The sequence below is a fragment of the Arthrobacter sp. SW1 genome (assembly GCF_001766675.1).
Lineage (GTDB): Bacteria > Actinomycetota > Actinomycetes > Actinomycetales > Micrococcaceae > Arthrobacter.
Map to the genome: position 1 here is coordinate 1 of NZ_MJLT01000069.1, position 57,671 is coordinate 57,671.

Here is a 57,671-nt window from a genome sequence, read left to right on the forward strand (position 1 = left end):
TCAGCGGAGCCGTCGGGGCTTCGTTGGTGGTGTTATCCGTACCGCGGACCGTGTAGTCACCCGGAGCAGCATCCGCCGGAGTCGGAACCGGAACAGTGAAACCACCGTTCGCATCCGCCGTCGTCGGAATCGGGTTGCCCACCGGGTTACCGGCAGGATCAAGCAGCTGAACAGTCACAGGACCATTCGGCGTGTAGTTAGCACCCGTAGCATTCGTCGGATCACCAGCAGGAACACTGGAAGGATCGACGGTGATGATCGGCGCATCCGGAGCAACAATCGTCAGCGGAGCCGTGGGGGCTTCGTTAGTGGTGTTGTCCGTACCGCGGACCGTGTAGTCACCCGGAGCAGCATCCGCCGGAGTCGGAACCGGAACAGTGAAACCACCGTTCGCATCCGCCGTCGTCGGAATCGGAGCACCCACCGGGTTACCGGCAGGATCAAGCAACTGAACAGTCACAGGACCATTCGGGGTGTAACCGGAACCGATTGCGTTCGTCGGATCACCAGCAGGAACGCTGGAGGGATCGGCAACAATGCTCGGAGCCGCAGCGGGTTCGGTCACCGTCAGCGGAGCCGTGGGGGCTTCGTTAGTGGTGTTGTCCGTACCGCGGACCGTGTAGTCACCCGGAGCAGCATCCGCCGGAGTCGGAACCGGAACAGTGAAACCACCGTTCGCATCCGCCGTCGTCGGAATCGGAGCACCCACCGGGTTACCGGCAGGATCAAGCAGCTGAACAGTCACAGGACCATTCGGCGTGTAGTCAGTACCGGTGGCGTTGGTAGGTTCGCCTGCCGGAACAGAAGCCGGGTCAACGGTCAGGACCGGGGAACCGGGCTCCACCACGGTCAACGGGGCATCAGCCGAGTTGTTGGTGGTGTTGTCGGTGCCGCGGACCGTGTAGGTGCCCGGAGCAGCATCCGCCGGAGTCGGAACCGGAACAGTGAAACCACCGTTCGCATCCGCCGTCGTCGGAATCGGGTTGCCCACCGGGTTACCGGCAGGATCAAGCAGCTGAACAGTCACAGGACCATTCGGGGTGTAACCGGAACCGGTTGCGTTCGTCGGATCTCCAGCCGGGACGGTTGGAGGATCCAGGCCGATATTCAGCTCTTGAACGTTCGGCTGCAGAACTTCCAGCGGAGCAGTCACCGGGGTGTTGGTGGTGACGTCCGTTGCACGCACGGTGTAGTTTCCGGGTGCAATATCCGGGCAGATCGGAAGGTCAGCGGTGAAAGCACCGTTAGCGTCAGCGGGAACCGTGACAGGCGTGCACACCGGGTTGCCGTTCGGATCCAGGAGCTGGATCTGGACGTCGCCGTTCGGAGTGAATCCGGTGCCGTCAACGTTCGTGGTGCCGCCTGCAGGAACCTGCGTGGGATCGAGGGTGATCGCCGGGCTGATCGCAGCGGCGCAGGCACCGATGCGGACACCGGCGGAACCGAGGTTCAGCCGTGCACCGTCAACAGCCTGTGCAAGACCAAGGCTCAGAGCCGAAACCTCGAGGCTGGCGGTCTTGGTGGTGCCGTCCGGAGCCAAGCAGGTGGTTTCCACCTGACGGTTCAGTTGCAGCGAAATCGCCTGGGTCAGCACATCGAAGAACGGGCTCAGCAGCATACGGATCGGCAGCGTGATGGCGCCGGTCTTGATGCCGCCAATCAGTGTGTCGAAGATCTGCTGTCCGCCATCCGACAGGATGAAGTCCCGGATCGGCTGGACCATGGTCGTCAGGATCGGCTGGGCCGCCGTGAGCATGGTGGTCAGCGTGGCACAAACTCCCGCACCGCCCAAGCCGCTCGGGGTGCACTGGATCTGGCCAAGATCGCCCATCAGGTTGATCGAGGTCGTAGCCACTGCGCCGCCAAGCGGAGTAGTCATTCCTGCCGTGATGTTCAGCGTGACGCTTCCCAGTGCGCCGGCAATGGCGCCCACGGCAATGTTCGTGACTTCTTCCATCAGGTCGTGCACAGTCTCGGCGATGATCGGGTAGATCGTGTCGTCGATGACCTCGGTGTTCGGGGCCTGGTTGTTGATGCCATCCGGAGCGTCCGGTCCCTCGGGACGTTCGCCCGAGTAGATCTGGTCCAGCTGGATCGTCATGTTGCCGGTGCTGAAGTCAACCGTCAGCACCTGGTTGTTGGTTGTGATCGGCTGGGCGAGGATCGCCTGGAAGATCTGGTCACGCATGTTCGACTCAACCGAGGCGTCCAGCGTGACGCCCGGGAGGGCGCTGGCCAGGGCGGTCAGGTCAAGCATGCCGTTGACGGTGTCTTCCATCGTCTGGTCCACCTGGCCGAGCTGGTCGTACAGATCGGACGCGATCTGTTCGATCGTCGGCGAGTGAAGGAGCAGGCTGGCCTCCGCAACGCGGTACTGGCCCTTGCCGCCGAAGCCATCCGGATCAAGGAACTCGCCGTTCTGGGCGATGACCTGAGCGCCACCGGCGCCAGCCAAGAGAGTCGCTTCATCGATCAGCAGATCGGTGGCACCGGCGATGCCGGCCTTCTCGAACAGGGACAAAAGATTGATGCGGGCGGCACCGAAGTCGCCGTCCGCACCGTCAAGGGTTACTGCACCGTCAGCACCGGCGATACCGGAGATCGCCCGGGCATTCTTTGCATCTGTGGTCTGTGACTGGGAGTTCAGTACGCCCAGTTGGCCGAAGTCAATGAGTTCACTCAGCGGGATCGGAATCCCTCCAAGGTCAATGACCTCGCTTCCGAGCAGGGAAAGGTCCAGGCCTCCCTGGTCGGAAAGCGGTCCGCCAGGGAACAACGCCCTGGTCTGGCCGCCGCCCGCGAGCTCCTGACCCAGAATGCTGGTGTCAATGATGCTTGCCGCAGATTCTGATTGCTGCGCGGGCTGTGTGTTTACGTCTGCCATGGCTGGTAATCCGTAGGCCGAGAACATCAGCGAGGTTGTTACACCTATCGCCAAAGACCTACGCCACCCCACCTTTTTTCTAACAGGTATGTCACTTGCGTTGTGCGAGTCCGAACGCATGAGCCACACCCCCCCTTCTGTAGTGGCTTACCGACATTAAAAGAGCAGCACCCTAGGTGCACTCAGGGGTCACGATATTCAACCGGCCATTTGACAGTCAATGTAAACCTCATGAATTTCAGTTAATGATCTTCACCTCGCGTTCAAGCGCGGCGTCTTCAGCTTGAAAAACCCGCCCGATCCCTTGAAATGACGCTGTTTTCGCGGAGGGCGGCGGCGCCCAGGATCAACCCCTATCCAAGATTCACCAGAGGAACATGACCGGTCGTGACCGGGCATTGAGGCAAGCAACCACGGAACAGACCACCATTTGACAAGCCGATTCCCGCATTATGAAAAGCGAAAGAACGGGTCAGTGACCTGTTTTATTGAAAACCGCATTCTTCGGAAAAGACCGCGAGCCCCCGTCCTTTGCGGGACGGAGGCTCACGGAAAGAGGGCGGAATCAAGCCGTCGATGGCGCCAATTCCGATTGTTTGCCCAGTTCAGGGCCCCTCATGAAGAGATTCCAAAAGGCAGTTATCCGAGCAGGCCTCCCACCAGCCCACCAACCACGCCGCCAACAATGGAAGTCACCGGATCCAGGATGGTCGGCGTCGGGGCGGTGGGGGCAGGTGCGCTCGGCGCAGTGGGTTTCGGCGCCGAGGGCTTGGGCGCCGTCGGCTTGGGTGCCGTAGGCGTCGGACTCGTCGGCTTGGGCGCAGTCGGTGCCGGTGCCGTGGGCTTGGGTGCTGTCGGCTTGGGCGCTGTCGGCGTCGGACTCGTCGGCTTGGGTGCCGCCGGCTTCGGCGCGCTCGGCGCCGGCGCGGCGGGCTTCGGCGCGGGAGGAGCGGAAGGTGACGTGCCCGGCGTCGTGCTTCCCGGACGGGCCGCCGGCTTAGACGGCGATCCCGCACTTGGAACGGTGCCGACGCCACGCGTCGGCGGCTTTGCTGCTCCGGCGGATCCGGGGGGCGCGGGCCGGGGAATCTGGGCACCCGGGGTGCCGGAATGCCGCGGAGCCTTATCCCAGGGCTTTTCCTGCTCGCCGCCGGTTACCAGACGGCCGGCACCAGCACCGGCCGAACCCGGAATCGCCCATCCCGGACGAGCCTCGCCCCGGGATCCCGAACCCGGCGCATAACTGACCATCTCGATTTCATCAAGGGCATCCACCTGGCGCACCGGCAGCAAACGGAACCGCGCAGGATCCACATGCGCACCATTCACCACCGTCTCAAAATGCAGATGGCACCCCGTCGAGGACCCCGTGGACCCTACCGCGGCAATCACCTGGCCCACACGCACCGGCTCACCACGCACCACCGCAATACCCTGCAAATGGTTATAGGTGGTTATCAAGCCATCGGCATGCTGGATCTCGACCCGGTTGCCACCACCCCACAGATGCCAACCCACAGCGCGCACCACACCGGCATCCGCGGCGTACACCCGCGAACCACAGGCCGCGGCAAAATCCTGGCCCCAATGGAATTCACCCGCACGCCCGCTGAACGGATCCACCCGCAAGCCGAACGAGGAACTCGGAACCAACGACTCCAACGGCGCAGACAACTCGCCACGCCCCGGCCGTACCAACGACGCCGACGCAACGTCACGTCCCTTCCCGCCACGCACAGCAGCCTGCGCCTTGGTGAGGGTCAGGACGTTGGGCCGCTCGAAGGCCATCGTTGCTCCACCGGTATTCGCGCGGACCGGCAAAGCCGGCCGGGAATCATCAAGGAGCTTGGGCCCCACGGCACCGCTGGCGGCGGCGGGTTCAAGCCGTTCAGTTGCAGGGGGCAGACCCTGGGTGCCGAGCACCATCGCCACAAGGCACCCCACGACGCCGAGGGATGCCAGCCATCCCACAAACCTCGAGCGGGCCAGACCATTCAGCTTCGCGCGCCAACCGCCGTTACTCATGACACTCCCCAAGTCAGACGCCCTTCCTACAGGGGCGCTTACACGGCGTCATTCTGGCGGGACTGTTAATTAAAGCCAAGTCATGGAGGCACTTTCCGGCAAAACAAAAACACCCCGGTCCGAAGACCGGGGTGTTTTCACTGCGTGCGCGAGGGGGGATTTGAACCCCCACGCCCTTTCGGACACTGGCACCTGAAGCCAGCGCGTCTGCCGTTCCGCCACTCGCGCGCAACTTGCTCTGAAGGACGTCCACGGGTCTCCCCGCTTTCTGTCCTGCAAAAGCAGCGAGATCAAGCATAACGGACATTGGCGTGAAAACACCAATCGGGCCGCCTGCCCCTGCGGAAACCCCGGATTTTCGCGGGTTTCCGGCGGTCCCTCCGGTGTTCCACCGGGAACTTTCCAGCGTGCGCCGCGAACTTTTCCGAGGTCCCGGCCGTTGTGGATTAAGGCCATTCACAGCCACGCCCAGTAGTATCGGGAAAGGAGTGGCCCGCATAAGGCCATGCCTTAAGGGACTCCAGAGGTCCATGCCTGATGCGAAGGGAACATCCTTCGCACGGATTGTTTGCCAGGTCAGTGGAACGGAAGGAGGAAGACCATGGGACTGCTCGACAGGGTTGAGCGCGGCATCGAAAAAGCCGTCCGCGGCGTCTTCTCCACCGGCTCCCGCGCCAAAGTCGAGCCCGTGGAAATCGCAAGCCGGCTCCGCCGCGAACTGGACAACAAGTCCCTGACGATCACGGCCGGCCGCACCTTGGCTCCCAACGTCTTCGATGTCCTCTTAAGCGTGGAGGACTTCGGCCGGGCCCAGGAGTGGGGAACGCCGCTGGCAGAAGAACTGTGCGACGTCGTCATCCAGCATGTGCGCAGCCAGGGCTATACGCTGCAGGGCCCCGTGCGGATCTCTTTCCGCCAGGACGAAACCCAGCGCGAGGGCCACTTTGAAATCAGCTCGAGCACCGAAAAGGGCACCGGCGGGGCGGCTGCTCCCCGCGCCAACGTTCCTGCCGCGCCCCGGCGCGAGCCATCCAGGATGCAACCCGTCCTGGATATCGGCGGCCAGCGCTACTCGCTCAATGCGTCATCCGTAGTCCTGGGCCGCTCGTCCGAGGCGGACATCCTGGTCGAGGACACCGGAGTTTCGCGTAAACACTTGGAAATCCGCAGCGAAGGCGGCTTCGTGCGGGCCGTGGACCTCGGTTCCACCAACGGCAGCTACGTCAACGGCGTGAAAGTCGATGGAAGCACGGAACTTGTCGATGGCTCCACGATCACGATGGGACGGACCAAGATCATCTTCAGGCTTTTGACAGTACCGCCAGGCAGCAACCCCGGGGGCCGCGCGTGAGCGAACTGACCATCACGGCCCTGCGCTTCGGATTCCTGTTGCTTTTGTGGGTGTTGATCTTCAGCATCGTCTCCGCCATGCGGCGGGACCTCATGATCGGGCGCAAGGCCGCCACAGGAGCTCCCACGGCGCGGGAAGTACGCAAGCATCCCGAACTGGCGCCCCCCGCGCCCGCCGCAAAGCAGCAGGCGCGGCAGCTCGTCGTCGTCGAGGGTCCTTTGAAGGGAACCACCTTGCCGCTGGCCGCAAGCCCCATCCTGCTGGGCCGCGCACAGGAGGCCACCCTCGTGCTGGAAGACGACTACGCCTCCGGACGGCATGCCCGGTTGTTCCCGCAGGGCAGCCGCTGGTTCATCGAAGACCTCGGCTCCACCAACGGCACGTACCTGGCCGACCAGCAACTGACCCGCGCCCTGCCGGTGGAGCTTGGCGTTCCCGTGAGGATCGGCAAGACGGTCATTGAATTGAGGCCGTAACCATGGCTTCACCCCAGTCTCCCGAGGGCACCCTCCCTGACGGGGAGCGCCCGCTGATCATGCGTTATGCGGCGCGTTCCGACGTCGGCCGCCTGCGTTCCAAGAACGACGACTCCGCCTACGCCGGCCGCCACCTCGCCGTAGTCGCCGACGGCATGGGCGGCCATGCGGGCGGCGACGTCGCGTCCGCCTCCACTGTCCTCGACATGATCCACCTGGACCATGACGACTACCCGGAGGGCGCGGACACCGTCCTGGCCGACGAAATCCAGACCGCCAACTCGCTGCTGTCCGAGCTGGTCCATGTGGATCCGAAACTGGCCGGCATGGGCACCACCGTCACTGCGCTCCTGCTCGAGGGCAGGAAGCTGCATTTCGCGCATATCGGGGATTCCCGGGCGTACCGGCTGCGTGGCACCACCTTCGAGCAGATCAGCGTCGACCACACCTTCGTGCAGCGGCTCATCGACGAAGGCCGCCTGCGCCCTGAAGAAGCAGAAACCCACCCGCATAAGAATGTTCTGATGCGGGTCCTGGGCGACGTCGACGCCAGCCCGGAGCTGGACCTCAACGTCCTGGACGTGGAAGCCGGCGAACGCTGGCTGCTCTGCTCCGACGGCCTGAATTATGTGCCCGGACCGGTGGTCGAGCAGGTGGTCCGCGAAACACGGAACCTCGCCGAATGCGCCGAACTGCTCATCCAGCTGACGCTGGCCAACGGCGCCCCGGACAACGTCACCGTAGTGATGCTTGAGATCGCCGAGGAAACGGACGACGACGTCAGCACGGCCGCCGTCGAGATCGTCACCCCGGCTGCGGATGCCCCGGAGGACGAAGCAAGCAGCGCGAAAGCCGCGGATTCTGCGGAGCCGCAGGATGCGGACGCTCCGAAGGCGGCCGGCGAACCGCCCGCGGTCACCGACCCGCACCTGGGCGAGCACCTGTCCGCCGAAGTCCTCCGCGAAGAACTCGCGTCCCGTCCGCACGAACTGGTGGGCGCGGCAGCAACGGCCGCCGAAACGGGATCGATTCCGACTGTGGCCGGCCGCAGCGTAGCCCGCCGCGCGGCTACCATGCTGACGCACAAGGCGGAACAGGACCGCGAGGAAATCCTGGTCCTGCCGGTCCGGCGCCGCCGCTGGCTCACTGCCCTTGCCGCCGCCGTCCTGGCCATATTCATGGTCGCGGGCCTGTGGCTCGGCTACGCATGGACCCAAACCCGCTTCTACGTGGGCGAATACGACAACCGCGTGGCGATCTTCAACGGAATTTCGCAGCGCCTTGGCCCCATCCAGTTTTCAAAGCTGGAATCCGTCACTGAACTCCAGATGAGTTCCCTGCCCGAGTTCCAGCAGCAGAAGGTCCGCCAGACGGTTCCCGCAGAGAGCCTTGAGGCTGCCCAGCGGATCGTCCAGAACCTGGAGAAGCCGGACGGGAAGCCCACTCCGACTCCGACACCCACTCCGATGCCCACGCCTTCGCCCTGCCCAGCAAAGCCCACCGCGTCGGCGAAACCGGCACCGGGCGCAAAGACGACAGCGTCTCCAACACCAAGCCCCAGTCCCTGTAAGGGGGTGACTCCATGATCCAGCAGGATGCAGCCCCCAAGCCGCGCCGCAACGTGGAGCTCGCCCTCCTGATCCTGGCCCTCGCCGTCGGGATCGGCGCCAGCGCCATGGTGGACCTCAACTCGGAGACACCGTTCGACAACGACTTCTGGTTCCAGTCGAGCCTCCTGGTGGTGGCCGCCCTTTCTTTTCACGTCGTCCTGCGGCTGCGCGCTAAATATGCCGATCCGGTAATACTTCCGATCGTGGTGGCCTTGAACGGCCTCGGCTTGGCACTGATCCACCGCATGGATGGGCCCGGCTCGGACACCGGAAACAACCAGCTCCGATGGACCCTGATCGCGGTAGCCGTTGCCGTGACAGCGATCTGGCTCCTTAAGGACCACCGGATCCTGCGCCGTTTTACCTTCATTTCCCTTGCCGCCAGCGCCATCCTCTTGGTTCTTCCGCTCATTCCGTTCATCTCGGCGGGCGAGGTCCTGGGTGCGCGCGTGTGGATCCAGATCGGCTCGATGACCTTCCAGCCGGGTGAAATCGCGAAGATCACCCTGGCTATATTCTTCGCGGGGTATCTTTCCTCTAACCGCGACCTGATCCTGCTCGCCGGCCGCAAGATCGGCCCCATGCAGTTCCCGCGCTTCAGGGACATGGGCCCCATGGTCACCGCCTGGCTGGTGAGCATCGGCGTCCTGGTTTTCCAGCGCGACCTCGGCTCCTCGGTGCTGTTCTTCGGCCTGTTCATCGTGATGATCTACGTGGCCACCAGCCGCATCAGCTGGGTGGTGATCGGCCTGGCGCTGATCCTGGGCGGCGGCTTCGTCGCCTCGCGCATCTTCCCGCACGTGGCCTTCCGCCTGGACAGCTGGTGGAACGCCTTCACGCCGGAGGTTTACGGCCGGAGTCCCGGCGGCAGCGGCCAGATCGTCCAGGGCCTTTTCGGAATGGCCGACGGCGGCCTGGTCGGCACCGGTATCGGCCTCGGCCGCCCGGACCTGGTTCCGTTCGCCAACAGCGACATGATCATCGCCCTGATCGGTGAGGAACTGGGCCTGATCGGCCTGTTCGCCGTCGTCCTGCTCTACCTGCTGCTGTTCACGCGCGGCTTCCGCGCAGCGCTGGGCACCCGGGATGCCTTCGGCAAGCTGCTCGCCTGCGGCTTGTCCTTCGCCTTGGCGCTGCAGTGCTTCGTGGTGATCGGCGGCGTGACCCGCCTGATTCCACTGACGGGCCTCACCACGCCGTTCCTCGCAGCCGGCGGTTCCTCGCTGCTGGCGAACTGGATCATCGTGGGCCTCTTGCTGATGATTTCGCACTCGGCCCGCAGCCCCATCGACACAACTCCCATGCCGGACGCACCCACTGAGGCGGTGAAGCAGCCATGAACCAGTCCATCCGCAGCGCATGGCTGGCCGCAGTCGCCATGTTCGCCCTGATTTTCGGAGCCATCAGCTACGTGCAGGTGATCGGCGCCGACGACCTCAATGACAATCCGTGGAACCAGCGGGCCGTCTTCGCCGACTACTGCAAGGACCGCGGTGCGATCATCGTGGGCGGCAAGCCGATCGCCGAGTCTGTCCCCGGGGACGACACGTGCAACTTCCAGCGCAAGTACACCCAGCCGGAGCTCTACGCCGGCATCACGGGCTACTTCTCCCGGAACTACGGAGCCAGCGGCCTGGAGCAGGAACTCCGCGATGAACTCGCAGGCAGCTCGGACCAGTTGTTCCTGGACCGCATCAGCCAGGTGTTCCTCGGCAAGCAGGCCAAGGGCGCCTCGGTTGAGCTCACCCTCGATCCGGAGATCCAGAAGCTCGCCTACGACCTGATTCCGGAAGGCCGCCGCGGCTCGATCGTGGTGAACAACCCGAAGACTGGCGAAATCCTGGCCATGGTCTCTAAGCCGTCGTACGATCCCAACCTGATCGCCACCCACGACGTCGCCAAGGAAAAGGCCAGCTACGAGGAACTCAACCAGGTCCCGGGCATCAACCTGAACCAGTCCGTCAGCGGCCCCACGGGCGCACTGCTGGCTCCAGGGTCGGTCTTCAAGCTCATCGACACAGCTGCGGCGCTGAACTCCGGCAAGTACAACAAGGACAGCGAACTGCCCAACCCGGCAAGCATGCCGCTGCCTGGTTCAACGGCGTCCCTGCCGAACTACGCCGGCGGCAACTGCTACACCCGCACCACCGCGGACTTCGCCTTTGCCCTGGAGCAGTCCTGCAACACCCCGTTCGCCAGCATCGCGCTCAACTTGGGCCAGAACGCCATCGCGGAGCAGGCCCGGAAATTCGGCTTCGGCCAGGACTTCGGCGAGCAGCTCAAGCTGCAGTCCGCTGTCAGTGTCTTCCCTGAGGACCTGGACGATGCCGCACTGGCGCAGTCCGCCGTCGGGCAGCGGGACGTCAAGGCGACGCCGCTGCAGATCGCCCTCATGACCGCGGCGATCGCCAACGACGGCGTCCAGATGAAGCCGAACCTCATCAAAACGGTGCGCGCCCCGGATCTGCGGGTCATCAGCGAGCCGCAGCCGGAGGTCCTCCGCAACTCCACGAGTGCCGCCATCGCGCGCCAGATCACCGAGTGGATGACCGGCGTCGTCTCCAAGGGCATCGGCGGCGGCGCCGCGATCCCGGGCGTCGAGGTGGCCGGCAAGACCGGCACGGCCCAGCTGGGAGACAGCGGCTTGAACAACTCGTGGTTCACCGGGTTCGCCCCGGCCAACGACCCGCAGGTGGCCGTCACCATCGTGATCGAGGGTGTCGATGTAACCACCGGCGCACAGCTAACCAGTCCGAATGCGAAGAAGATCTTTGAGGCGGTGTTGAACAAGTGAGACCTACGTCAGGAATCACCCTCGGCGGCAGGTTCCAGCTGACCAGCCGGATTGCGATCGGCGGCATGGGAGAGGTCTGGAAGGCCAAGGACCAGGTCCTGGGCCGCATCGTCGCGATCAAGGTCCTCAAAGAGGAATACACGGGTGACCCCGGATTCCTGCAGCGTTTCCGGGCCGAGGCCCGCCACACGGCGCTCCTGAACCACGTGGGCATCGCCAACGTGTTCGACTACGGCGAGGAAGAAGGCTCCGCCTACCTCGTGATGGAGCTCGTGCCCGGGCAGCCGCTCAGCAGCATCCTCGAGCGCGAGCAGGTGCTCTCGCCGGACCGTACGCTCTCGATCATTTCGCAAACCGCCCGCGCGCTGGCTGTTGCCCACGCGCAGGGCCTGGTGCACCGCGACGTGAAGCCGGGAAACCTGCTGATCACCCCGGACGGCCGCGTGAAGGTCACCGACTTCGGCATCGCGCGCCTGGCCGACCAGGTCCCGCTGACGCAGACCGGACAGGTCATGGGCACGGCGCAATACCTCGCGCCCGAACAGGCCACGGGGCAGACCGCCACCGGCTCCTCGGACATCTACTCGCTGGGCGTGATCGGCTACGAATGCCTCACCGGCCACCGTCCGTTCTCCGGCGAATCCCAGATCGCGATTGCGCTGGCCCAGGTCAACGACGCGCCGCCACCGCTGCCGGACACCCTTCCCGTTCCGGTGCGCGCGCTGCTGATGTCCATGCTGGCCAAGGACCCCAAGAACCGGCCGGCGGACGCCATCAAGCTTGCGGAGGCCGCGGAGGCCATCCGCGCGGGCAACATTTCCGCAGCCCACGCAGCCGTTCCCGGAATGCTGCTGTTCGAGGGCGCCACCGGCCCCATCACCGCACCTACCGGAATCGCGACGGCGCCCACGGGCATTGTGGGGGCCGCGCACGGCCGCGAGCACACGACGGCGACTTCCGCGCTCCCGGTGGTCGGCGCGGCAGGGGCGGGGGCCGCCGGAGCCGCGGCCGGCCATCACCTTTCGCGCGCCGATGCCCTGGCAGCAGAGCGCAGCCTGGATTCCGTCGACGGTCCGGGCTCCTCCAACGCGCTCTTCGAAGAGGAAGAAAGCTACGAACCGCAGCCTCCCCGGAAGAAGCGGAGCCCCTGGACCTGGCCGCTGATCGCGTTGCTGCTCCTGCTGCTGTTCGTCGGCCTCGGCGTGGTCCTGACCCAGATGGGCCTGTTCAACCCGACGTCGCCGGCGCCGAGCAGCGCCAGCTCGTCGCGTTCGGTTCCGAGCAGCACCTCAGCCAGCCCGACCTCTGATTCGCCGAGCCCCACGGAGACATCGCCGTCGGCGACGCCGACCCAGTCGACGCCGGACACTGTGGACCTGATTCCTGAGCAGTACTTGGGCCGTCCCTACGAGACGGTGCGGACCGAACTGATCGGCCTCGGATTCGTGGTGAAGGGTATCGAAGCCTTCGACCCGGCCACTCCCGGCACCGTCACCGACCTCAACCCAACGGGCCCGGTCGCGAAGGGTGAAACCATCGAAGTCACGTACTCGAAGGGCCCGGAGAAGGTCGCCGTACCCACAATCGCTCCAGGTGCCACCGAGTCCCAGGTCCGCGCGGCAATCGTCGGTGCCGGACTTCGTTGGGAAAAGGGCGACCCCGTTGAAGGCGAAGTCGGCCAGGCTCCGAACACCTTCGTGAGCACGGATCCTGCCGCCGGCACTGAAGTCAACGCAGGCAGCTCCGTGGTCTACCACCTGTCCAAGGCCGAGGCAGCGCCTTCCAGTCCGTCTCCGAGCGCTTCACCCAGCAAGTAGGCATCCGTGGATACCCGACGTTCAGGCCCCGCACACAGAGAGGACAGCCCTCCGGTGACAGAGCAGCGCGTCCTCAATGGGCGGTATGAACTGGGAGAACTCCTGGGCCGTGGCGGTATGGCCGATGTACACCGCGGCACGGACACCCTGCTGGGCCGCACGGTGGCCGTCAAGTTGCTGCGCGCGGACCTGGCCCGGGACCCGCAGTTCCAGGCCAGGTTCAAGCGCGAGGCACAGGCCGTTGCTGCCCTCAACCACTCGTCCATCGTGGCCATCTACGACACCGGCGAATACACCGTGGACGGCGGCCATGGCGAAAATGTGCGGGTTCCGTACATCGTCATGGAGTACGTTGCCGGGCGCACCCTCCGTGAGCTGATCCGGAACAAGGAACTGGACATCGAGCGTGCGGTGGAGCTCTGCCTCGGCGTACTCTCAGCCCTTGAGTACAGCCACAAGGCCGGGATCGTGCACCGGGACATCAAGCCCGGGAACGTGATGGTCTGCGACGACGATTCCGTGAAGGTCATGGACTTCGGAATCGCACGGGCCGTGGCTGATTCCGCCGCCACGATGACCCAGACCCAGGCCGTGGTGGGCACGGCCCAGTATCTTTCGCCCGAACAGGCCCGCGGCGAGGCCGTCGATGCCCGCAGCGACCTCTATTCTGCGGCCTGCCTGCTGTTCGAAATGCTGACCTCCCGCCCGCCGTTCACCGGCGACAGCCCCGTGTCCCTGGCGTACCAGCACGTGCGCGAGGTACCGGCGGCGCCCAGCACGTTCAACCCGGAGGTTTCCGAAGCACTGGACAGCGTGCTGGCCAAGGGACTCCAGAAGGAGCGCGACGACCGCTTCCAGGACGCCGCAGCCTTCCGGCGCGCACTGCGCGCGGCCCTCAACGGCGTCGCCGTCCCCGCTGTGGCTGGGGCCGAGGCACCCACCGAAGCGAACGACGTCGCGCCCCTCCCTGCGGAGGAGCCGGCACCGGAGACACTGGTCGGGTTCACCGGGATCGGGTTCATCGACGGCCAGGCGCCGGCGCAGGACCCGGCGGACGAGCCGCTCCCGGAGCGGTACACCGAGGAACCGGACGATGAGCCGATGCTTGGCTTCGCGCCGGAGCGGGAGCGCACCCGCCGGCAGAAATCACGACGCCGGGCGTGGACCGCCGTCGTTGTCCTCTTTACGCTGCTGGTCCTGGCGGGCGGCGGCATCTGGCTCTACTACACGATGAACCAGAAGCCCGAAGGCCCCAAGATGGTTCTGATCCCGTCGGTTGCAAACCTGAGCGAGGGCGATGCCATCAAGAAGCTCTACGACGCAGGCCTTGTTCCCGATGACCCGGTCCGGGTCAGGGACGAAAAAATCCCGAAAGACTTTGCCGTCGGCACGGACCCGTCTGTCGGCACGGAGATGGCTGAAGGCAGCCACGTCACGCTGAAGGTTTCCGATGGCCCCAAGGCCGTCGCCGTGCCCAAGAACCTGGCCGGTCAGACGGAAGCTGCCGCCCGGGACATGCTCCGGCAAGTGGGCCTCACTGCCACCACGACGATTGCCAACAGCCCAACGGTCCGCGCCGGCTCGGTCATCAGCAGCAACCCGGCATCCGGCGCAACAGTAGCGCCCGAAAGTTCCGTGGAGCTCGTGATCTCCAGCGGCAAGGTCGAGATGCCGCAGCTGGTCGGGCGAACGAAGGACGAGGCCGAGAAGGCGCTGAAGGATCTTGGCCTGACCGTCAAGTTCGTGGAGCAAGAGAACAGCCAGGTGGCGCCGGGGAAGGTGACCGCGCAAAGCAGCGCCGCGAAATCCCTCGTGGAACAGGCAAGCGAAATCACAGTAACGGTGGCCAAGGCCCCGGCACCGGAACCAACACCCACCCCGACGCCGGAAGAGCCTTCGGAAGAGCCGACGCCCAAGCCGACGGAGAGCAAGGGCAAGAAGGACGGCCTGATCGGGCTGCCCGGCACCGGAGGCTAAACGGCAAGACAAGCAAAAAGGGCCGGCGGCAGGAGAAATCCTGCCGCCGGCCCTTCGCTTTGCGAGCTTGCTCGAGGAACCTTAGCGCTGGATCAGCGGGCTGAGGGTTCCGGCCTTCGCGGCGGCGCCGGCCATGCCCAAGGACTCAAGCCAGTTGCCGAGCATCTGGTAGCCGCCTTCCGTGAGGACGGATTCCGGGTGGAACTGCACGCCGCACAGCGGAGCCGTCCTGTGCTGCAGGCCCATGATGACGCCGTTCGGGGTTTCCGCGGTGATCTCCAGGACGTCCGGAATGGTTTCGCGGACGGCAGCCAGCGAGTGGTACCGGGTGGCCGTGACGGGAGAAGGCAAGCCCGCGAAGACGCTCTTGCCTTCGTGCTGCACGGGAGACGTCTTGCCGTGCATGAGTTCCGGGGCGTGCGTCACGGTGCCGCCGTAGGCTTCGGCAAGGGCCTGGTGGCCGAGGCAGACGCCGAACATGGGCTTGTTGTTCTCCCCGCACCACTTGATCAGCTCGATGCAGACGCCGGCTTCCGCGGGGGTTCCCGGGCCGGGGGAGACCAGGACGCCGTCCCGGGCCTCGGCGAGTTCGATCGCTTCGGCGAGGGTCACGTCGTCGTTGCGGACCACGGTGGTTTCGGCACCGAGTTCCTGCAGGTAGCCCACCAGGGTGTAGACGAAGCTGTCGTAGTTGTCGACGACGAGGATTTTAGTAGTGCTCATGGCTGCTGTGCTGAACCAATCGTTGAGTCGGTAAGGGTGGTGAACTGGGACATCCAAGGGAAGAGGAACTGCACCATCAGGACCAGGACGCCGGCGATCAGCGCCAGCGAGGTGATGATGCGTACCCACAGGGGGCCCGGGAGGTGGCGGAAAATCCATCCGTACATGCGTCAGGCCTTTCCATGGTTCTTGGCCACGAGGGCGGCGATTTCCGGCGGCGGTCCGGCGGAGGCCGGCTGCCAGCTTTCGAGGAGCGAGTACGCGATGATGCGTTCCTGGGCACCGAAGCGGGGATTGCAGCTGGTCATGGTGAGGTAACTGTCCCGGGGCTTGGCGTCTTCCTTGGTGGGCACCGGAAGCAGCACGTCGGTACGGGAGGGGAGCACGATCTGGTTGTTCCGGTACACGTACGTGTAGTAGCCGTCCTTGGTTTGGACGTAGATCCTGTCCCCGGGAACCAGCTGGTGGATGTTGTCCAGCACGGCGCCGTGGGTCTGCCGGTGGCCCGCTACGGCAAAGTTGCCGGGAGCGCCGGGCATGGTGGTTCCTTCGTAGTGGCCCAGGCCGAGGGAGTCCAGCACGTCCACGCCTGTGCCCTGGATGATGGGCCGCGAGTACTCTTTGCCGAAGCGCGGCACGTACATCACGCCGATCGTTTCCCCGTAGCCCGGGGCCGCGGTGACCTTCGGCTTGCCGTAGTCCACCTTCTTGGCCGGGGGAGTGACGGGCCCGGTGAAGTCCTTGGCGAACTTTTCGATGGCCTGGCCCTGCTTGGCATCGGCCTCAACGTTGGTCCACCAGAGTTCCCAGGCCACGAACAACAGAAGAACCACGCCGGCGGTCAGGAGCAGTTCACCGAAGACCTGGAGGATCTTGCGGGCGACGTCGGCAGGCGTGATCCGGCGCTTCCGCAATTGCTGGCGGGGCCGCCCGGCTGCGGGCAGGGTGTCCCCGGGCACGGCAGTGGATGCCTCCGACTGCTGCTGCACCACGGGGCCTCCTCTGTCCTGGACCGGGCCGCGCGGAACGCCTCCGAAGTCCGGCTAGACTTGGCAGCTAGAGACGAACCCGGAAGTACCGCGAACGCATAGACCGCTGGAATTTTCCTCCCTGCAGGATACCAAGCCAGCACGCGGCCCTTCATTCAGCCGGCCAAGGAGGAACCGTGCCCGAGTCCAAGCCCCGCAAGCGGCCCGCCCGCACTGTAGAGACGGCCGCCAAGGAGCAGTACAAGCCCAACCCGGTCTGGTTCAAGCCGGTCATGTTCGGCCTGATGATCATCGGCCTGCTGTGGATCATCACCTTCTACATCACCAGCGGCCAGTTCCCCGTGGCAGCCTGGGAGTCCTGGAACATCGTGGCCGGCTTCGGCATCGCGATCATCGGCTTCCTGATGACCACCCGCTGGCGCTCCTAAGCAGCAACCTCACATTCCGCCCGCCTGAACCGTCTACCTGATATGACCACCAGGCACACCACCATCGGCTCCCCTCTGGGGGAACTCACCTTCACCTCGCGCGACGGCGTGCTCAGCGGTATTTTCTACGAAGGCCACTGGCATATGCCGCCGCAGGAATTCTTTGGGGACCCGACCACGCCTGAGGACCCGGTTTTCGCACCGGCCATCGCGCAGGTCCGGCAATACCTCCAAGGCGAGCGGACCGCCTTCGAGCTGGAGTACAAGGCCACCGGCAACGAGTTCCAGGAACGCGTCTGGGCCCGTTTGGAAAACATCCCATACGGCGAAACCATCACCTACGGTGCCCTTGCCGCCGAACTGGGAGATCCCAACCTTGCCCAGGCCGTCGGCTCGGCCGTTGGCCGGAACCCCCTCAGCATCGTCATTCCCTGCCACCGCGTCGTGGGAAGCGGCGGCCGGCTCACCGGATATGCCGGCGGGCTGTCCAACAAGCGCTTCCTGCTTGAGCTGGAGGAGCCGGCAGCGGTAAGGGAAAGCAAGCTCTTCTGATGGGCAAGCCGCCCTTCGAGAAGGTCGTCGCCGCGCACGGCGCCGTAGTGCTCAGGGTCTGCCGGGCCGTGCTGGGCGCCCACGACGCCGAGGACGCGTGGTCCGAAACCTTCCTGTCAGCCCTCAAGGCCTACCCGGAGCTTCCCGACGACGCCAACCTCCAGGCCTGGCTGGTGACCATCGCCCACCGCAAGGCCATCGACGTCCTCCGCATCCGGCAGCGCCAAGCGGTTCCCCTGGATGAACTGCCGGCCCGTGAATCGCCGCTCGGCAATCCGGGTGACGGGCACCCGGAAGTGCTCGACGCCGTCGGGCAGCTACCGCCCAAACAGCGGCAGGCCGTGGCGTACCACTACCTCGCGGGACTGCCGTACAAGGAAATCTCCACGCTGCTGGGCGTCACGCCCGAAGCAGCGCGGCGCGCCGGCGCAGATGGCGTCAAGGCACTCCGGGCCGTCCTCACCGAAACCGGCAGCCCTGCTTCGAAAGGAGCGCTCCCATGACCACACAACTTCCCGCCGAACTCGGGGCTTCCCTGGACCCGGCAGGGCCCGGCACCCTTGAGCGCCTGCACGCCCGCCTCGCGGCTGCCGCAGCGGAACAGCACCTGCTCGACGTCGCCTACCGCACCGTCGATTCCCCGATCGGCCCGCTGCTGCTGGCCGCCACGGAGCGCGGACTGGTGCGCGTCGCCTTCGCGCTCGAGGATCACGACGCCGTGCTCCAGGCCCTCGCGGACAGGCTCGGTCCGCGCGTCCTGGAGAACCCGTCCCGCCTTGACGCCGCGGCCCGCCAGCTCGACGAATATTTCGCGGGTTCCCGCCACAGCTTCGATGTCCCGCTTGATTTCAGCCTGAGCCGGGGCTTCCGCCTGAGCGTGCTCGAGCACCTGCCGCAGATCCCGTACGGCAGCACCGAAAGCTACGCCCAGGTGGCTCTCGCGGCGGGCAGTCCCAAGGCGGTGCGCGCCGTCGGTTCCGCCTGTGCCACCAACCCGCTGCCCGTCGTCGTGCCGTGCCACCGGGTGGTGCGCTCTGACGGTTCCTTCGGCGGATACCTGGGCGGGCCGGACGCCAAGCGCACCCTGCTGGCACTGGAGGCGGCATGACCGGACCGGATGTTCCCGGGGAGGCGCTGTTTCCTGCCGAGCTGATTTCCGTGCCCGACGCCGGTCCGCACCGTATCGCCGAAGGCGCCGTCCATGTGCCGGGATGGCTGGATACGGAGCAGCAGCGCTGGATCGTGGACCGCTTCCGCGAGTGGGCGGCCGGCCCGGTTCCGCCTCGTGCGGCTGTGCTGCCGGGCGGGCATCCGATGTCCGTGCAGACCGTCTGCCTTGGCTGGCACTGGCAGCCTTACCGGTACACGCGGGAGGCCTTCGACGTGAACGGCCGGCGGGTACTGGATTTTCCGGACTGGATGGTCCGGCTGGGCCGCAAGGCCCTGGCCGCGGCCGGGGCCGCGCCGGAAACGGCAGCTGGCTACACGCCGGATACGGCCTTGGTGAATTACTACGGCGAAGCGTCCAGGATGGGCATGCACCAGGACAAGGACGAACGTTCCGCAGCGCCCGTGGTTTCGCTGAGTATCGGAGACAGCTGCGTCTTCCGCTTCGGGAATACGGGAGGGCGCGGGAAACCGCACACGGATATAACCCTGCGCTCCGGAGACCTCTTTGTCTTTGGCGGAGCCTCCCGTTTCGCCTATCACGGCGTCGTCAAAGTGCATCCAGGCACGGCGCCTGCGGAGTGCGGCCTGGACGGCGGACGGATCAACATCACCATGCGCGTCACGGGAATGTCGTAGCTTCGGCGCACAATATCCTCAGCAGCTTTATCCCGGGCGGCTCTCTCCGTCCGCCCTGAATGTCCACGTTCCACCTCGACTGGAGGCACCCATGACACCGGCCGGCACCATCCTCGGCGAAGACGGACTGGCGCGGCCGCCCTGGGCTGCCGTCGATCCCCTGCTGCGGGACTATTACGACACTGAGTGGGGCATGCCTGTCACGGACGAGCAGGGCCTGTACGAACGCATCAGCCTGGAAGGGTTCCAGGCAGGACTCTCCTGGGCCACCATCCTGCGGAAGCGCCCGGCGTTCCGTGCGGCGTTCCTGGACTTCGATCCGGAGAAGGTGGCATTGTTCGGCGAGCCGGATGTCGAACGGCTGATGCTGGACGCCGGCATTGTGCGCAACCGGCTGAAGATCCGGGCTGCCATCACCAACGCCAAGGCCACCCTCGCGCTGCGGGACTCCGGCGGCCTGGTGGACTTCGTGTGGTCCTTCCGGCCTGAAACCACTCCGGCTCCGGAAACCATTGCCGACCTCGCAACCCAGTCGCCTGAATCCGTGGCGTTGTCCAAGGCGCTCAGGAAAAAGGGCTTCGCCTTTGTCGGCCCCACCACCATGTACGCGCTGATGGAAGCGATCGGCATGATCGATACCCACCTTGTGGGCAGCCACCGCCGGGGAAGCTCCGGCATCTGGGCCTGAGCCTGTCCCCACGTGTCCACAAAAGTGGGCAACTTTATCCACAGCTGTGGAAACACTATGTGGAAAGACTCGGTATTCAGGGCGGATTCCCCGGTTTTCCGGGGTTTTTGAAGGGTCACTCTCGTTTCTGTGGTTTTCCCCATGTGGGCAAGGCTGTGGATCGTGGCTCCACCTTCACCAAGTGTTCATGGTTCCGGGATGGAGAACTTCACCTGCCGGGCCGGAACGCCCTTTTCCTGCCCGCCCGGCGTGCCGTGGAAGTTACCCACTTAACAACAAGGCGCTTCCCACAAGTTATCCACAGCTGGGGAAAAGCTGTGGTCAAAGCCGGGAAACTTCCCCGGAACCGCGCGGTTGATGCCGTGATTTAAGGGGAAGAACTACAACGGTGTGAGTTATTAACACTGTTGATAAGCCTGTTGAAAGACGCTTCCGACGGCTGTGGAAACGGCTTGTCCTGCGGGTTTTCCACAAGAGACACACCTGGAGCCGATTTGTCCACATAAACACAGCTCTGTGCAGGAAAGTTATCCACAGCTGTGGACGAAGCTGGGTATTTCTCAGCTGGAGGTCCTGGATCACCGCGAACTAGGGAATGCTGGCCCTGAACTACACAGCTGTAAGTTACTCACAGTGTGGATAAGGGCTGTGGAAAACACGGTAAGCCGTCTCCGGGGGCAGGAGGGCACGCCAAAAGAACCGGCGAAGCCGGCATGGAGAAAGGGGAGAAGCCTTAGATAGCCGCTGTGCGCAGTGCCGTGGCAAGAACCAGGAGCACGGCCACCACCGCAAGCCCGGCGGCTTGGTAAAGCGCCCGGCGCGGACCGCGCGGGGCATAGGCAACGGCAGCGGCGCTGAGCGCACCGGTAACCAAGCCGCCAAGGTGCGCCTGCCAGGCAATCCCGGAGACCATGAAGCCAATGGCGCCGTTGATGGCAATCAGTACCCAGAGCTGCTTGGTGTCACCGCCGCGATGCCGTTGGATCACGAGCATCGCGCCGAACATGCCGAAGATGGCGCCGGACGCGCCGACCACGGGGATGACGGGGAAGACGGGCGTCAACAGCATGTAGCCGACTGAACCACCGATTGCGGACAGCAGGTAGATGGCCAGGAAGCGGGTGCGTCCGAGCAGCGGCTCAAGGGCCTGGCCGAAAATCCACAACGTGTACATGTTCAGGGCAATGTGGAGGACGAAGCCCTGGGAGTGGAGGAAGGCCGCGGTGAGCATGCGCCACGGCTCAAAATGGCCGTACTGCGGATCCGCGAAGGCGGAGGCGAACGCGAAGTTCTGGAAGATCACGTCCCCCGGAACAATCCATTGCAGGACGTAAAGGACGACGCACGCGCCAATAAGAAGGAAAGTGGCCATCGGCCGGTCTACGACGGCGGTGCCGCCGTAGACCGAGCGGACAGCCGGCGTCGAACGGCTGAGTTCGTTGACGCAGTCAACGCATTGGAACCCGACGGCGGCCGCACGCTGGCATTCGGGGCAAGCCGGGCGGCCGCAACGCTGGCACCTCACATAGGAGGGCCGGTCGGGGTGCCTGGGGCATACCGGAACGCCTGCTGACGGCTCCGCCGCCGGGTATCCAAAACTCATGGGTTGTTCAGGCTCCGGATCAGAGCTGCTCGACGTCGATGCTGTTGATGACGACGTCCTCGACCGGGCGGTCGCCCATGCCGGTGCGGACAGCCTCGATGGCGTCGACGACCTTCTTGGATTCGTCGTCAGCGACCTCGCCGAAGATGGAGTGCTTGCCGAAGAGCCAGTCGGTGTTGACCGTGGTGATGAAGAACTGGGAACCGTTGGTGCCCTTGCCCATCTGGATGCCGGCGTTGGCCATGGCCAGCTTGTAGGGGGCGTTGAAGTTCAGTTCCGGGTGGATCTCGTCGTCGAACTTGTAGCCCGGGCCACCGATGCCGCGGCCCAGCGGGTCGCCGCCCTGGATCATGAAGTCCTTGATGATGCGGTGGAAGATGGTGCCGTTGTACAGCGGGGTACCGGTCTTGTCTTCGCCCGTTTCGGGGTGCGTCCAGGACTTTTCACCCGTGGCGAGGCCAACGAAGTTGGCCACGGTCTTGGGTGCGTGGTTGCCGAAGAGGTTCACCACGATGTCGCCGAGGCTGGTGTGGATGGTTGCTTTTGCGGTTGCAATGGTCATGGCCCCATTCTTTCATGCAGGGTCAACGCGGCAGCGGGCGGAAAGCCGGTTCCGCGCTCGGTGAAATCTCCGGTGATTGCGTCCCATGAATAGCCGGTGCCGGTCAGGCGACGTAGGCTAACAACAAACGAGCATGTGTATCGGGAGGTAGTTGTGAAGAAAACAGACCGTATTGCCCGCGACCTTGAGCACTCGGTGGCAGCAGGCGTCGACAGCGCCAAGGACTGGGCTGCACCGCGCGTCGAAGCTGCCGTGAACTGGGCAGTTCCCCGGATCCAGCACGGAATTGATACCGCCTCACCGAAGATCCAGGAAGGCCTCAAGTCGGCCGCCCACAACCTGGCCGACGGCGTCGCAACCGTCACGCCGAGGCTCCAGGAAGGCCTGGCGAACCTCGCTCCGAAGATCCACGACGCCGTCGAGGAAGCGTCGCCGAAGATCCAGGAGGCCCTGAACAAGGCAACTCCGGCACTCGGTGTCGCCCGGGACAAGGTAGTGGAAGAGTACTTGCCGAAGCTGTCCGAGCAGCTCGACCAGGCCTCCAACGCCGTGCACCACCTCCTGGAAAACGCACCCGCACAGGTTGACGCAGTCGCGCAGAAGCTTGCGGATTCCGGTGTGGTGCACAATCTCCAGGACCAGGCCCAGGCCGCCGGAACGCAGTTCAAGGCCGTAGCAGAAGAAACCGGCAAGGCCGTCGCCGCCGAGCTCGGCCGCAAGGAAAAGCCCAAGAAGCGCGGACTCCTGATTGTCACCGTCATCGCCGCAGCCGTCGCCGCCGGTGTCGCCGCGTGGAAGGCGTCCAAGCCCGTCGAGGATCCGTGGAAGACTCCTGCGCCGGTGAACCCGCCGAGCAACCCGCGTTCGACGCCGAACAACGACGCCCCCGCCAACTCGGCACCGGTGGGCCCTGCCCCGACGCCGGACGTAGCCAAGGACGCCGCTGACGAATCGCCCGAGGAGCCGCTCAACCCGGCACCGGTCGACTCGGCACCGGTGGGCCCTGCCCCGACGCCCGAGGTAGCCAAGGACTCCAAGGGGCCCGCGGACAAGGTCGATGCCAAGACCGCGGTGAAGAACATCGCCTCGAACATCCACAAGGACGAGCCGGCAGGCGAAGAAGGCAAGAGCGAAGGAAAGCACCAGGCCTGAGCTGCGCCACACGCTGACGCGCCACACCTTGTCTTGAGGGGACTCCGCACTGCGCGGGGTCCCCTCAATGTTTATCCATACGTCACCGGAAGCTCCCCGGCGGGCCGGCGGGCCGGTGTTAGATTTATCTGGATGTCAGCCGATAGATCGCCCGAAGAACTTGCCCCTTCTGACGCACCCAGGCCGGAAGTGTCCATCGTCATCCCGGCGTACAACGAGGAAAGCGTCATCAGGCAGTGCCTCATCGCCGCCATTTACCAGTCTGTCCCCGCCGCGGAGATCATCGTGGTGGACAACATGTCCACGGACCGCACCGCGCAGATCGTGGCACAGATGCAGCAGGAATACCCTGAGAGCCCCATCATCCTGCTGAGCCAGGATCAGGCACAGGGCCTCATCCCCACCCGCAACTTCGGGCTGAACAGTGCCACCGGAGACATCCTGGGCCGCATCGACGCCGACTCCGTCCTCGAACCGGACTGGGTGGAACAGGTCCAGAACGCCTTCATGGATCCGGACGTCCAAGCTGCCACCGGCCCGGTGGTCTACTACGACATGCCCATGCGCCGCTTCGGCCTCAAGGCGGACGACAAAATGCGCCAGCTCATGCTGCGCCTCGCCAAGCACCAGTACCACTTCCTGTTCGGCTCCAACATGGCGCTGCGCCGCTCAGCGTGGGAAACCATCCGGGACGAAGCGTGCCTTGACGAGAAGGACGAGATGCATGAGGACATCGACCTCTCCCTGCACCTGGCCGAACATGAACTGCGGGTGCAGTACTGGCCGCAGATGGTGTCCGGGATGTCCGCCCGCCGGCTGGAGGATTCGCCGCGGGACTACCGCTACTACGTAACCCGCTTCGACCGCACCTACAAGGCCCACAACGTCAAGAAGATGGCGCTGAAGGCGCCGATGGTGGTCTTCTTCTCCGTCTACTTCCCGGCGAAGCTGCTGCGGGCCATCCACACGGCCAGCTCCAGCCAGGGCGTCCGCCGCGGCGGACAGTAGCCGGCCGCAGCCGCCCGGCCCTTAGTCGGCGCCGAGCGCCGTAACCGGACCGCCGCCGTCGTCCTTTGTTCCGCTGCGCTGTCCGGCAATGACGACGGCGAGTCCCGCCAGTATCAGCCCCAGGCCCAGGTAGGTGCCCGCCGGCAGTGCCTCGTGCAGGAAAACCGCCGCCAGCAGGGCCGCTCCCGGGATTTCCAGCAGGATGATCATCGAGACGAGCAAGGGGCTCATGGTGGCCAGCAGGTGGTTGAACATGGTGTGGCCCACCAGCTGGGCAGAAACGGTGATCGCAATGATCCCGGCCCAGCCTCCGGCGTCGAATTCTGTGAGCGGCTGCCCGCTGGCCAGGGCGAGCAGCGCAATCAGGACGGCACAGATCCCTGTAGCAGAGCGCGGTGTACGTGCCGGTGCCCATGGTCTGCCGGGCCCGGCCGCCGGCCATCGCGTAGAGCGCGCCGAAGACGCCGCCGGCCAAGGCGAGGACATCGCCCCGCAGGGCATCGGGCGAAGAACCCAGGTCGAAACCGGTGATCACCAGCACGCCGCCGAGCGCAGCACCGAGTCCGGCCGGAACCGCCCAGTGGTGCCGGGTGCCCCGCAGGAACTGGAACACGGCGATCCAGGCCGATTGCAGGCAGACGAGGGCCGTGGACGCTGCCACGGAGGTCAGCTGGAGCGAGGTGATGAAGCAGGCGAAGTGCGCAGCGAGGGCGACGGCGGCAACGCCGGTCCAAGCAGCCTCGCGCCGGGTGATCGTGCGGAACTGTCGCGGTTCCTTGAGGAGCACGGGGGATGCCATCACGACGGCGGCGATCGCGTTGCGCCAGAAGGCAATCGCCAACGCGGTGGCGGTGGTCGCTGCAAGGGTGCCGGCGATCAACGGGCCGGAGGCCGCAACGCCCAGGACACCGAGGGCGGCAAAGAGGACGTTCATGGCCTTTCCCTCCTTGCCCGTTTCCGACGTCGAAAGCCCGTGAACACGAAAAAGTCCCGGTCATCTCTGACCGGGACTTTTCCCTATGGTGGAGGCAAGGGGACTCGAACCCCTAACCCCCTGCTTGCAAAGCAGGTGCGCTACCAATTGCGCCATGCCCCCATAAGAAGCAACCCGTCCATACTACTGCGGAACTAGTCAACCGTGTCGGTCGCCTGGCTCCAAACAGTCTTCCGGGCTTCGGATTCCTGCACCTTCCGGTAGAGCAGGACGCCTGCGATCGCCGCTGCCACAATCAGCAACTTCTTCACACGCACCCCGTTCCGGTCCGTCTCCGGACCTTACCGTGAAACCGTGCAGGTTCCGTGGGCGTACCAGGACTTGAACCTGGGACCTCTTCGTTATCAGCGAAGCGCTCTAACCGCCTGAGCTATACGCCCCGATGCCTCATCGGGCCGAGATATGACTCTACAGCACATCCCGGCCCGATCTCAAATCGAGGACCTTCAATGCGGAATTCCGCCAATTTTCCGCGGAATTCCGGAGGTTTTGCTAGTCGTCGGTGAGCGTCACGCCGATGCCGCCAACGAGCGTTGCCGAAATGTTATAAAGTACGGCACTCAGCATGGACAGTGCGGTCAACAGCACCACGTTCACCACGGAGATGATGGTGGCGAAGGACAGCACCTGGCCCAGGGAAGCAACCTTCTTGAGTTCGAAGCCGCCGCCTTCGGACCCGGCAAGAGTGCCCAGGAGGCTGTCCACCTGGTCGAAGATGCCGGTGAGGTCCAGCACGGTCCACAGCACCATGGCCGCCACGACGGTCACGATGCCGAGGGCGACTGACAGCAGGAACGCCATCTTGAGTACTGACCAGGGGTCGACCTTGCTGACGAGGAGGCGTGCCCGGCGGACCTTTGCCTTCGGAGCCGGCTTCACCAGGCCCGGGGTGCCCGGACGCTGCTGGCCGCTTGTGGCCGCGCGGACGCCCTGCGCAGGGCGTCCGGCAGGAGCCGCGGGACGCTGTGCCGGTGCGGCGGGAGCCGCCGCAGGGCGCCGTGCCGCCGTCGGAGCCGTGGCAGGTGCCGGCGGGCGGGGTCCGGCGGCGGGCGCCGCCTGCGGAGCGCCCGAAGGCTGCCGGAGTCCGCCGGGGACGTCTGCGTTCGGCTTGGGATATGAGTCAGGATTACTCATTCGTTCCTCCGGTGTTGTCTTCGTTCAGCTCGGTGCCGGGTTCCTGGCTGCTTTCCGCCTCGGTGGACCCGTCAGGTGATCCGGCCGCCTGCGCGGCTCCTTCTGCAGCCAACGTTACGTCATCCGTGCCTTCGGACTGCTGCTCTTCGTCCGCTTCCTCACCGTCCAGGCCGCGTTCGCTGTTGCGTGCCACCTCGATGATGCGGTCGTTCTTGTCCGGCTTGGCAAAGATGACGCCCATGGTGTCGCGGCCCTTTGCCGGAACGCCTGCGACGGCGGAGCGCACCACCTTACCGCCTTCCATCACCACAAGCACTTCGTCCTCTTCCTGGACGATAAGGGCGCCCACAAGGTCGCCGCGCTCTTCAGCCAGCTTGGCGACCTTGATGCCGAGGCCGCCGCGGCCCTGGAGCCGGTATTCCTCGACGGCGGTCCGCTTGGCGTACCCACCCTCGGTCACCACGAAGACGAAGGAACCGTCCTTGACCACGTCCGCGGCCAGCAGCTCGTCGTCCTCGCGGAACTTCATGCCCGTCACACCGGAGGTGGCGCGACCCATCGGGCGAAGTGCCTCGTCGGTGGCGGTGAAGCGGATGGACTGGCCCTTGCGGGAGACCAGCAGCAGGTCGTCGGTTTCGGAGACGAGCTGCGCCGAGACCAGCTCGTCTCCGTCGCGCAGGTTGATGGCGATGACGCCGGCACTGCGGTTGGTGTCGTAGTCCTCCAGGCGGGTCTTCTTGACCAGGCCGTTCTTGGTGGCGAGCACCAGGTACGGAGCCTGTGCATAGTCCCGCAGGTCCAGGACCTGGGCGATGTGCTCGTCCGGCTGGAAGGCCAGCAGGTTGGCTACGTGCTGGCCCTTGGCGTCGCGGCCGGCCTCGGCAAGCTCGTAGGCCTTGGCACGGTACACACGGCCCAGGTTGGTGAAGAAGAGCAACCAGTGGTGGGTGGTGGTGACGAAGAAGTGCTCCACCACGTCGTCGCCACGAAGCTGCGCGCCCTTGACGCCCTTGCCGCCGCGCTGCTGCGAACGGTAGTTGTCGCTGCGGGTGCGCTTGACGTAGCCACCGCGGGTGATGGTGACCACCACTTCTTCCTCGGGGATCAGGTCCTCGATGGACATGTCGCCGTCGAAGCCCATAAGGATCTGGGTGCGGCGGTCGTCACCGTGCTTGTCTACGATCTCGGCCAGCTCTGTGCTGATGATTTCGCGCTGGCGCTGTTCAGAGGCAAGGATTGCCTTGAACTCTGCAATCTGCGCTTCCAGTTCGGCGTGCTTGTCCTGGATCCGCTGGCGTTCCAGGGCAGCCAGGCGGCGGAGCTGCATGTCCAGGATGGCGCGGGCCTGCAGCTCGTCGATGTCCAACAGCTCCATGAGGCCATCGCGTGCGGCCTCGGTGGTGCTGGAGGCGCGGATGAGGGCGATGACCTCGTCCAGCATGTCGAGCGCCTTGAGCAGGGCGCGGAGGATGTGTGCTTCCTCTTCGGCCTTGCGGAGGCGGTACCGGGTGCGGCGGGCAATGACGTCCATCTGGTGCGTTACCCAGTGCCGGATGAAGGCGTCCAGGCTCAGCGTCCGCGGAACGCCGTCGACAATCGCCAGCATGTTCGCGGAGAAATTGTCCTGCAGCTGGGTGTGCTTGTAGAGGTTATTCAGCACCACCTTGGCCACGGCGTCACGCTTGAGGACGATCACCAGGCGCTGGCCGGTACGACCGGAAGTTTCATCGCGGAGGTCGGCGATGCCCTGGATCTTGCCGTCCTTGACCAGTTCGGCGATCTTGATGGCCAAGTTGTCCGGGTTGGCCTGGTACGGCAGCTCGGTGACCACGAGGCAGGTGCGGCCCTGGATTTCTTCCACATTGACCACGGCACGCATGGTGATGGAGCCGCGGCCGGTGCGGTAGGCCTCCTCGATGCCCTTGTGGCCGAGGATGGTGGCGCCGGTGGGGAAATCCGGGCCCTTGATGCGCAGGAGCAGCGCTTCGAGCAGCTCCTCGCGGGTGGCCTGCGGGTTCTCCAGGTACCACTGGACGCCGTCCGCCACTTCGCGCAGGTTGTGCGGCGGGATGTTGGTGGCCATGCCGACGGCGATGCCGGAGGAGCCATTGACAAGCAGGTTCGGGAAACGCGCCGGCAGGATGGTGGGTTCCTGGTTCTTGCCGTCGTAGTTGTCCTGGAAGTCGACGGTTTCCTCGTCGATGTCCCGCACCATCTCCATGGCCAGCTGGGCCATCTTGGTTTCGGTGTAACGGGGGGCTGCTGCGCCGTCGTTGCCCGGGGAACCGAAGTTGCCCTGGCCCAGTGCCAGCGGGTACCGCATGGTCCAGTCCTGGATCAGGCGGACAAGGGCATCGTAGATGGCCATGTCGCCGTGCGGGTGGTAAGTACCCATGACGTCGCCGACCACGCGGGCGCACTTGTTGAAGGAGCGGTCCGGGCGGTAGCCGCCGTCGAACATCGCGTACAGCACGCGGCGGTGGACCGGCTTCAGGCCGTCGCGGACGTCGGGAAGGGCGCGGCCGACGATGACGGCCATGGCGTAGTCCAGGTAGGAGCGCTGCATTTCGGTCTGCAGGTCCACCTGTTCGATGCGGTCAACCAGGACGTCGCCTTCAAGAACGGTGTCCGGGGCGTCCTGTTCCTCGGGTACCCCGGGGGTTTCGTCACTCATAATAAATTCCGTTTCAGGTATATGTCAGTTCTGGAATATAAGCGGCCTGAGGAGGCTCTTTAGATGTCCAGGAACCTGACGTCCTTGGCGTTCTGCTGGATGAAGTTCCTGCGCGACTCGACGTCTTCGCCCATCAGTACCGAGAAGATTTCGTCCGCGGCGGCGGCGTTCTCCATGGTGACCTGCAGCAGGGTGCGGCGGTCCGGGTCCATGGTGGTGTCCCAGAGCTCGGTGTAGTCCATCTCGCCAAGGCCCTTGTAGCGCTGGATGCCGTTGTCCTTCGGGAGTCGCTTGTTCATGGCGGCACCCTTGCGGATGGTTTCATCGCGTTCACGGTCGCTGTACACGTAATCGTGGGCGGCATTCGACCACTTGATGCGGTACAGCGGCGGCTGGGCCAGGTACACGTAGCCGTTCTCGATGAGGGGGCGCATGTAGCGGAACAGCAGGGTCATCAGCAGCGTGGTGATGTGCTGGCCGTCCACATCGGCATCGGCCATGAGGACGATCTTGTGGTACCGCAGCTTGGAGATATCGAAGTCCTCGCCGATACCCGTGCCGAAGGCCGTGATCATGGACTGGACCTCGTTGTTGCCTAGGGCCTTGTCCAGGCGGGCACGCTCAACGTTCAGGATCTTGCCTCGCAGCGGCAGGATCGCCTGGGTCTCCGGATTGCGGCCGCGCTTGGCGGAACCGCCTGCGGAGTCACCCTCCACGATGTACACCTCACAGCGCGAAGGATCCTTCGAGGAGCAGTCGGACAGCTTGCCGGGCATGCCGAAGGATTCCAACGGGCTCTTGCGGCGGGCGTTGTCGCGGGCCTTGCGGGCGGCCATGCGCGCCTGGGCGGCCTGGATCGCCTTGCGGATGACGTCGCGGGCCGGGCCGGGATTGCGTTCGAGCCAGTCGCCGAGCTGGTCGGTGACCACACGCTGCACGAAACCCTTGACCTCGGAGTTGCCCAGCTTGGTCTTGGTCTGGCCTTCGAACTGCGGCTCGGACAGCTTGACGGAGATGACGGCGGTGAGGCCTTCGCGGATGTCGTCACCCGTGAGGTTGTCGTCCTTCTCCTTGATGATTGCTTTCTCGCGCGCGTAGCGGTTGATCAGCGAGGTCATGGCGGCGCGGAAACCCTCTTCGTGGGTGCCGCCCTCATGGGTGTTGATGGTGTTCGCGTAGGTGTGGACGCTTTCGGAATACGCGGAGGTCCACTGCATGGCGATTTCAACGGCCATGTGCCGTTCTGTGTCCTCGGTTTCGAAGGCGATGACGTCCTCGTGGACGATGTCCACCTTCTTGCTCGAGTTCAGGTGCTTGACGTAGTCCAGCAGGCCGTCGTTGTACTGGTACACCACGGTGCGATGCTCCGCGGGCACTTCGCCTTCGGTGGAGACGGCGTCCAGGTCCAGGTCTTCGCCGTCGGCCTGCTTGACCGGGCGTTCGTCCGTCAGCGTGATGCGCAGGCCCTTGTTCAGGAAGGCCATCTGCTGGAAGCGGGCGCGGAGGGTTTCGAAATCGAACTCGGTGGTTTCGAAGATGCTGCCGTCCGGGTAGAACGTCTGGGAGGTACCGGTCTGGTCGGTGGCTTCTCCCTTGACCAGCTCGCCCTGCGGCTTGCCGCCGTCGGCGAAGGACATCCGCCACACATGGCCCTGGCGGCGGACCTCGGTATCGACCCGGCGCGACAGCGCGTTCACCACGGAGATGCCCACGCCGTGCAGGCCGCCGGACACGGCGTAACCGCCGCCGCCGAACTTACCGCCGGCGTGCAGGATGGTCATGACGACCTCGACCGTGGGCTTGCCCTCGCTGGGGTGCAGGTCCACCGGGATGCCGCGGCCGTCGTCGACGACCTTCACGCCGCCGTCGGCCTGCAGTGTCACTTCGATATGGCTGCAGTAGCCGGCCAACGCCTCGTCAACGGAGTTGTCCACCACTTCGTAGACCAGGTGGTGCAGGCCGCGCGGTCCCGTGGAACCGATGTACATGCCGGGGCGCTTGCGCACCGCCTCCAGGCCTTCAAGGACAGTGATGTCGCTGGCGCCGTATTCCCGGGCTCCGGACGCGTCGGCTGCGCCGGCATTCTCCGCGACGGGATCAGCTGCCAAAATCTCTGCATTGTCGTTAGCCACAGGCGCTTTCGACTCCTCTGTGTTTCGATGGTCGCCGGCCGTCACCGCACACCAAGGAGCCTGCCCGTGCAGGACAGTCCGTTTCGGATGCGGCGGCCGCCAACAGGGACGCCACTGATAGCGCCGGCGAGTTGTTGACTGGCGGATCCGCTGTTCATGTGCTTCGCAGCGGGGCCAATCGACGGTTCACCGGCGCCCAGTTGTCTATCCACGATTCTATCGTGTTTAAGCCATACCACCGGATTTGGCGGGGTGGTTCGCGGCAAACGTGCCCTTGGCAGGCCGCTGGCCGTGTCTGGAACCGTCCAAGACGGCACCACTTGGGGAGCTATACAGCCGCAGGGCGTTTCCGGCCGCTGTGCGCCGATTTACGGAATCAGCCGAGATGGCCGGAAGAATGCTCAGCCGTAGGTGTCCCGCGGACCGCGGCCGTTGACGCTGCGGCCGCCCTTCCGCCAGTTCGGAGCCGTGGGCGCCAGCACGTGGATGGCCGTCACCACGCCTTCGCCGAGTTCCTTCCGGAACATCTCCAGCAGGCTCGAATTCAGCAAACGAAGCTGCGTTGCCCATGCTGTCGAATCGCAGCGCACGTGCAAGGTGGTGTCAGTGAAGCTCTCCGGGGTGCAGTGCGCGGAGATTTCCGGCCCCACCAGGGCGTCCCATTCGGCCATCACTGAACCGACCGCCACCGGTGACGTCCAACCGCGTTCGGCCACGAGCCGGCCCACCACCTTGCCCAGGCCAAGGGGATCCCGGCCGTTGCCGTGGAACTGGCTGAAACCGCGGGTGTCCCGCAGTCCCTTCCGCTTCGGGGTGGCCTTCCCGGGCGCGGCGCGGCGGATTTCGCCGCGCGCTGCCGCGGCCTCGCGCATGCGGTTCAGTGCGGCCTGCGCGGCATCGATGCGGTCCGGTTCACGTCCGGGCTGCAGTCCGCCGTCATCCTTCGCCATCTATGCCTCCGGGGACAACCTTCACCCGCCGCCCGGACAGCTCTTCGGGAATATCGGCGTCGACGGCGGCCGTCACCAGCACCTGTTCGGCACCGGCGACTATTGCCGCCAGTTTACGCCGCCGCTGCACGTCCAGCTCGGCGAAAACGTCATCCAGGATGAGGATGGGCGCGGAGCCGCCGGCCAGCGAATCATCCAGCATCACGTAGTAGGACGCCAGGCGCAGCGCCAGGCACATGGACCAGGTTTCGCCGTGCGAGGCATAGCCCTTCGCGGGGGCCTGGCCCAGCAACAGCTCGAGCTCGTCCCGGTGCGGGCCGACCAGCGAAATGCCCCGTTCGAGTTCCTTGCGGCGGGCGGCCGCGAAGGCCTGGACGTAGCGTTCGGCGAGCTGTTCGACGTCGAGCTGCCGCAACTCGGCCATCCCCGCGGCCGGTGCGGCAGCGCCGTCGGCCGGGCCGCCGTCGTCGTCCAAAACGCCCTGAAGGGTTGAGCGGTACACCGCGGCAGCGTCCTTCGACCCGTCCGTGAGCTGGGCATATGCCCTTTGGAGGTGCGGCTGCAAACGTTCCACCAGATCGAGCCGGGCATGCAGCAGCTCGGCGCCGGCACGGGCCATGTGCTGGTCCCAGACATCGAGCGTGGCCTCGTGTCCGGAGGTGAATCGGCCGTTCCGGGCGGATTTGAGCAGGGCGTTGCGCTGTTTGAGCACGCGGTCGTAGTCGGCACGCGTTGCCGCATGGGCAGGCAGGAGGCTGACCAGCATGTCATCCAGGAAGCGGCGCCGGTTCGAAGGGTCGCCCTTCACCAATGCCAGGTCCTCCGGTGCGAACAGCACGGTCTGGCAGATGCCCAGGATGTCCCGCGCACGCAGCGGATTGCCGCGGTTGATCCGTCCGCGGTTCGCCCGCCCGGCGTTGATTTCGAGCTCGACGACGGTCGCTTGGCTTCCGCGCACCAGTTTCGCCCGGATCATGGCACGTTCGCTCCCGAAGCGGATCAGCGGGGCATCCGTGCTGACCCGGTGCGATCCCAGGGTGGCGAGGTAGCCGATGGCTTCCATCAGGTTGGTCTTGCCGATCCCGTTGGAGCCGACAAGCACGGTCACCCCAGGGCCAAGCTTCAGGTCGACCTGGGCGTAGCTGCGGAAATCGGTCAGCGAAAGGTGTTCAAGGTACACGCGTGTTGGAGGCCTTCGGCCGGCTAGCTGGACGGACGGGTGGCGTGCCCGCCGAACTGGTGGCGCAGGGCGGACACCATCTTCATGGCAGGCGAAGATTCTTCCCGCGAGGCGAAGCGGGCAAAGAGGGCCGCGGTGATCGCCGGCGCCGGAACCGCGTTGGCGATGGCTTCCTCCACGGTCCAGCGGCCTTCACCGGAGTCCTCGACGTAGTCATCGATCGAGGCCAGGCCGGGATCCTCATCGAGCGCCTTCACCATGAGGTCCAGCAGCCACGAGCGCACTACGGTGCCCTTTTGCCAGGCGCGGAAGGTGCCGGGCAGATCCTTGATGATGTCCTTGGCCGCGAGCAGTTCATAGCCTTCGGCGTAAGCCTGCATCAGGCCGTACTCGATGCCGTTGTGCACCATCTTGGCGTAGTGGCCTGCGCCGACGCCGCCCACGTGGACGAAGCTGTCGGCCCGTTCGCCTTCGGGACGGAGCGCATCGAAGACCGGCATGGCGAGCTCGATGTCCTCGTCGGAACCGCCAGCCATCAGGCCATAGCCGTTCTGCAGGCCCCACACACCACCGGACACACCGCAGTCAGCGAAGCGGATGCCCTTGCCGGCAAGGAATTCGGCGTGCTTCTGGTCCTCGGTGAACCGTGAGTTTCCGCCGTCGATGACCATGTCTCCGGCGCTGAGCTTTCCACCCAGTTCGGTGATCACGGCATCGGTGATCTCGCCCGCGGGAACCATTACCCAGACGATGCGCGGGCTGGGAAGGGCGGCAATCAGCTCGTCAACCGACGGGACGTCCGTGACGTCGGGGTTGCGGTCGTAACCGGTGACCTCGATTCCGCCGTTCCGCATGCGTTCGCGCATGTTGAAACCCATTTTTCCAAGGCCGATCAGTCCGATGTGCACGGTATGAACTCTCTTCTGCGTTGTGGGTGACGGAATCGTGGAACCCGGAGTGTCCGGGCGCTGCCTTAGTTGGGCAAGCGGACCGGCATGACCAGGTAGCGGTAGTCGTCCTGGTCCTCGCCGTCGGCTTCAGCCTGGGCCGTGATCATGGCCGGCTTGGGCGCGCTGGTGAACGAGAAGCGCACGAACTTGCTCTCGATGACGCTCAGGCCCTCGATCAGGTAATGCGGGTTGAAGGCCACCGTGATTTCTTCGCCGGTGAGCTGTGCTTCGAGCTCTTCGGAAGCCTGGGCGTCTTCGCCGGTGCCGGCGTCGAGGTTCAGCTGGCCGGGCGTGAAGGCTAGGCGCACCGGGGTGTTCCGCTCAGCCACGAGGGACACACGGCGCACGGCCTCGATGAGTTCCTGGGTCTGCACGGTGGCGTGGATCGGAGTGGATTCGGGGAAGAGCGAGCGGATCTTCGGGTAGTCGCCGTCCACCAGCAGGGAGGTGGTGGTGCGGCCGCCGCTCTCAAAGCCGATCAGCCGGCTGTCGTCGTCGGACAGTGCCAGGTTGATGTCACCGCTGCCGCCGAGGGTCTTCGCTACTTCGTTGAGGGTCTTGGACTTAACCAGCGCGCTGGTGGAAATGCCCGGAGTGACAGGCTTCCACGGGACTTCGCGCATGGCCAGGCGGTAGCGGTCCGTGGCCAGGAGGGTGATCATGTCATCTTCGATCTCCATCCGGACGCCGGTGAGGATCGGGAGGGTGTCATCCTTGCTGGCCGCGATGATCACCTGGGAAACGGCCTGGGCAAAAGCATCGCCGGGCAGGGTTCCGCTGACGGCGGGCAGCGCCGGAAGCGGCGGGTACTCGGACTCCGGCATGGTGGCCAGGTGGAAGCTGCTTCGGCGGCAGCTCAAGGTGACCTTGCTTCCGTCGGTTTCGACGTCGACCGGTGCCGACGGCAGGCTGCGGCAGATATCGGCAAGGAGGCGGCCGGATACCAGGATGGTGCCTTCGGTGGTGATGTCCGCCGGGATTTCAAGGCGGGCGGACGTTTCGTAGTCGAAGCTCGAAAGGCTTACCGTTCCGGCTTCGGCCTTGAGCAGGAGCCCGGAAAGGACGGGAACCGGCGGCCGCGGAGACAAGGATCGGGCTGTCCACGTGACGGCTTCTGCCAGGACATCCCGGTCGACTCTGAACTTCACGGAGGGGTGCCGCCTTTCGTTGCTGTCGCGCATGCGATCGCTGCTGCCATTGCTCTTGTGTGGCGGTTCCGGAGAACTGCCTTGGCCCCGCGGAGGTTCCTTCACGGCTGAGTTCAGCGCGAATGACAAAAGAACCGGGCCCGAGGGACGCGATGCTGACAGCTTAGCCGGAAGTCCTGGCATTAACCCATCCCCCAATGTCCTGGCTGGTGCCCGGCACCGCCGGGTTCTGTGGAGCGGGGCGGTCGGAAGGAGATTGTTGTTTGAGGGATCTGAATTTTTTGGGATTAGTAGTGTTAATAACCTTTGTGGAAACTGTGGATAACCCGGCCTTGCCTCGAGGATCCGCGGTTAAGCCATGTTCACGGCATGTGGGCAGCCTGGGTTTTAAACAGGGTGTGGACGTGGACAACCCCCAAGCCGTTTTTCAACGATCCACAGGCGCCTTAAGGGTTTTAAGCCCATTCACCGCGGTTCTCCCCTTAACTGTCCACAGGCTTATCCACATGCACCTGTTAATAAGGTATGTAGTGGCGGCGGAAGGCTGCCGGGACAGGCTCAGGAATCCCGTTGCTGCTGCTTGATGCGGTTGGTCAGTTCGGTGACCTGGTTGTAGATGACCCGGCGCTCGGCCATCAGTTCACGGATCTTGCGGTCCGCGTGGATCACCGTAGTGTGGTCGCGGCCGCCCAGTTCCTGCCCGATCTTCGGCAGGGACATATCGGTCAGCTCGCGGCACAGGTACATGGCGATCTGCCGGGCGGTCACCAGGGTGCGTGTGCGCGACTTGCTGCAGAGCTCCTCCATGCTGAGCTTGAAGTAGTCGGCCGTCTGCTTCAGGATCTGCTCCGCGGTGATCTCCTGGGCGCCGTCGTCGGTGATCAGGTCCTTGAGCACCATCTCGGCCAGCGCCACGTCCACCGGCTGCCGGTTGAGGCTGGCGAACGCGGTAACGCGGATCAGGGCGCCTTCGAGTTCGCGGATGTTGCTGGAGATCTTGGACGCGATGTACTCCAGGGCATCGTCCGGCGCGGACAGGCCCTCGCTCTGGGCCTTCTTCCGGAGGATCGCGATACGGGTTTCGAGTTCCGGCGGCTGGATGTCCGTCAGCAGGCCCCATTCGAAGCGGGACTTCATGCGGTCCTCGAATCCGGCCAGCTGCTTGGGCGGCAGGTCGGAGGTGATGACCACCTGCTTGTTGTTGTTGTGCAGCGCGTTGAAGGTGTGGAAGAACTCTTCGAGCGTCCGGTCCTTGCCGGCCAGGAACTGGATGTCGTCGATCAGCAGCACGTCCACGTTGCGGTACGTGGTCTTGAAGCTGGCGCCTTCGTCGTCGCGGATCGAGTTGATGAAGTCGTTGGTGAACTCTTCGGAGTTGACGTAGCGGACGCGGATTCCGCTGTAGAGCCGGCGGGCGTAGTGGCCGATCGCATGCAGCAGGTGGGTCTTCCCGAGGCCCGAGTCGCCATAGATGAACAGCGGGTTGTAGGCCTTCGCGGGCGCTTCGGCGACGGCGACGGCGGCCGCGTGCGCGAAGCGGTTCGAGGAACCGATCACGAAGGTGTCGAAGACGTACTTCGGGTTCAGGCGGCCGAATTCGTGCGAGGTGCTGGGCGGGGTCGGCTGGGGCTTCAGTTCGACAGCGTCATCGCCCGCGGCGGGGAGTTCGACGGCGGGAGCCGGCTCTTCGTGGACGGGCACCAGATCGGTGTCGACATCGATTGCGCAGCGGATGTCGTCGGAGAAGACACTGCGGAGGGCGTCGTCGAGGGCGTCCTTGACCTGGGTCTGGAGGACTTCGCGGGTCAGTTCGTTGGGGACGGCCACCAGGAGGGTGGAACCGATGAGGCCCTGTGCCTGGGCAAGGATGACGAAACCGCGCTGCCGGGGGCTGACCCGTTCGTCCTGTTCGAGCAGGCTCAGGACCCGGCGCCAGGAACTTCCGACAGTATTTGCGTGGTTGGTCTCGTCTACCGTCATCAATTGGTTCCTCTGGTCCGTGTGTGCTGTGCCTGAATTGCCGGGCAGCCGAAAGGTCCGAACCAAGGGTGGATTCCAACCGAATCCACAGGGTTATGCACAGTCCGTGGAAAATCGGCTACTGAGACACTCTAGGGGATGGATTCCCTAGAAGATAGCTGGGGTCTTGCTTGTGGATAATTACATCGTTGTGGTTCTGGAAACGGCCTTGTGAGCCACTTCATCCACAGGCTGGCGGACCGGGTTTGCCACAGCTGGGGATAGCCGGGAGAGGCCCTGCCGGTTTGACCCGTGGCGTGTTTTTGCCCTAACGTTGTGAAGTCCTATGTGTCCACTTTCGGCCACCTGTATCTCCGGCACGTCCGGGATGGGGTGGGCGCGGATGCACAAAAAACTTAGCGTCGGCCAGTTCTTCCCCTTTTGATCGGGTGGGCGCACCTTTGATCCACTGGAGTAACTAACGTGAGCAAGCGGACTTTTCAGCCGAATAACCGCCGTCGGGCCAAGAAGCACGGCTTCCGCCTTCGTATGCGCACCCGTGCCGGCCGCGCCATCCTGGCTGCCCGCCGCGCCAAGGGCCGCGTCGAGCTGTCGGCGTAAATAACTGACTCGTCGGTCAATCTTCCCCAAGCGAGTTAAGCGGTGCTTGCCACCCCCAACCGTCTGCGGACTTCCACCGACTTTTCAACAACAGTACGTTCCGGCGTCCGCAATGGACGCCGGAACTTAGTGTTATATACGGCAACTATCGCTGCCGACGAACCGAGCCGGTTCGGCTTCATTGTTTCCAAAGCCGTCGGGAACGCTGTCACCAGGAACCTCGTTAAGAGGAGACTGAGGGAAGCAGCTGCCCTGTCGCTGAAAGAGCAGCAAACAGGACTGGCTGTGGTTGTCCGGGCGCTGCCCGCGGCGGCCTCTGCGAATTGGGAACAACTGCTGGGCGATTTCAACGCAGCCCTGGCAGCAAACAGGAAGCGGCTTGGCGGAACGGCTCCGCTGCCGGTTCCGGACCATGCCGGCGGCCACACCGCCGGCACTACACAGGAAGGGACACCGCGTGCATGAGCTGAGCTCCGCCGTCGTCCGCTTCCTTGCCATAGCTTCAAGGAACATCGCTTCCGTCCTCTGGGATCTGCCCCGGAACATCCTCATCCTGCTTCTGAAGGCCTACCGCCGCGTGATTTCCCCGCTGTACGGGCAGGTCTGCCGCTTCTTTCCGTCCTGCTCCGCGTATGCGCTGGAAGCCGTGACGGTCCATGGCGCGGTCAAGGGCAGCTGGCTCGCCGCCAAACGCCTGGCACGCTGCCACCCCTGGAACGCCGGCGGCGTGGACCATGTCCCCGCCGGCCACCGCCACTGGCCCGAGGGCCGCACCCCCATGATTGTTGTACTGAACAACCCGGACCAGTTCCTGGCTGCTCAGGCTGATGAAGACGGCCGCCGGGAAGCGGCTTGAGGAAATAGGGAAAACGTATGGACTTCTTTGAAACAATCATGTTTCCGTTCAAATGGCTGGTCTCAGTCATCATGGTCGGATTCCATGAGGGTCTGAGCTTCATTGGGCTGCCGGCCGCCAACGGCTGGACCTGGACGCTGTCCATCATCGGCCTGGTGCTCGTGCTGCGTGCCGCCCTGATTCCGGTCTTCGTGAAGCAGATCAAGGCACAGCGCGGCATGCAGCTGCTGCAGCCCGACCTGAAGAAGCTGCAGGACAAGTACAAGGGCAAGACCGACCAGCTTTCCCGCCAGGCCATGGCGCAGGAACAGATGGCGCTGTACAAGAAGCACGGCACCAACCCGTTCTCGGCCTGCCTGCCGATGCTGATCCAGATGCCGTTCTTCTTTGCGCTGTTCCAGGTGCTGTCCGGCATCACGACCGCGAAGGACCAGGGCAAGGGCATCGGCGCCATGAGCCACGAACAGGTGGTTCAGTTCGACCAGTCGAGCATCTTCGGTGCGCCGCTGTCAGCTTCGCTCCTGCACGGTGGCGGCGGAAACCAGGTTGCTGTGTGGATCCTGTCGATCGTGATGATCCTGGCCATGACGGCCTCGCAGTTCATCACCCAGAAGCAGATCATGGCCAAGAACATGTCCGAAGAGGCCATGGCCAGCCCCTTCATGCGCCAGCAGAAGATGATGCTCTACATCCTGCCGATCGTCTTCGGCGTGGGTGGCATCAACTTCCCGATCGGTGTGCTCATCTACTGGACTACCACCAACCTGTGGACCATGGGCCAGCAGTTCTTCGTGATCCGCCGCATGCCGACGCCGGGGTCCCCCGCAGCGAAGGCCCTCGCCGAACGCCGCGCCGCCAAGGGCCTGCCCGCCCTGCCGATCCTGGGTGGCAAGAAGGACGAGGAAGCCGCTCCGGCCGAGCCTGAGAAGCCCAAGGGACAGCGTGTCCAGCCCCAACGCAAGAACAGGAAGAAGAAGTAATGTCGGTCGATAGCACTGAAGAAACGAAGGCTGAAAGCGTGAACGAAGAGCTGTCCACCGAACCCCAGGCATCGCAGGACGAGAAACCAGCTGGCAAGGGAAACGCAGCGAGCCGGCTCGAAGAAGAGGGCGACGTCGCTGCCGACTACCTCGAAGAGCTCCTGGATATCGCCGACATCGACGGTGACATCGACATCGAGGTGCGTAACGGCCGCACCTACATCTCCATCGCTGCCGAGGAAGCATCCGAAGGCCTCGAAAGCCTGGTCGGCCGCGACGGCGAAGTCCTGGAAGCACTCCAGGAACTTGCCCGGCTGTCGGTCCTTTCCGCCACGGAGAACCGCTCCCGCCTGGTGCTGGACATCAACGGCTACCGCAAGGACCGCGCCGGCGAACTGCAGCAGATCGCCGAGGACGCCGTCGCGAAGGTCAAGGAAAGCGGCGCCGCCGTGGCACTTGAACCGATGAGCGCCTACGAACGCAAAATCGTCCACGACGCCGTTGCCGATCTCGGGTTCGTTTCCGAGTCCGAAGGCGAGGGCGCCAACCGCCACATCGTGGTGACGGCCGACTAGCGGATCATGGCGGAAATTACTGCAGCAGAACAGAAGGCCGCGGAGAAGATCTTCGGTGACCGCCTGGACCTCGCCCGCCGGTATGTGGAGCACCTCGAGACCTCCGGGATCGAGCGCGGACTGATCGGTCCGCGGGAAGTTCCCCGCCTGTGGGGCCGGCACGTGCTCAACTGCGCGGTCATCGAATCTGAGATTGCCCAGGGAAGCCATGTGGCTGACGTCGGATCCGGCGCCGGCCTGCCTGGCCTTTGCCTGGCGATTGCCCGCCCCGACCTTGAGCTCACCTTGATTGAGCCGCTTGAGCGGCGCGTCATCTGGCTGCAGGAAGTGGTGGACGACCTCGGGCTTGGGAACGTCATTGTGATGCGTACCCGTGCAGAGCTGGCCGTTGGCCTGGTGAACGCCGACGTCGTGACGGCCCGCGCGGTGTCCGCCCTGAGCAAGCTCGCTCCGCTTACCATTCCGTTGCTGGATGGAAAGGGCGAGCTGGTGGCCATCAAGGGCCGCAGCGCCGAGGAGGAAATCGAGAAGGCTGCCAAGGTGATCAAGAAGCTCGGTGGCGTGGAAACCAGCGTTGTGGTGTGCGGTGCGGAGTTGCTTGAAGAGCCCACCACGGTGGTGAAGGTGGTCGTCGACAAGCCGCGGAAGTCCGTCTAGCACTGCGGATCCTTTCAGCGCTGTGTCCGGCGTGTCCCAAGCAGAGCCGTTAGGCTAGAGAAGGCAGCCAGCGCCGAATGAGAGTGAGTGTGTGACAGTGGCCAGTAGCGAAACCTCCACGCAGCGGATTCCCCCGTTTGTCTCCTTGGGGTCCGCACGTGCAGCCTCTGCGCCCTCACCAATGGGTGCTTTTGAGCAGACGAGCACGAATATGGTTGATAACTCGACGGTTTCACGTGAAACAACCGCAAGCGGTGGAGGGAATGTGATGGACTCGATCGACGATTCCAGCCCCATTGCCCGCCAGCTGGCCAATGAGACCCGCCGCCGTGAGCGCCTGCTGGGGCGCGAGCTGCCCAAACCGCAGAAGACCCGCATCTTCACGGTGTCCAACCAGAAGGGCGGCGTCGGCAAGACGACCACCACGGTCAACCTTGCCGCGGCCCTGGCATCCGCCGGGTTGAATGTCCTGGTGATCGACATCGATCCGCAGGGCAACGCCTCCACCGCGCTTGGTATTGAACACCACGCCGACGTCGACAGCATCTACGACGTCCTCATCAATGACCTGCCGCTCGGTGACGTCGTGGCCCCGTGCCCGGATGTGCCGAACCTGATCTGCGCTCCCGCCACCATCCACCTCGCCGGCGCCGAGATCGAGTTGGTTTCCCTCGTGGCGCGCGAACAGCGGCTGCGCCGTGCGATCGACGTCTACGCCAAGGAACGCGAAAAGAACGGCGAGGGCCGGCTCGACTACATCTTCATTGACTGCCCGCCGAGCCTTGGCCTTCTCACGGTCAACGCCTTCTGCGCGGCCAGCGAGGTACTGATTCCGATCCAGTGCGAGTACTACGCTCTGGAAGGCCTCAGCCAGCTCCTGAAGAACATCGAAATGATCCAGAAGCACCTGAACGGTGACCTGGTGGTGTCCACGATCCTGCTGACCATGTACGACGGCCGTACCAACCTGGCCGCGCAGGTCGCGTCCGAAGTGCGCGAGCATTTCCCTGAGCAGGTGCTCAGCGCCGTGGTTCCGCGCTCGGTCCGCATCTCCGAAGCGCCCAGCTACCAGCAGACAGTCATGACTTACGACTCTTCGTCCAGCGGCGCGCTGTCCTACATGGAAGCCGCAGCGGAAATCGCTGAACGCTAGACTTCTCTAAACACTGCAACAAGCCTTGGCGGGTTCTTCCCTGCCGTTCCTTTGGAGGGATAAACACATGAGCGAAAAGCGACGGGGACTGGGCAGGGGCCTTGGTGCCCTCATTCCCAGCTCGGCTTCGGCTGGTGTTGCAGGCAACGGCGCCGCCGCCTCCCGACCGGTAGACCTCTTCTTCCCGGATGCGAAGAAGGCTGCGCCTTCCGTCCCTGAAGCCGAGCCGACGACGGCGGAAGCGCCTGCTGCTCCCGCCTCCAGGCCGGCGTCGCGGACGTCCTCCAAACCGGCTGCCGCTGATTCGAAGACAAAGGCTCCTGCTGCGAAGGCTGCGCCGGCCTCAAAGACTGCCAAGACTCCTGCTGCGAAGACTCCCGCGTCGAAGCCCGCCAGGAACGCCAGCTCGAAACCCGCGGCCTCGGAAGCACCCGAGGTGGAACTCGTTGAAGTTCCGGGTGCCCGTTTTGCTGAAATCCCGGTCACGGACATTCATCCGAACCGCAAACAGCCCCGTAGTGTCTTCGACGAAGACGATATGGCGGAACTGGTTCACTCGGTCAAGGAAATCGGCGTCCTCCAGCCAATTGTTGTACGTACTTCAACCGAAAAGGGTGGAGAACCGTACGAACTTGTCATGGGTGAGCGACGGTGGCGTGCTGTGCAGGCTGCCGGCCTCGAAACCATCCCGGCGATTGTCCGTGATACGAGCGATGATGACCTCCTGCGCGACGCACTGCTGGAAAACCTGCACCGCAGCCAGCTCAACCCGCTCGAAGAGGCAGCCGCCTACCAGCAGCTCCTTGAGGACTTTGGCACCACCCACGAAGAGCTGGCGGACCGCATTGGACGTTCGCGTCCGCAGGTTTCGAACACGCTGCGCCTGCTGAAGCTTCCGCCCTTGGTCCAGCGCCGGGTTGCTGCAAATGTCCTTTCTGCCGGCCATGCCCGTGCCCTGCTTGCCCTCCCGGATGCCGCCGCCATGGAGCGCTTGGCACAGAAGATCGTCGCCGAGGGCATGTCCGTGCGGGCCACCGAGGAAGCTGTGGCTTTGTACCAGGAGCCGTCTACGCCGGCCAAGAACAACATTCCGCGCCCCAACGCCCGCCATGAGCGCCTGGACTACCTTGCTTCGTCTCTTTCTGATCGCCTGGATACCAATGTGAAGATCACGCTCGGAGCGCGTAAGGGCCGTGTGAGCATCGAGTTCGCCAGCGTTGAGGATTTGAACCGCATTATGGATGTCCTGTCCCCCGGGGCCGACGCATAGTTCTGTCGCTTTCATATGAGGCGCCTCTCCCTGCTTGGGAGGGGCGCTTCTTTGTTATTCACCATGTTTGCGGCAGCAGTGTGGGCTCAATGATGCTTCGGGACGCGCGCAACCTCCGCATCGATCGATGGGAGGGTGGCAAGGAGAAGGGCTCAGGTGGATCTGCAGCGGCAACTACTCGCCTCCGGAAGGCAGTTCAGGTCGTCTTGCTGGATCTCTACGGGCTTCTTCGTTGTTGAGCGGGTTGCGTGGCCGGCCGCTCCGTTCCTGGCGCTAGTACGTCCTTCCTTAGCTCACCCGCGTTGGGTTTTCGGCAGATGAGAGGTATTCCTTCGTACCGAGGATTCCTGGGTTGTTCTCCGTGTGGTGGGACTGCATGATTGGGTCCCCGTTCGACTATTTCCGGATTGCTGGCTCAACGGGGCTTGGTGTTGTTGGGCTGGATCCGTTCCGGTTCGTTTCGTCAGGACCGGCGGAACGGCTGTGAACTCCCGAACGTTGCTTGCTGTTCGAATGAATTGGATGGCCAACAGGGCTGGTTATGCCCTTGGAGCGCTTCTGTGTGCGCATCTTTTCGTTAGCGAAGGAATGGCGCGTTGGCTAAGGTCCCTGCGTGGAATTGTGGGTTTGAGTGCCAAGCGGCCTTCTGTCTTCTAGATAGCGCCCGAAGCGTTTTTCCTCGGGAGTCGACGTAGTTTCACGTGAAACAGACGACCGTATCGCGCCCGGCGATTCCCCTCCTGCCGGCTTTTTGACGTTCCGGAACTTCGGCAGTGCAATCGTCTTGCGAAGTAGGAGTCCAGGATGTTTCACGTGAAACTGCGTTCTTCTTTCGATTTCCCGACGCTTCATCCGTGCCATTCGCCGGTTGGGAGCGTTCCGATGCAGGCAGCAGGCTCGCTGTCGTCGTTTCACGTGAAACCATGGAGCGCATTCGGGTGGTTACGCCAACGGCCACAATCGGCACCTTGCGCGGTGCCGTGGAAAACACTCGATGGAGTGCTGACGGTGCAGACTGCACCAGCCACCCTGGGGTGATTAGTTTCCCTCGGTCAAGGAACAATGCTGCGCCGGTGGGCCGAGGCATGGACTAGCCGGCTGAGTGGCATACGGTTCGCCATCCCAGAAGAGCCGTTGCAGTAGCGAGTTGCCGCCATTCATCGCCCTGGCATGGCTAGGGATCCTGGTTTGGCGGATATTGGCTGGGTCTTACAGGCGTCCGAGCAAGCTGTGGAGCGCAGAGTGTTATCGGACCAGCGCCAGAGGTCCCAGACGGGCGTGGCTGCCTCACAGCGCCTCCTTACCCTGGCCTCTCTGTCTGTGTCTTCATAGTGCCCTGCTCCGGCCTCTACTGGCCCCTAAGGTGCGAGGCGACTCAAGCCGCGCCCGGGCCATCTACGTGGTCCCTACGCAGTTCTGCGCCCCTGGGAGGGATACACGGCTGGGGCGAGCATACAGTGATCCCAGCGCCTCATTGCCGGCTTCGATCCTCGGCAGCTTCCGAACGCATTTCAGCACGAATACACGCTGTGTTCCGGCGTGCAGATTGGAATAGTGCACTGCACGCGCACTCGCTTGGTCGTTCGAAAGCGGCCGGCACCGCTGCCTGGTATACGGTCAGCTTGGAGGGATCCTCGGCGCCGCTCATCCGTGCTGCCGCGCTCGTAGCTGCAGTCGGAGTGCGCTGCGATGTCGCAGTGCAGTTCAGGGTGACCGATTGATCAGGATCGAGCCAGCGTGTCTTGCCCGCGGCAGACTGTCGCGGGCCAGGCTCGTACGACGCGTGGATGACACCTTGGCTTGCCACATTTAGGTCCACCATTTCCTATCGCTCGCCTTGAGCGATCAGGTTGGTTGGTCCGTGCTGTGCTCCCAACGGGCCGATGTCTTGTTCCGGTCTCTGGGCGGATACGGCTGTTGAGAACAGGACGGCTGATGGTGGATAGCGTTGTGGATAACTCTGTGGACTACGCCGTCCCCTCCGGTGCCATCCGGCGGCTGCACCGACAGCTTAAGGTGCGGCTTTGAGCAGTGAGGACGCGATGCCCAATAGTGGCGATCCCTGGTTTCACGTGAAACATGCGTTGGCTCCCTCAGATAGTGCTGAATTCTGCCTGTGTTGGCGGATTTTGGTCCCGAAGGATGGCAGATTGGCCACGAACTCAACGCTTGGGACCGAGTGGCCGAGTACGGCTCACTAGTGTTGCAATGAATGGCACTTGGTCACACCGCCACATCAACTCTTAGCGCGTCGAGACACCTGTGGATTCTGTTGTGGATAACCTTGTGCATAACTGTGCCCGCGATGGTGGATAAGTCGGTGGCCGTACAGCTCGAGATCTCATGGATGCGTCCGTTCTGAGCGACGTGGTCAGATGTTTCGGCGCGTGCGTAGGGCGGACCCGACGGGATTTCGGCGTGTACTTAATGTGGCCTTCGGAAGTCTAGGGCTAGAGCGCGACAGCTCTTGGGTTGGTCGAATGGCGTCTGGTTTCGCTTCCGGCTCGATATCGTCTTGGGCATGGTCTGGGACCTATGGGGGCTCCGGAGAGATGGTTGGTAAGGCTGGTCGTAGGTTCCAGATACCGAGCCAGGCGGCCTAGTGATAGCCGGCGGTCACGGATTCAAAGCTCCTTGCTACGTGTGGTTTGCGGTTCCAGTCGAAGCGACGTAAGGGGCTCCGGCGTACGCCGCCTGCCTGGGTCCTTTCGGATGCGTTGACGGCTCCCCTGTAGTAGCGGGCCCGCATGTCCCTAGACTAGCGCGCACGTTCCTTGCCGTTGGGTGGCAGCCATGATCGTCCTAATGGGACTGACGGTGCGCGGAGCTGGATGGCGAAAAGCGCAGGCGCCCTTCCCTGCCGGGGGCTGTCCAGCTGGCTTCCGTGCAGACAGAGACCGCGGTGGCCGTCCGGTGGGATGCCCCGCGACGGCGGCGCTGGCGGCTAACGAGTCTGTACCGCCGTCCTCTGGTGGTCGGTCGGAAAGAAGGAACTACACGACTGAGCCGATGGGCGAAGCTTGTTCGGTGTGGCTCTAGCTAGGAGCCGATGGCCGTTTCACGTGAAACATCCTCGAGCGGTCGTCAATCGAAAGGGCCTCGCATTAGGCCGAGGACTTCTCGTCGCAGCTACATGTCGCAGGAGTGAGTCTGTCTGAATCCATGGACTCTGCTGAGAGAGAGGAACGGGGTGACGGAGGATTTCGAGCGAGCACAGCTAAGCATCTTCTGTTGCGGGCGGCAAGGATTGGATCGAGGCATGGCGTGGAGGTGTGGTGGACGTGGCCCCAGGTGTTGCTGTTCCTTGCAACTCACGGAGCTATAGAGCTGGGCTACTTTGAAGGGTTCACTTGCAGGCCGGAAGGAATTTGCGCGGACGACCGTGAAAACGTGGCCCTTCGCCCGCAGTGTTGTGCTGAGGCTTGAAGTGCCTCCTAGTCGTGGCCCCTCGTCCGTCCATAATCAGCCCCGTAGGCTGTTTGAAACTAGCTGAACCTTGAAGAAACAAGCCACGTGCGGGCCCCGGAGTTCTGGTTGCTGCCGGCTATCCCTGTTCAAGTTAAGGGACAGTCGTCGGCTGAATTCAGCGCGAAGGGCGAGATCTGTCGAGGAGCGCTCCTTGTTAGAGAGTAGGCCGACAGTGGATAGCTCTTCCATAGGACCGTCATAGAACTGGCGCCGGGTCGGTCGTAACCGCCTCCAAGTTGTTGCCGCATGAGTTCGGCGGCTAGAGCACGGGATAAACGTATGTGTTTCACGTGAAACACTGGTAGCAGCCTCCGAAAGGTTGGCTAGTACCACGAGCCAACACGCTCCCGGTCAGGCGGCTGTGGCCCTCGCCAGTATGTCGATGCAGGAACGGTGCAGGAGCTCCTCCATGCGGGATAGTGACGCATTCGCAGGCCAGGAAGAGTGCCAGCCGAACACAGAGCCCGGCATCTAGCGAGAGCCCGCCGTTGCATTCCTGGCTGCGCGAAGTGTTCCAGCCGCAGACAGGCTACTTATCTTCGTACCCCGCCTCAAAGGAAGTGGCCGTGGCCTGCGGGTACAGGCTGGGTCGGGCGTGGCCACACATGAGAAGTTCCGCGTGCCATTCTCTAAGGCAGCTGATCTGAGCCAGCCGCAATGTTCCGGGAATCCTGACTTTGTCCACGTATACGGATTCGGATAGGACGGATCCAGGCGCCAGTTGGTCAGGCGCTGCGCCGCTCGGAGTGCTGCGGGGAGGGGAAGGGGTCCCCGGTTGGCCTTGGAGGCCCACACGGACGCTCTGACGGCCGCCTGGATACATGAACGCCATTAGCCCGGCTTCGATGGGTCGCCTTCTTCGATGTCTTCCTTTGCTGGACGGACGTCCTGACTCGGTTCCGATTGATGTCGAGCCCGCGTGGTCTGCCATTTGGCCCGCATGTAGGGCATGGGACAGTGTGGGGATCCAACAAACAGGGCTTGAGCAGGGGGAATGTTGCTGGTCAGAGCATCGCTGGCAGATCTATTCCGAGTATGCCGTTTCCCGGAAATCCAATCTGGTGTAGGTGCGATTTGCTTCCGAATTTCAATACCTAGCTGTTTAGTGTCCTATAGCCGGCTGCGAAGTCAGAGGTGGCGCTGACAGTGCTGCAAATGTGCGGCGGGTAGGGCCGGAATCGCTGCTCTAGGCGTCAAGCGTCTTGCTTGGATGTTCGCTCCTCTGGCAGGAAGTGATCGAAGCGCTCGAGCATGGAAACTCCAATCAGATTCCGCGCCGCGGACTACGGAGGGATATCGATCTACCGTGGAGGCGAAATCCGTGCCGTGTTTCACGTGAAACACCAAGGCAAGGAAAGCCCCGCGAATGCACCCGTTGCCAGGCCCAACGAGCCCACGCAAAGGTTCACCGCACCTGGCGAATGCACGCGAGCCGCGGTGGAATGCTCCTCCGGAAACAGCGTGAAAGCGAAGCAACCCGATCCAAGGACCTTTCAGGTAAGAAACCCGCATAATGAACCCTGGATGGGCTTACTTCAATGACTTCGAACGCCGCCGCGTCCAGGAGGCCGGTGGAAAGGGCATAAAAAGGGCCGGCGGCCGCTGCTCTGGAGCAACGTCCGCCGGCCTTTGAAGCGGCTCCTGGGTACGAAAACCCGGAACTGGAAGTCCCTAGGACAGGACTGCTTCGAATTCCTTCTCGAAGAACTGCTTCGGCTTGGCGCCGATGACCGTGTTCTTCACTTCTCCCCCGCTGAAGAGGTAAACAGCCGGGATGGAGGTGATGCCGTACTGGGCAGCGATGGCCGGATTGTCGTCAACGTTCACCTTGACGACGTCTACCTTGTCACCGTACTCCACGGAGATCTCGTCCAGGATGGGTCCGAGCTTGCGGCACGGACCGCACCACTCTGCCCAGAAGTCGACGATGACCGGCTTTTCAGCCTGAAGGACATCGGTGCCGAAGCTGGCGTCAGTAACGTCTTTTGCGTTGCTCATTCTTTGTTCCCTTCGTATGGACAGTTGCTTGCTCGCTGCCGGACTAGCCGTGCAGCTCTGCCAGATAATGTTCGACGTCGAGTGCGGCCACACAGCCTGAACCGGCTGCTGTGATCGCCTGACGGTAAGTGGGGTCGATGACATCGCCGGCGGCGAAGACACCCTTGATGCTGGTCTTGGAGCTGCGGCCCTGGACAGCAATCGTGCCCTCGGGAGTCAGCTCGAGCTTGTCCTTGACCAGCTCCGTGCGGGGATCGTTGCCGATGGCGACGAAGACACCGGTGACGGGCAATTCCGAGGTGCTGCCGTCCACCAGGTTCTTCAGCTTCAGGCCAGTCACCTTGTCCGCGCCCAGGACGTCCTCGACGGCGGTGTTCCACAGGAAGTTGATCTTTTCATGCGCCTGCGCGCGGTCACCCATGATCTTGGAGGCCTTGAGGGTGTCCCGGCGGTGGACCACGGTGACCGACTTGGCGAACTTGGTGAGGAAGAGCGCTTCTTCCATGGCGGAGTCGCCACCACCGATCACGGCGATGTCCTGGTCCTTGAAGAAGAAACCGTCACAGGTTGCACACCAGCTAACACCGTGGCCGGAGAGGCGCTTTTCGTTCTCAAGTCCAAGCTCGCGGTATGCGGAGCCGGTGGAGAGGATGACGGAGCGTGCCTGGAAGCTCTCCCCCGTGGCGATGGTGACGGTCTTGATGTCGCCCTCGAGGTCCAGCGAGGTGACGTCCTCGAACTGGATCTCGGTGCCGAAACGGGCAGCCTGCTTCTCGAAGTTCTCCATCAGGTCCGGGCCCATGACGCCTTCCGGGAAGCCCGGGAAGTTTTCGACATCGGTGGTGTTCATCAGTTCGCCACCCGCGGTGACCGAACCGGCAATGAGCAGCGGCTTCAGGTTGGCACGGGCCGTGTAGACAGCCGCGGTGTAACCGGCCGGACCGGAGCCTACGATGATGACATCACGTACGTTGGACGCGGTGTTTTCTGCGTTGCTCACTGTTGGGTGAACCTCTTCCTTAGTCGATGCACCGGTGTTCGAACCCGGCCACATGGCACAACCCGATGGCGCCGCCGAATATTCCGGCGCTCCGGGAGCCTGGTATCTGCCATATTCAGGGTACCGTCTGCCCCTACTACGACGGGCAGCGCCCTCTCCCGGCCGTAATACGACCGCCGTGCCCGGAGGACCGGCTTAAAAACAGCAGCGCCGGATCCGCGGTGCGGATTCCGGCGCTGCCAACGCTTTCGGAACTACTGGACCTTGATCTCCGCCAGTCGCAGGCCGTAGCCGTAACGGGTCTTCGGTGCGGCGAGCTTGGGCAGTGTCTTGATGTTGACGATCACGTACTGCGCGGTGGCGGGCGAGCTCAGCGGCATGACGAGATCCGGAGACGTGAAGCTGTTGGTGCCCACCAGCTTGGCTCCGTCCATGGCCGGGCGGTCGTTGGTATAAACGCTGATGCTGCCACCGGAGGCGCCGAGCTGGCTCAGGGTGATCGACTTGATGGAAGCCGGTTCCTTGAGTTTGACGACCAGCGGGACGCCGTCCGGGACCAATCCGCCCCAGTCCTCGCTACCGAACTCCATGTTGGACCAGTAGCTGGCAGCATTGCCGTCGAAGGCCTTCACGAGGTCCTTGTCATAGCCGCCGGCGAAATCGAAATCGCCCTGCCGGGTGATTCCCTCGATGGCCGGAGGTGCCGCGACCGGCGGTGCACTGGAGCTGGCGCCCTGGCTGCCGGTACCCGTGTTGCCACCGGTCGGAGCCGGGGTGGTCTGCTTCGCCGCGGGCGGGTTGTTGTTATTGCCCAGCAGGCCACCCAGGGTATTGACGGCGAGGATCAGGCCTACGACCAGGACGGCGGCCAGGATGCCACCAACCAGCCAGCGCACGGAACGGGGCTCCCGCACGGGCTCTTCGTCCTCGTAGTAGTCCTCATCCTCATAGGCATCCACTTGTTCGCGGGCCGAGGCCGGGAAGTTGCTGGCGCCACGGTCGTAGGACGCTGCGGCACCGGCCGCCGCGCCCGCTCCTGCACCTGCGAAGTCGTCATCGGACCAGAGGGAAACCTTGGGGGTCTCAGCTGGCTCTTCCGGCGTCGCGTGAGGAGCAGTGTGGACAGGCGCGGTATGCGCCGGGGGCGTAGCCTGGGCCGCCGGTACCGCCTGCGTTGCAGGCTGTATGCCCTGCTGCGGAGCGGGGTCGGCCGGAGCCTTCGCGGGGGCAGGCGGAGCAAACGGCGACGGCGAAGCGGCAGCTGCGCCGGCCGGCGTCGCGGACCGGGAGTCAGTAGCTTCAGCGTCCCCGGGCCCAGCGGGTGCCGGGCTGCCGGCGTCGTCATGGACAGTGCGGTTCGCATCAGCAGTGCGGCCTGGCTCCGCCGACGCCGGATCTTCCGAGCCGGACTTTCCTGCGGCGTTCTTCACTGCGGAAGCGGCGGCCGCGGCGGCGGCTCCTGCACCGGCGGCTGCGGCAGCAATGCGCGCGCCGATGCCGCCGGCGCTTGGCTTGGACGCGGGCATGGGCGGAACAGCGGGGCCTCCCGTTGGAGCTCCCCCGGCGGCAGGCGCCGGACGTTCGGGAGCGGCGACATAGTTCCCGGGATCGTCGTAGTTGATGTACGCGGCGTCGTGTTCGTCATCGTCGTACAGGCCGTCGTAGGTTTCGGGTTCGTGCGAACGCGCCTGGCCGAAGATTTCGCTGCCCAGGGTGTCCGTGAAGAAGGGCTCCACGTACGGCGGGTTGGTGGCGACCACGAGGTCCAGCAGGTCAGGGGCCGTGCTGTGGTTGGCGATCAGGTACGTGGTGCTCTCGCTGACGCCGAGGTCCAGGATCTGCACATTGCCGGGCCGTTCGCCGGTGGCCACCTCGCGGGCGCTCTGGGCGAGCTGTTCGGCGTTGCCGGGACCTGCAACGAGGATGCTGACCGGCCTGTTGAGGACCTGGTCGACGCCGTCGAGCACCAGGTCGTGGTCGTGCGAGGTCAACACGGTGGCGGTGACCTTGTAGCGGCCGCCAAGTACTGATCCGACATCGATCGGCTGGGACACGGGCTCCTCCTAGGCTTTCCGGCAGCTGCGGCCCCCATCCGGGCTTCCGGTCAGCCGGTTGACCCGTGGCCTGCAACTACCTCTCAGCTTCTGATCCTAGCCGATTCAGCCGCTCCGGCCTTGGTCTGGAGCGGCTAAGTCACTCGCCGCGGCCGTGTTTGCGGCCGCGCCCGAAGAGTCTTCCCCCGGCCTCCTGCCGGGTTCGGCGTCCGGGCAGCGGAGTGCCGCGCCGGAAAGGCGAGCCGGCCCCGGGGGCGGGCTTTTCCTCTTCGGGAAGGTAGCTGCGGGCGGGCCGGGTCCAACCGCCGTAACGGTCTTCCTCGTCCTGCCCGCCACCGGGTCCGAAGCCCGAAAGGTCCGGACCGGCGCGGAAGGATGCGGCGTCGAATTCGCCCGAGATGCGTGGAATCAGGCCGGTATCGTCCGAGACTGTGGCGCGTGCCGCCGTCGGGCTTTCCCCGGAAGCGGATGCCGCGCCGCCGCGGCCCAGGCGACCGAGCAGGGGGCGGAGCAGGTCGCGCAGTTCGGTGACGCGGAAGACGCGCAGCAGCAGCAGGTACGCGAGCAGCATGACTGGCCCGACGACGACGATGGTCACCATGGCGGCCGGGCGGCTGCTCCAGGCGAAACCGTCGGCCCGGTAACTCCCCAGCAGCCACAGCGCCAGGGTCCCGGCCAGGGCCGAACCGAGCGCGGCGTACCCCATCCGGATGTAGGAGTTGGCCACCCGCGGACCGTCCACATGGCCCAGCAGACGGCGCAGGAACCACACGCTGATCACCACGGAGAGGATGTTTCCGAGCGTGTACAGCACGGCGATCGCGAAGATGATCTGCCCCACCGGCAGGAACTGGATGACGAAGGCGCCCACCACATTCACGGCCGCCAGGATCACCTGGATGAGGAACGGGGTGCGGGCGTCCTCGTTGGCGTAGAACACGCGGGACATCATGAAGTTGGCGCTCATGAACGGGGTGCTCAGGGCCAGGATGGTCAGGGTCTGGGCGAGCATGACGCCGTCCTGCGGCTTGCCGCCTGAGAAGAACATGCCCAGCGGACCGGCAAGCGCGAACAGGGCCAGGGCACCGAAAACCGTGGCCACCGCCATGGTGCGCAGGCCGTGCGAGAGGGCGCTGCGCAGCTCGGCCCGGTTTCCTGTCTGCGAGGCGTGGGTCATGCGGTTGAAGAGTACGGTGGCCAGGGACAGCGCGATGATCGAATGCGGCAGCAGGTATAGCTGGCTGGCGACCTCCAGGACCGCGTTGCCGGGCAGGGTGGCAGCGGCCTCGTGCTGCCCGGACTGCTCCAAGCGGAGGCGTTCAGCGCCGGGAATGGTGGCGATCTTCATGACGTAAAGGAACGCCAACTGCCCGACGGCGGCAGTCAGCAGCGTCCAGACGCTCAGCTTTGCTGCCTGGCCTAGTCCCACGCCCCGCCAGCCGAAGCGCGGCCGCAGGCCGAGCCGGAGCCGGAGGACCGGAATGAGCAGGACCGCCGTCTGTGCCACCACGCCGATGGTGGAGAAGCCGGCCACCAGGAAGGTCTGGAACGGACCCCAGTTGTCCAAAGTGTGCGGGTGGTCCACGTTGGCGCCGAGGATCCAGATGAACATGCCCAGCCCTGCCATGGCCAGCACATTGTTCACGATGGGCGCCCACATGGCCGGGCCGAAGGCGCCGTTGGCATTGAGGATCTGGGTCAGCAGGGCATAGAGGCCGTAGAAGAAAATCTGCGGCAGGCAGTAGAACGCGAACGTTACCGCGAGGGCCTTCTGCGGCGGCGAGTAGCCCTGCGTGGTGAGGTCGATGACCAGAGGGGCGGCGAGCGTGACCAGCAGGGTCAGGCCCAGCAAGACCAATACCGCGAGGGTCAGGAGGCGGCTGATGTAATCCGCTCCCCTGTCCGGGCCCTTGCTGGCTTTGATGATCTGCGGCACCAGCACGGCATTGAACACGCCGCCGGCCACCAGCAGGAAGATCAGGTTGGGCAGGTTGTTGGCGTTGATGAAGGTGTCATTGACAGTGGACCCCAGGCCGAGTGCGACCGCCAGCATCCAGGTTTTCGCGAAGCCGAGGAAGCGGGAGACGAGCGTCCCGGCGGCCATGATGGCGCTTGAACGGGCTTCTCCGGAGTGGACGGACTGGGAGTTCTTGGCAGCAGACATCGCCCTAATCGTCCCATGAGCAAGGTGTCCCGGGGTGAACTGTGCTCAGAGGTGTTCCGGCAGGACTTCCTTGGCCAGATCGGCGATCCGGCGCTCGTTGGGGAAGGAGAGCTTCCGGGCGAGTTCGTGCAGCGGGACCCAGGCGGCGTCGATGGCTTCCTGGTCGGGATCGTTCTCGATGGTCAGTTCGCCGCCGGTGGCGCGCAGGAGGAAGTGGTGCACGGTCTTGTGCACCCGGTGGCCGCTCACAGTGAACCAGTAGTCGATGCTGCCCAATGGTGCCAGGACATCGCCTTCGATGCCGGTTTCCTCGGCAATTTCGCGGACCGCGGCCTCTTCGTTGTTTTCCTTGCCTTCCGGGTGCCCCTTCGGCAGGCACCACTCGAGGCGGCCACCCCGGTTAAGGCGGGCAATGATCGCGACGCGGAGTTCGCCGTCGGAGGTATCAACCACTACGCCGCCGGCGGACACTTCCTCCACGGTGGGAAGCGAGGCCTGGACCGGGTGCGGGGCGGGCGCGACGTGCGCACCGATTGCCGACGGCAACGGTGCGTTGGTCCTCCTGCCAGGAGCACTCGGGATCGGGTTGGCCATGAAGTCCACTCTAACGACTCTTGCCCCGACTTGATGACGGGGACATGGACTTGGGGTTGCCTGCCGGTGACGCACACCGGCCGTGGCCGCGAAGTGCTGTGTGATGGGCCGCTGAAAATCTGACAAGCTTAAGGAACTATGGCGCAGGTATTGGACAGTTCTTCAGTCAACTTCACGCTCGATCCGGTGGTGCTGGACCTCGGGCAGCGCTTTGTTGACGCCGGATTCGAGCTGTCCCTGGTGGGCGGCCCCGTGCGCGACCTTTTCCTGGGCCGGACCTCCCCGGACCTCGACTTCACTACCGACGCCACCCCCGAGCAGACCATTTCCGTCATCAAGGGCTGGGCGGACAACTTCTGGGACATCGGCCGGGCCTTCGGCACCATCGGCATGAAGAAGTCCGGCTTCCAGATCGAGATCACCACCTACCGGGCCGAGGCCTACGATCCCGACTCCCGCAAGCCCGTGGTGGCCTTCGGTTCTTCCTTGGAAGACGACCTTCTGCGGCGCGACTTCACCATCAACGCCATGGCACTGCGCCTGCCCTCCCTTGAACTGGTGGATCCTTTCGGCGGTGTGCGGGACCTGCACGCGGCCGTGCTGGCCACCCCGGGCGCTCCCGAGTCTTCCTTCTCCGACGACCCCCTGCGCATGATGCGCGCCGCGCGCTTCGCCTCCCAGCTGGGTGTTTCGGTGCACGACGACGTCCGGCTGGCCATGTCCGAAATGGCAGACCGCATCAAGATCATCTCCGCCGAACGCGTCCGCGACGAACTGGTCAAGATGATCAACGGAGCCCACCCCCGCGTCGGCATCGACATCCTGGTGGACACCGGCCTGGCCGAATACGTCCTCCCCGAGGTGTCCGCGCTCCGCCTCGAATCCGACGAACACCACCGCCACAAGGACGTCTACCAGCACTCCCTGCAGGTTCTCGAGCAGGCCGCCGCCTTGGAAACCGACGCGGACGGCCCCGTGCCGGGCCCGGACTTCGTGCTGCGCTTCGCCGCGTTGATGCACGACGTCGGAAAGCCGGCGACGCGCCGTTTCGAACCGGGCGGCGCGGTGAGCTTCCGCCACCATGACGTGGTGGGTGCCAAACTCACCGCCAAGCGCATGAAGGCGCTGCGCTTCGACAACGACAGCATCAAGGCCGTGGCACGCCTGGTGGAACTGCACATGCGCTTCTACGGCTACGGCGATGCCGGCTGGACCGATTCCGCCGTGCGCCGCTACGTTGCCGACGCCGGCCCCTTGCTGGAGCGCCTGCACCGGCTCACCCGCTCCGACGTCACCACCCGGAACCAGCGCAAGGCCGACCGCCTGTCGTTCGCCTACGACGACCTGGAACAGCGCATCGCCGCGCTGGCCGAGCAGGAATCCCTCAACGCGATCCGGCCGGACCTGGACGGCGGGCAGATCATGGAACTGCTCGGCCTCGCCCCGGGCCCGGTGGTCGGCCGCGCCTACAAGTTCCTGCTGGAGCAGCGGATGGAGCACGGCCCGCTGGACCACGACGACGCCGTGGCGAAACTCAAGGCCTGGTGGGCAGAGCAGCCCGAGTCCGCCGTCGAGCATTCAGACCTGAACGACACGCCCGCAGAGGAGTCCTAAGTGATTGACCCGGCAAAGATCTCCCGCCCGCAGCTGTGGATCATGCGTCACGGCGAGACCGAATGGTCCAAGAGCGGCCAGTACACGGGACTGACCGACCTCCCCTTGACGGTGGAGGGCGAGCAGCAGGCCGTGGAGGCACGCAAGGTCCTCGAGGGCATCGAGTTCGACATGGTGCTCACCTCGCCGCTGCGCCGCGCCCGCCGGACCGCGGAACTGGCAGGCTTTCCCGACGCCGTGCACGAACCGCTGGCCGTCGAATGGGACTACGGCGACTACGAAGGCATCAGCTCGGACCTGATCCGCAAGGACAACCCGGACTACCTGATCTGGACCGACGGCGTCCCCAACGGTGAAACCCTGGACGCCGTGGCTGCCCGCGCGGACAAGATCATCGCCCGGGTGCTGGAATCCGGAATGGACAACGTGCTGGTGGTGGCGCACGGCCACTTCTCCCGCATCCTCACGGCCCGCTGGCTTGAATTGGACGCACGGGAAGGCCGGCATTTCGTGCTCGGCACGGCCAAGGTCTGCACCCTCGGCTGGGACAAAAAGACACCCGCGATTATCCGCTGGGGCCTCTAGGAAAATAATTTTCTGAATTAACCGTGAATTAGCTGGTCAATCCCAGGATTCATGGTGTAGCTTTATTCTTGTTCCCAGAGCGACCCGCCGGGAACGAGGTGCGCGCTGTCCGGGTAAGTCAACCGGGCAGCGTCTTAGGCGAAAAGGAGGTTGGGAAAATGATTACTTTGACTAGCGGATGGAAGATGACCGTCTCTGCTGCTGCCCCGACCTTCGCTGCCCGGCGCCCGAATTACGGCACGCACAATTCCATGGTGCCTGCCTTTGGCGGAGCCTTCGCCGCCTAAGCCTTCAGTTCTGAGCCCTGCTCAGGCCCGGCTTTCGGAAGCGAAGCTTCCCAGCGGAACCACCGGATCATCCGCGCCATGACAGGCGCGTGGACACCGGCCCCGTGGTGCGCAGAGTCCTCATAGTTCGGAACCAGCTTCTTGTTGGGGACGCCCTGTTTGCTACCCGGGATTTCCCGGCTTCCATCGGCACTCCGTAATTCCGCTGATTTACCCGCATTTTGCCTGG

47 protein-coding genes, 3 tRNA genes and 1 pseudogene are annotated in these 57,671 nt (G+C 64.3%); 26 read left to right on the forward strand and 25 right to left on the reverse strand.

All coding sequences use genetic code 11. The features are described 5' to 3' along the window. From BIU82_RS18605 to BIU82_RS18615, 3 genes are all read right to left on the reverse strand, one after another. Positions 1 to 2,884 (reverse strand): choice-of-anchor G family protein (locus BIU82_RS18605; protein WP_171906587.1); only part of this gene is annotated, 2,884 nt, incomplete at its 3' end. A gap of 639 nt (positions 2,885 to 3,523) precedes the next feature. Continuing rightward, positions 3,524 to 4,909, reverse strand: coding sequence for a M23 family metallopeptidase (locus BIU82_RS19440; RefSeq protein WP_083292421.1), 1,386 nt, complete (start codon positions 4,907 to 4,909; stop codon positions 3,524 to 3,526). 145 nt (positions 4,910 to 5,054) lie between these two features. Further along, positions 5,055 to 5,137: transfer RNA gene (locus BIU82_RS18615), tRNA-Leu, on the reverse strand. A gap of 373 nt (positions 5,138 to 5,510) precedes the next feature. On the opposite strand from BIU82_RS18615, the gene BIU82_RS18620 reads away from it, so the two are divergent. From BIU82_RS18620 to pknB, 7 genes are read left to right on the forward strand one after another with little or no spacing between them, the layout of a single operon-like run. Then, a complete protein-coding gene (locus BIU82_RS18620) occupies positions 5,511 to 6,260 on the forward strand; it encodes a DUF3662 and FHA domain-containing protein (RefSeq protein WP_070350960.1) in 750 nt (249 codons plus the stop codon). Continuing rightward, positions 6,257 to 6,736 carry an FHA domain-containing protein gene (locus BIU82_RS18625; protein ID WP_070350961.1) on the forward strand — a complete coding sequence of 160 codons (480 nt, stop codon included), beginning with the start codon at positions 6,257 to 6,259 and terminating at the stop codon, positions 6,734 to 6,736. Before BIU82_RS18620 ends, BIU82_RS18625 begins: the two co-directional genes overlap by 4 nt. Positions 6,737 to 6,738: 2 nt before the next feature. Beyond that, complete coding sequence (locus BIU82_RS18630) at positions 6,739 to 8,322, forward strand: PP2C family serine/threonine-protein phosphatase (protein WP_070350962.1); 1,584 nt, start codon at positions 6,739 to 6,741, stop codon at positions 8,320 to 8,322. After that, a complete protein-coding gene (locus BIU82_RS18635; protein WP_070350963.1) occupies positions 8,319 to 9,686 on the forward strand; it encodes an FtsW/RodA/SpoVE family cell cycle protein in 1,368 nt (455 codons plus the stop codon). Before BIU82_RS18630 ends, BIU82_RS18635 begins: the two co-directional genes overlap by 4 nt. Further along, a complete protein-coding gene (locus BIU82_RS18640; RefSeq protein WP_070350964.1) occupies positions 9,683 to 11,140 on the forward strand; it encodes a penicillin-binding protein 2 in 1,458 nt (485 codons plus the stop codon). The genes BIU82_RS18635 and BIU82_RS18640 overlap by 4 nt, the downstream gene beginning before the upstream one ends. Continuing rightward, positions 11,137 to 12,957, forward strand: a complete 1,821-nt coding sequence (locus BIU82_RS18645; protein WP_070350965.1) for a protein kinase — start codon at positions 11,137 to 11,139, stop codon at positions 12,955 to 12,957. Before BIU82_RS18640 ends, BIU82_RS18645 begins: the two co-directional genes overlap by 4 nt. Before the next feature lie 54 nt (positions 12,958 to 13,011). Then, on the forward strand, positions 13,012 to 14,934 hold the full coding sequence (pknB, locus tag BIU82_RS18650; protein WP_253182851.1) for a Stk1 family PASTA domain-containing Ser/Thr kinase: 1,923 nt from the start codon (positions 13,012 to 13,014) through the stop codon (positions 14,932 to 14,934). Between the two features lie 81 nt (positions 14,935 to 15,015). Here pknB and BIU82_RS18655 read toward each other — a convergent pair whose 3' ends face one another. Genes BIU82_RS18655 through BIU82_RS18660 form a run of 3 tightly spaced genes read right to left on the reverse strand, consistent with a single transcriptional unit; the run spans position 15,016 to position 16,571 of the window. Beyond that, complete coding sequence (locus BIU82_RS18655) at positions 15,016 to 15,657, reverse strand: aminodeoxychorismate/anthranilate synthase component II (RefSeq protein WP_070350967.1); 642 nt, start codon at positions 15,655 to 15,657, stop codon at positions 15,016 to 15,018. Further along, positions 15,654 to 15,824: a hypothetical protein gene (locus tag BIU82_RS19995; protein WP_171906588.1), complete on the reverse strand. Its 171-nt coding sequence runs from the start codon at positions 15,822 to 15,824 to the stop codon at positions 15,654 to 15,656. The genes BIU82_RS18655 and BIU82_RS19995 overlap by 4 nt, the downstream gene beginning before the upstream one ends. Positions 15,825 to 15,827: 3 nt before the next feature. Then, the gene (locus BIU82_RS18660) at positions 15,828 to 16,571 is read right to left on the reverse strand and encodes a class E sortase (RefSeq protein WP_253182853.1); all 744 of its coding nucleotides are present in this window, start codon (positions 16,569 to 16,571) and stop codon (positions 15,828 to 15,830) included. A 251-nt stretch (positions 16,572 to 16,822) separates the two neighbouring features. On the opposite strand from BIU82_RS18660, the gene BIU82_RS18665 reads away from it, so the two are divergent. The 6 genes from BIU82_RS18665 (at position 16,823) to BIU82_RS18690 (ending at position 20,120) form a co-directional block, all read left to right on the forward strand. Continuing rightward, a complete protein-coding gene (locus BIU82_RS18665) occupies positions 16,823 to 17,074 on the forward strand; it encodes a cell division protein CrgA (RefSeq protein WP_070350969.1) in 252 nt (83 codons plus the stop codon). Between the two features lie 42 nt (positions 17,075 to 17,116). Further along, on the forward strand, positions 17,117 to 17,626 hold the full coding sequence (locus tag BIU82_RS18670; protein WP_070350970.1) for a methylated-DNA--[protein]-cysteine S-methyltransferase: 510 nt from the start codon (positions 17,117 to 17,119) through the stop codon (positions 17,624 to 17,626). Continuing rightward, complete coding sequence (locus BIU82_RS18675; RefSeq protein WP_070350971.1) at positions 17,626 to 18,129, forward strand: RNA polymerase sigma factor; 504 nt, start codon at positions 17,626 to 17,628, stop codon at positions 18,127 to 18,129. Before BIU82_RS18670 ends, BIU82_RS18675 begins: the two co-directional genes overlap by 1 nt. After that, the gene (locus tag BIU82_RS18680; protein WP_070350972.1) at positions 18,126 to 18,734 is read left to right on the forward strand and encodes a methylated-DNA--[protein]-cysteine S-methyltransferase; all 609 of its coding nucleotides are present in this window, start codon (positions 18,126 to 18,128) and stop codon (positions 18,732 to 18,734) included. The genes BIU82_RS18675 and BIU82_RS18680 overlap by 4 nt, the downstream gene beginning before the upstream one ends. After that, entirely contained in the window at positions 18,731 to 19,432 is a 702-nt protein-coding gene (locus BIU82_RS18685) for an alpha-ketoglutarate-dependent dioxygenase AlkB (RefSeq protein ID WP_070350973.1), read from the forward strand. The genes BIU82_RS18680 and BIU82_RS18685 overlap by 4 nt, the downstream gene beginning before the upstream one ends. 91 nt (positions 19,433 to 19,523) lie before the next feature. After that, positions 19,524 to 20,120 carry a DNA-3-methyladenine glycosylase I gene (locus BIU82_RS18690; RefSeq protein WP_070350974.1) on the forward strand — a complete coding sequence of 199 codons (597 nt, stop codon included), beginning with the start codon at positions 19,524 to 19,526 and terminating at the stop codon, positions 20,118 to 20,120. A 733-nt stretch (positions 20,121 to 20,853) separates the two neighbouring features. Here the strand turns inward: BIU82_RS18690 and BIU82_RS18695 are convergent. Continuing rightward, complete coding sequence (locus BIU82_RS18695; protein ID WP_070350975.1) at positions 20,854 to 21,723, reverse strand: rhomboid family intramembrane serine protease; 870 nt, start codon at positions 21,721 to 21,723, stop codon at positions 20,854 to 20,856. A gap of 19 nt (positions 21,724 to 21,742) precedes the next feature. After that, positions 21,743 to 22,285 carry a peptidylprolyl isomerase gene (locus tag BIU82_RS18700; protein WP_070350976.1) on the reverse strand — a complete coding sequence of 181 codons (543 nt, stop codon included), beginning with the start codon at positions 22,283 to 22,285 and terminating at the stop codon, positions 21,743 to 21,745. Between the two features lie 153 nt (positions 22,286 to 22,438). On the opposite strand from BIU82_RS18700, the gene BIU82_RS18705 reads away from it, so the two are divergent. Both BIU82_RS18705 and BIU82_RS18710 read left to right on the forward strand, forming a co-directional pair. Further along, entirely contained in the window at positions 22,439 to 23,437 is a 999-nt protein-coding gene (locus tag BIU82_RS18705; protein WP_070350977.1) for a hypothetical protein, read from the forward strand. A 132-nt stretch (positions 23,438 to 23,569) separates the two neighbouring features. Further along, positions 23,570 to 24,445: a glycosyltransferase family 2 protein gene (locus tag BIU82_RS18710; RefSeq protein ID WP_070350978.1), complete on the forward strand. Its 876-nt coding sequence runs from the start codon at positions 23,570 to 23,572 to the stop codon at positions 24,443 to 24,445. A 21-nt stretch (positions 24,446 to 24,466) separates the two neighbouring features. Here BIU82_RS18710 and BIU82_RS18715 read toward each other — a convergent pair. The 12 genes and pseudogenes from BIU82_RS18715 to dnaA all read right to left on the reverse strand — a co-directional run bounded on the left by BIU82_RS18715 (position 24,467) and on the right by dnaA (position 37,587). Further along, positions 24,467 to 25,379, reverse strand: a pseudogene (locus tag BIU82_RS18715) (DMT family transporter). An 86-nt stretch (positions 25,380 to 25,465) separates the two neighbouring features. Beyond that, positions 25,466 to 25,541, reverse strand: a tRNA-Ala gene (locus tag BIU82_RS18720). 32 nt (positions 25,542 to 25,573) lie between these two features. Further along, positions 25,574 to 25,690: a DLW-39 family protein gene (locus BIU82_RS20080; RefSeq protein ID WP_210210398.1), complete on the reverse strand. Its 117-nt coding sequence runs from the start codon at positions 25,688 to 25,690 to the stop codon at positions 25,574 to 25,576. Between the two features lie 55 nt (positions 25,691 to 25,745). Next, positions 25,746 to 25,819, reverse strand: a tRNA-Ile gene (locus BIU82_RS18725). A gap of 112 nt (positions 25,820 to 25,931) precedes the next feature. Next, complete coding sequence (locus tag BIU82_RS18730; protein WP_070350979.1) at positions 25,932 to 26,573, reverse strand: DUF3566 domain-containing protein; 642 nt, start codon at positions 26,571 to 26,573, stop codon at positions 25,932 to 25,934. After that, complete coding sequence (gene gyrA, locus BIU82_RS18735; protein WP_070350980.1) at positions 26,566 to 29,247, reverse strand: DNA gyrase subunit A; 2,682 nt, start codon at positions 29,245 to 29,247, stop codon at positions 26,566 to 26,568. Before gyrA ends, BIU82_RS18730 begins: the two co-directional genes overlap by 8 nt. Positions 29,248 to 29,306: 59 nt before the next feature. Further along, positions 29,307 to 31,379 carry a DNA topoisomerase (ATP-hydrolyzing) subunit B gene (gene gyrB / locus BIU82_RS18740; RefSeq protein WP_070350981.1) on the reverse strand — a complete coding sequence of 691 codons (2,073 nt, stop codon included), beginning with the start codon at positions 31,377 to 31,379 and terminating at the stop codon, positions 29,307 to 29,309. 401 nt (positions 31,380 to 31,780) lie between these two features. Next, on the reverse strand, positions 31,781 to 32,329 hold the full coding sequence (locus BIU82_RS18745; protein WP_070350982.1) for a DciA family protein: 549 nt from the start codon (positions 32,327 to 32,329) through the stop codon (positions 31,781 to 31,783). After that, on the reverse strand, positions 32,316 to 33,509 hold the full coding sequence (gene recF, locus BIU82_RS18750; RefSeq protein ID WP_070350983.1) for a DNA replication/repair protein RecF: 1,194 nt from the start codon (positions 33,507 to 33,509) through the stop codon (positions 32,316 to 32,318). Before recF ends, BIU82_RS18745 begins: the two co-directional genes overlap by 14 nt. 23 nt (positions 33,510 to 33,532) lie before the next feature. After that, positions 33,533 to 34,453, reverse strand: coding sequence for a phosphogluconate dehydrogenase (NAD(+)-dependent, decarboxylating) (gene gnd / locus BIU82_RS18755; protein ID WP_074466469.1), 921 nt, complete (start codon positions 34,451 to 34,453; stop codon positions 33,533 to 33,535). 29 nt (positions 34,454 to 34,482) lie between these two features. Then, positions 34,483 to 35,607 (reverse strand): DNA polymerase III subunit beta, encoded by a 1,125-nt coding sequence (dnaN, locus tag BIU82_RS18760; protein WP_070351061.1) that lies wholly within the window; start codon positions 35,605 to 35,607, stop codon positions 34,483 to 34,485. A 558-nt stretch (positions 35,608 to 36,165) separates the two neighbouring features. Beyond that, complete coding sequence (dnaA, locus tag BIU82_RS18765) at positions 36,166 to 37,587, reverse strand: chromosomal replication initiator protein DnaA (protein ID WP_070350985.1); 1,422 nt, start codon at positions 37,585 to 37,587, stop codon at positions 36,166 to 36,168. Positions 37,588 to 38,049: 462 nt separating this feature from the next. Here dnaA and rpmH point away from each other — a divergent pair, with 462 nt between their 5' ends. The 8 genes from rpmH to BIU82_RS18800 all read left to right on the forward strand — a co-directional run bounded on the left by rpmH (position 38,050) and on the right by BIU82_RS18800 (position 43,678). After that, positions 38,050 to 38,187, forward strand: coding sequence for a 50S ribosomal protein L34 (rpmH, locus tag BIU82_RS19445; RefSeq protein ID WP_074466470.1), 138 nt, complete (start codon positions 38,050 to 38,052; stop codon positions 38,185 to 38,187). A 42-nt stretch (positions 38,188 to 38,229) separates the two neighbouring features. Next, complete coding sequence (gene rnpA, locus BIU82_RS18770) at positions 38,230 to 38,652, forward strand: ribonuclease P protein component (RefSeq protein ID WP_070350986.1); 423 nt, start codon at positions 38,230 to 38,232, stop codon at positions 38,650 to 38,652. Next, the gene (gene yidD, locus BIU82_RS18775) at positions 38,600 to 39,043 is read left to right on the forward strand and encodes a membrane protein insertion efficiency factor YidD (protein ID WP_070350987.1); all 444 of its coding nucleotides are present in this window, start codon (positions 38,600 to 38,602) and stop codon (positions 39,041 to 39,043) included. Before rnpA ends, yidD begins: the two co-directional genes overlap by 53 nt. A 17-nt stretch (positions 39,044 to 39,060) precedes the next feature. Next, positions 39,061 to 40,023, forward strand: coding sequence for a membrane protein insertase YidC (gene yidC, locus BIU82_RS18780; RefSeq protein ID WP_070350988.1), 963 nt, complete (start codon positions 39,061 to 39,063; stop codon positions 40,021 to 40,023). Then, positions 40,023 to 40,598 carry a R3H domain-containing nucleic acid-binding protein gene (locus tag BIU82_RS18785; RefSeq protein ID WP_070350989.1) on the forward strand — a complete coding sequence of 192 codons (576 nt, stop codon included), beginning with the start codon at positions 40,023 to 40,025 and terminating at the stop codon, positions 40,596 to 40,598. Before yidC ends, BIU82_RS18785 begins: the two co-directional genes overlap by 1 nt. A gap of 6 nt (positions 40,599 to 40,604) precedes the next feature. Further along, positions 40,605 to 41,255 (forward strand): 16S rRNA (guanine(527)-N(7))-methyltransferase RsmG, encoded by a 651-nt coding sequence (rsmG, locus tag BIU82_RS18790; protein ID WP_070350990.1) that lies wholly within the window; start codon positions 40,605 to 40,607, stop codon positions 41,253 to 41,255. 97 nt (positions 41,256 to 41,352) lie between these two features. Then, entirely contained in the window at positions 41,353 to 42,408 is a 1,056-nt protein-coding gene (locus tag BIU82_RS18795) for a ParA family protein (RefSeq protein ID WP_074466471.1), read from the forward strand. Between the two features lie 67 nt (positions 42,409 to 42,475). Continuing rightward, on the forward strand, positions 42,476 to 43,678 hold the full coding sequence (locus BIU82_RS18800; protein ID WP_070350991.1) for a ParB/RepB/Spo0J family partition protein: 1,203 nt from the start codon (positions 42,476 to 42,478) through the stop codon (positions 43,676 to 43,678). A 5,139-nt stretch (positions 43,679 to 48,817) separates the two neighbouring features. On the opposite strand, the gene trxA is transcribed toward BIU82_RS18800, so the two are convergent. The 5 genes from trxA to BIU82_RS18825 all read right to left on the reverse strand — a co-directional run bounded on the left by trxA (position 48,818) and on the right by BIU82_RS18825 (position 54,908). Continuing rightward, positions 48,818 to 49,144, reverse strand: a complete 327-nt coding sequence (gene trxA, locus BIU82_RS18805; protein ID WP_070350992.1) for a thioredoxin — start codon at positions 49,142 to 49,144, stop codon at positions 48,818 to 48,820. A gap of 43 nt (positions 49,145 to 49,187) precedes the next feature. After that, the gene (trxB, locus tag BIU82_RS18810) at positions 49,188 to 50,144 is read right to left on the reverse strand and encodes a thioredoxin-disulfide reductase (protein WP_070350993.1); all 957 of its coding nucleotides are present in this window, start codon (positions 50,142 to 50,144) and stop codon (positions 49,188 to 49,190) included. A gap of 254 nt (positions 50,145 to 50,398) precedes the next feature. Continuing rightward, a complete protein-coding gene (locus BIU82_RS18815; RefSeq protein WP_070350994.1) occupies positions 50,399 to 52,198 on the reverse strand; it encodes an ABC transporter substrate-binding protein in 1,800 nt (599 codons plus the stop codon). Positions 52,199 to 52,337: 139 nt separating this feature from the next. Further along, positions 52,338 to 54,362 (reverse strand): murein biosynthesis integral membrane protein MurJ, encoded by a 2,025-nt coding sequence (gene murJ / locus BIU82_RS18820; RefSeq protein ID WP_070350995.1) that lies wholly within the window; start codon positions 54,360 to 54,362, stop codon positions 52,338 to 52,340. A gap of 45 nt (positions 54,363 to 54,407) precedes the next feature. Beyond that, complete coding sequence (locus tag BIU82_RS18825; protein WP_070350996.1) at positions 54,408 to 54,908, reverse strand: NUDIX hydrolase; 501 nt, start codon at positions 54,906 to 54,908, stop codon at positions 54,408 to 54,410. 186 nt (positions 54,909 to 55,094) lie between these two features. On the opposite strand from BIU82_RS18825, the gene BIU82_RS18830 reads away from it, so the two are divergent. The 3 genes from BIU82_RS18830 (at position 55,095) to BIU82_RS20275 (ending at position 57,442) form a co-directional block, all read left to right on the forward strand. Next, on the forward strand, positions 55,095 to 56,570 hold the full coding sequence (locus tag BIU82_RS18830) for a CCA tRNA nucleotidyltransferase (protein WP_070350997.1): 1,476 nt from the start codon (positions 55,095 to 55,097) through the stop codon (positions 56,568 to 56,570). Then, entirely contained in the window at positions 56,571 to 57,155 is a 585-nt protein-coding gene (locus tag BIU82_RS18835; RefSeq protein WP_070350998.1) for a histidine phosphatase family protein, read from the forward strand. A gap of 158 nt (positions 57,156 to 57,313) precedes the next feature. Then, positions 57,314 to 57,442 (forward strand): hypothetical protein, encoded by a 129-nt coding sequence (locus BIU82_RS20275; protein WP_290439157.1) that lies wholly within the window; start codon positions 57,314 to 57,316, stop codon positions 57,440 to 57,442. Positions 57,443 to 57,671: the final 229 nt, after the last annotated feature.

What these genes read in the sequence shown, in the direction of transcription:
- BIU82_RS19440 (WP_083292421.1), bottom strand. Translation starts at nt 4,909, where the DNA reads ATGAGTAACGGCGGTTGGCGCGCGAAGCTGAATGGTCTGGCCCGCTCG.
- BIU82_RS18620 (WP_070350960.1), top strand. Translation starts at nt 5,511, where the DNA reads ATGGGACTGCTCGACAGGGTTGAGCGCGGCATCGAAAAAGCCGTCCGC.
- BIU82_RS18630 (WP_070350962.1), top strand. Translation starts at nt 6,739, where the DNA reads ATGGCTTCACCCCAGTCTCCCGAGGGCACCCTCCCTGACGGGGAGCGC.
- BIU82_RS18635 (WP_070350963.1), top strand. Translation starts at nt 8,319, where the DNA reads ATGATCCAGCAGGATGCAGCCCCCAAGCCGCGCCGCAACGTGGAGCTC.
- BIU82_RS18640 (WP_070350964.1), top strand. Translation starts at nt 9,683, where the DNA reads ATGAACCAGTCCATCCGCAGCGCATGGCTGGCCGCAGTCGCCATGTTC.
- BIU82_RS18655 (WP_070350967.1), bottom strand. Translation starts at nt 15,657, where the DNA reads ATGAGCACTACTAAAATCCTCGTCGTCGACAACTACGACAGCTTCGTC.
- BIU82_RS19995 (WP_171906588.1), bottom strand. Translation starts at nt 15,824, where the DNA reads ATGTACGGATGGATTTTCCGCCACCTCCCGGGCCCCCTGTGGGTACGC.
- BIU82_RS18670 (WP_070350970.1), top strand. Translation starts at nt 17,117, where the DNA reads ATGACCACCAGGCACACCACCATCGGCTCCCCTCTGGGGGAACTCACC.
- BIU82_RS18675 (WP_070350971.1), top strand. Translation starts at nt 17,626, where the DNA reads ATGGGCAAGCCGCCCTTCGAGAAGGTCGTCGCCGCGCACGGCGCCGTA.
- BIU82_RS18680 (WP_070350972.1), top strand. Translation starts at nt 18,126, where the DNA reads ATGACCACACAACTTCCCGCCGAACTCGGGGCTTCCCTGGACCCGGCA.
- BIU82_RS18685 (WP_070350973.1), top strand. Translation starts at nt 18,731, where the DNA reads ATGACCGGACCGGATGTTCCCGGGGAGGCGCTGTTTCCTGCCGAGCTG.
- BIU82_RS18690 (WP_070350974.1), top strand. Translation starts at nt 19,524, where the DNA reads ATGACACCGGCCGGCACCATCCTCGGCGAAGACGGACTGGCGCGGCCG.
- BIU82_RS18695 (WP_070350975.1), bottom strand. Translation starts at nt 21,723, where the DNA reads ATGAGTTTTGGATACCCGGCGGCGGAGCCGTCAGCAGGCGTTCCGGTA.
- BIU82_RS18700 (WP_070350976.1), bottom strand. Translation starts at nt 22,285, where the DNA reads ATGACCATTGCAACCGCAAAAGCAACCATCCACACCAGCCTCGGCGAC.
- BIU82_RS18710 (WP_070350978.1), top strand. Translation starts at nt 23,570, where the DNA reads ATGTCAGCCGATAGATCGCCCGAAGAACTTGCCCCTTCTGACGCACCC.
- BIU82_RS18730 (WP_070350979.1), bottom strand. Translation starts at nt 26,573, where the DNA reads ATGAGTAATCCTGACTCATATCCCAAGCCGAACGCAGACGTCCCCGGC.
- gyrA (WP_070350980.1), bottom strand. Translation starts at nt 29,247, where the DNA reads ATGAGTGACGAAACCCCCGGGGTACCCGAGGAACAGGACGCCCCGGAC.
- BIU82_RS18745 (WP_070350982.1), bottom strand. Translation starts at nt 32,329, where the DNA reads ATGGCGAAGGATGACGGCGGACTGCAGCCCGGACGTGAACCGGACCGC.
- dnaA (WP_070350985.1), bottom strand. Translation starts at nt 37,587, where the DNA reads ATGACGGTAGACGAGACCAACCACGCAAATACTGTCGGAAGTTCCTGG.
- yidD (WP_070350987.1), top strand. Translation starts at nt 38,600, where the DNA reads ATGCCGGCGGCCACACCGCCGGCACTACACAGGAAGGGACACCGCGTG.
- yidC (WP_070350988.1), top strand. Translation starts at nt 39,061, where the DNA reads ATGGACTTCTTTGAAACAATCATGTTTCCGTTCAAATGGCTGGTCTCA.
- BIU82_RS18785 (WP_070350989.1), top strand. Translation starts at nt 40,023, where the DNA reads ATGTCGGTCGATAGCACTGAAGAAACGAAGGCTGAAAGCGTGAACGAA.
- rsmG (WP_070350990.1), top strand. Translation starts at nt 40,605, where the DNA reads ATGGCGGAAATTACTGCAGCAGAACAGAAGGCCGCGGAGAAGATCTTC.
- BIU82_RS18800 (WP_070350991.1), top strand. Translation starts at nt 42,476, where the DNA reads ATGAGCGAAAAGCGACGGGGACTGGGCAGGGGCCTTGGTGCCCTCATT.
- trxA (WP_070350992.1), bottom strand. Translation starts at nt 49,144, where the DNA reads ATGAGCAACGCAAAAGACGTTACTGACGCCAGCTTCGGCACCGATGTC.
- murJ (WP_070350995.1), bottom strand. Translation starts at nt 54,362, where the DNA reads ATGTCTGCTGCCAAGAACTCCCAGTCCGTCCACTCCGGAGAAGCCCGT.
- BIU82_RS18830 (WP_070350997.1), top strand. Translation starts at nt 55,095, where the DNA reads ATGGCGCAGGTATTGGACAGTTCTTCAGTCAACTTCACGCTCGATCCG.
- BIU82_RS20275 (WP_290439157.1), top strand. Translation starts at nt 57,314, where the DNA reads ATGATTACTTTGACTAGCGGATGGAAGATGACCGTCTCTGCTGCTGCC.